Origin of the sequence: Geoglobus acetivorans, assembly GCF_000789255.1 — an archaeon.
GTDB lineage: Archaea > Halobacteriota > Archaeoglobi > Archaeoglobales > Archaeoglobaceae > Geoglobus > Geoglobus acetivorans_B.
On sequence record NZ_CP009552.1, the window covers coordinates 932,700 to 988,548 of the forward strand.

Annotated in this window: 64 protein-coding genes, 2 tRNA genes and 1 pseudogene (2 of these 67 only partly in view); 21 read left to right on the forward strand and 46 right to left on the reverse strand. The window is 46.3% G+C overall.

Features of this window, described 5'->3' with window-relative positions; translation table 11 throughout:
• The 4 genes in view from GACE_RS05550 to GACE_RS05565 are tightly spaced (at most 11 nt apart) and all read right to left on the reverse strand, a layout consistent with a single transcriptional unit that may run on beyond the window.
• Positions 1–414, reverse strand: partial view of a GNAT family N-acetyltransferase gene (locus tag GACE_RS05550; RefSeq protein ID WP_052400233.1) — the start only. 540 nt of this gene lie to the left of the window's left edge; only the first 414 of its 954 coding nucleotides appear in the window; the start codon lies at positions 412–414; its stop codon lies off the left edge, out of view.
• 11 nt (positions 415–425) lie between these two features.
• Positions 426–1,358 (reverse strand): glycoside hydrolase family protein, encoded by a 933-nt coding sequence (locus tag GACE_RS05555; RefSeq protein ID WP_048091862.1) that lies wholly within the window; start codon positions 1,356–1,358, stop codon positions 426–428.
• On the reverse strand, positions 1,355–2,077 hold the full coding sequence (locus tag GACE_RS05560) for an acetyltransferase (RefSeq protein WP_048091863.1): 723 nt from the start codon (positions 2,075–2,077) through the stop codon (positions 1,355–1,357). The genes GACE_RS05555 and GACE_RS05560 overlap by 4 nt, the downstream gene beginning before the upstream one ends.
• Positions 2,064–2,519 carry a sugar 3,4-ketoisomerase gene (locus tag GACE_RS05565; RefSeq protein ID WP_318249119.1) on the reverse strand — a complete coding sequence of 152 codons (456 nt, stop codon included), beginning with the start codon at positions 2,517–2,519 and terminating at the stop codon, positions 2,064–2,066. The genes GACE_RS05560 and GACE_RS05565 overlap by 14 nt, the downstream gene beginning before the upstream one ends.
• 41 nt (positions 2,520–2,560) lie before the next feature.
• On the opposite strand from GACE_RS05565, the gene GACE_RS05570 reads away from it, so the two are divergent.
• Positions 2,561–3,619: a glycosyltransferase family 2 protein gene (locus GACE_RS05570; RefSeq protein ID WP_048091865.1), complete on the forward strand. Its 1,059-nt coding sequence runs from the start codon at positions 2,561–2,563 to the stop codon at positions 3,617–3,619.
• 185 nt (positions 3,620–3,804) lie between these two features.
• On the opposite strand, the pseudogene GACE_RS05575 reads toward GACE_RS05570, so the two are convergent.
• Positions 3,805–4,448: pseudogene (locus tag GACE_RS05575) on the reverse strand (DDE-type integrase/transposase/recombinase).
• 700 nt (positions 4,449–5,148) lie between these two features.
• On the opposite strand from GACE_RS05575, the gene GACE_RS05580 reads away from it, so the two are divergent.
• Together GACE_RS05580 and GACE_RS05585 are read left to right on the forward strand one after the other, a co-directional pair.
• The gene (locus GACE_RS05580; protein WP_048091867.1) at positions 5,149–6,234 is read left to right on the forward strand and encodes a glycosyltransferase family 4 protein; all 1,086 of its coding nucleotides are present in this window, start codon (positions 5,149–5,151) and stop codon (positions 6,232–6,234) included.
• Positions 6,191–7,171, forward strand: coding sequence for a glycosyltransferase family 2 protein (locus GACE_RS05585; RefSeq protein WP_052400234.1), 981 nt, complete (start codon positions 6,191–6,193; stop codon positions 7,169–7,171). Before GACE_RS05580 ends, GACE_RS05585 begins: the two co-directional genes overlap by 44 nt.
• Here the strand turns inward: GACE_RS05585 and GACE_RS05590 are convergent.
• From GACE_RS05590 to GACE_RS05650, 13 genes are all read right to left on the reverse strand, one after another.
• Complete coding sequence (locus GACE_RS05590; RefSeq protein ID WP_048091869.1) at positions 7,137–8,183, reverse strand: DUF354 domain-containing protein; 1,047 nt, start codon at positions 8,181–8,183, stop codon at positions 7,137–7,139. The genes GACE_RS05585 and GACE_RS05590 overlap by 35 nt on opposite strands.
• A gap of 47 nt (positions 8,184–8,230) precedes the next feature.
• Entirely contained in the window at positions 8,231–9,298 is a 1,068-nt protein-coding gene (gene wecB / locus GACE_RS05595; protein WP_048091871.1) for a non-hydrolyzing UDP-N-acetylglucosamine 2-epimerase, read from the reverse strand.
• A 460-nt stretch (positions 9,299–9,758) separates the two neighbouring features.
• Positions 9,759–10,508 carry a sulfite exporter TauE/SafE family protein gene (locus GACE_RS05600; RefSeq protein ID WP_048091872.1) on the reverse strand — a complete coding sequence of 250 codons (750 nt, stop codon included), beginning with the start codon at positions 10,506–10,508 and terminating at the stop codon, positions 9,759–9,761.
• 2 nt (positions 10,509–10,510) lie between these two features.
• On the reverse strand, positions 10,511–11,035 hold the full coding sequence (gene cysC, locus GACE_RS05605) for an adenylyl-sulfate kinase (RefSeq protein WP_048091873.1): 525 nt from the start codon (positions 11,033–11,035) through the stop codon (positions 10,511–10,513).
• The gene (locus GACE_RS05610; protein ID WP_084063759.1) at positions 11,032–12,405 is read right to left on the reverse strand and encodes an alkaline phosphatase family protein; all 1,374 of its coding nucleotides are present in this window, start codon (positions 12,403–12,405) and stop codon (positions 11,032–11,034) included. Before GACE_RS05610 ends, cysC begins: the two co-directional genes overlap by 4 nt.
• Positions 12,405–13,349 carry a single-stranded-DNA-specific exonuclease RecJ family protein gene (locus tag GACE_RS05615; protein ID WP_048091876.1) on the reverse strand — a complete coding sequence of 315 codons (945 nt, stop codon included), beginning with the start codon at positions 13,347–13,349 and terminating at the stop codon, positions 12,405–12,407. Before GACE_RS05615 ends, GACE_RS05610 begins: the two co-directional genes overlap by 1 nt.
• Before the next feature lies 1 nt (position 13,350).
• A complete protein-coding gene (gene sat / locus GACE_RS05620; RefSeq protein ID WP_048091878.1) occupies positions 13,351–14,490 on the reverse strand; it encodes a sulfate adenylyltransferase in 1,140 nt (379 codons plus the stop codon).
• Positions 14,491–14,505: 15 nt separating this feature from the next.
• The gene (locus GACE_RS05625; RefSeq protein WP_048093705.1) at positions 14,506–14,736 is read right to left on the reverse strand and encodes a ribbon-helix-helix domain-containing protein; all 231 of its coding nucleotides are present in this window, start codon (positions 14,734–14,736) and stop codon (positions 14,506–14,508) included.
• 107 nt (positions 14,737–14,843) lie between these two features.
• Entirely contained in the window at positions 14,844–16,919 is a 2,076-nt protein-coding gene (locus GACE_RS05630) for a DHH family phosphoesterase (RefSeq protein ID WP_048091882.1), read from the reverse strand.
• Positions 16,920–16,976: 57 nt separating this feature from the next.
• Positions 16,977–17,783 (reverse strand): ABC transporter permease, encoded by an 807-nt coding sequence (locus tag GACE_RS05635; RefSeq protein WP_148305940.1) that lies wholly within the window; start codon positions 17,781–17,783, stop codon positions 16,977–16,979.
• Complete coding sequence (locus GACE_RS05640; RefSeq protein WP_052400235.1) at positions 17,752–18,660, reverse strand: ATP-binding cassette domain-containing protein; 909 nt, start codon at positions 18,658–18,660, stop codon at positions 17,752–17,754. Before GACE_RS05640 ends, GACE_RS05635 begins: the two co-directional genes overlap by 32 nt.
• 157 nt (positions 18,661–18,817) lie before the next feature.
• Entirely contained in the window at positions 18,818–19,243 is a 426-nt protein-coding gene (locus GACE_RS05645) for a PIN domain-containing protein (protein ID WP_048091886.1), read from the reverse strand.
• Positions 19,240–19,467: a hypothetical protein gene (locus GACE_RS05650; RefSeq protein WP_048091887.1), complete on the reverse strand. Its 228-nt coding sequence runs from the start codon at positions 19,465–19,467 to the stop codon at positions 19,240–19,242. Before GACE_RS05650 ends, GACE_RS05645 begins: the two co-directional genes overlap by 4 nt.
• A 136-nt stretch (positions 19,468–19,603) precedes the next feature.
• On the opposite strand from GACE_RS05650, the gene GACE_RS05655 reads away from it, so the two are divergent.
• Positions 19,604–20,461, forward strand: coding sequence for an integrase (locus GACE_RS05655; RefSeq protein ID WP_048091889.1), 858 nt, complete (start codon positions 19,604–19,606; stop codon positions 20,459–20,461).
• A gap of 214 nt (positions 20,462–20,675) precedes the next feature.
• On the opposite strand, the gene GACE_RS05660 is transcribed toward GACE_RS05655, so the two are convergent.
• From GACE_RS05660 to GACE_RS05695, 9 genes are all read right to left on the reverse strand, one after another.
• Positions 20,676–20,960 carry a hypothetical protein gene (locus GACE_RS05660; protein WP_048091892.1) on the reverse strand — a complete coding sequence of 95 codons (285 nt, stop codon included), beginning with the start codon at positions 20,958–20,960 and terminating at the stop codon, positions 20,676–20,678.
• 432 nt (positions 20,961–21,392) lie between these two features.
• On the reverse strand, positions 21,393–21,602 hold the full coding sequence (locus GACE_RS05665; RefSeq protein ID WP_048091894.1) for a hypothetical protein: 210 nt from the start codon (positions 21,600–21,602) through the stop codon (positions 21,393–21,395).
• Between the two features lie 80 nt (positions 21,603–21,682).
• A complete protein-coding gene (locus GACE_RS11700; protein WP_158413816.1) occupies positions 21,683–21,844 on the reverse strand; it encodes a hypothetical protein in 162 nt (53 codons plus the stop codon).
• 5 nt (positions 21,845–21,849) lie between these two features.
• Positions 21,850–21,999, reverse strand: coding sequence for a hypothetical protein (locus GACE_RS11705; protein ID WP_158413817.1), 150 nt, complete (start codon positions 21,997–21,999; stop codon positions 21,850–21,852).
• A 14-nt stretch (positions 22,000–22,013) separates the two neighbouring features.
• A complete protein-coding gene (locus GACE_RS05675) occupies positions 22,014–22,427 on the reverse strand; it encodes a hypothetical protein (protein ID WP_048091898.1) in 414 nt (137 codons plus the stop codon).
• Complete coding sequence (locus GACE_RS05680; RefSeq protein ID WP_048091900.1) at positions 22,424–22,642, reverse strand: hypothetical protein; 219 nt, start codon at positions 22,640–22,642, stop codon at positions 22,424–22,426. The genes GACE_RS05675 and GACE_RS05680 overlap by 4 nt, the downstream gene beginning before the upstream one ends.
• A 4-nt stretch (positions 22,643–22,646) precedes the next feature.
• Entirely contained in the window at positions 22,647–23,087 is a 441-nt protein-coding gene (locus GACE_RS05685) for a hypothetical protein (RefSeq protein WP_048091901.1), read from the reverse strand.
• Positions 23,084–25,801 (reverse strand): DUF3987 domain-containing protein, encoded by a 2,718-nt coding sequence (locus GACE_RS05690; RefSeq protein ID WP_048091903.1) that lies wholly within the window; start codon positions 25,799–25,801, stop codon positions 23,084–23,086. Before GACE_RS05690 ends, GACE_RS05685 begins: the two co-directional genes overlap by 4 nt.
• A gap of 7 nt (positions 25,802–25,808) precedes the next feature.
• A complete protein-coding gene (locus GACE_RS05695) occupies positions 25,809–25,982 on the reverse strand; it encodes a ribbon-helix-helix protein, CopG family (RefSeq protein ID WP_158413818.1) in 174 nt (57 codons plus the stop codon).
• 131 nt (positions 25,983–26,113) lie between these two features.
• On the opposite strand from GACE_RS05695, the gene GACE_RS05700 reads away from it, so the two are divergent.
• Complete coding sequence (locus tag GACE_RS05700; protein WP_048091906.1) at positions 26,114–26,791, forward strand: MarR family transcriptional regulator; 678 nt, start codon at positions 26,114–26,116, stop codon at positions 26,789–26,791.
• A gap of 49 nt (positions 26,792–26,840) precedes the next feature.
• On the opposite strand, the gene GACE_RS05705 is transcribed toward GACE_RS05700, so the two are convergent.
• Both GACE_RS05705 and GACE_RS05715 read right to left on the reverse strand, forming a co-directional pair.
• On the reverse strand, positions 26,841–27,107 hold the full coding sequence (locus tag GACE_RS05705) for a hypothetical protein (protein ID WP_048091907.1): 267 nt from the start codon (positions 27,105–27,107) through the stop codon (positions 26,841–26,843).
• A gap of 717 nt (positions 27,108–27,824) precedes the next feature.
• A tRNA-Asp gene (locus GACE_RS05715) sits at positions 27,825–27,899 on the reverse strand.
• Between the two features lie 160 nt (positions 27,900–28,059).
• On the opposite strand from GACE_RS05715, the gene GACE_RS05720 reads away from it, so the two are divergent.
• Positions 28,060–28,665: a helix-turn-helix domain-containing protein gene (locus GACE_RS05720; RefSeq protein WP_048091911.1), complete on the forward strand. Its 606-nt coding sequence runs from the start codon at positions 28,060–28,062 to the stop codon at positions 28,663–28,665.
• Here the strand turns inward: GACE_RS05720 and cofD are convergent.
• Entirely contained in the window at positions 28,646–29,539 is an 894-nt protein-coding gene (gene cofD / locus GACE_RS05725; protein ID WP_048091913.1) for a 2-phospho-L-lactate transferase, read from the reverse strand. The genes GACE_RS05720 and cofD overlap by 20 nt on opposite strands.
• Positions 29,540–29,619: 80 nt before the next feature.
• On the opposite strand from cofD, the gene GACE_RS05730 reads away from it, so the two are divergent.
• The 3 genes from GACE_RS05730 to GACE_RS05740 are packed head-to-tail and all read left to right on the forward strand — an operon-like array spanning position 29,620 to position 33,336.
• Positions 29,620–30,348: a fumarylacetoacetate hydrolase family protein gene (locus tag GACE_RS05730; protein WP_052400236.1), complete on the forward strand. Its 729-nt coding sequence runs from the start codon at positions 29,620–29,622 to the stop codon at positions 30,346–30,348.
• A 4-nt stretch (positions 30,349–30,352) separates the two neighbouring features.
• The gene (locus tag GACE_RS05735) at positions 30,353–32,953 is read left to right on the forward strand and encodes a valine--tRNA ligase (RefSeq protein ID WP_048091915.1); all 2,601 of its coding nucleotides are present in this window, start codon (positions 30,353–30,355) and stop codon (positions 32,951–32,953) included.
• A 5-nt stretch (positions 32,954–32,958) separates the two neighbouring features.
• Complete coding sequence (locus GACE_RS05740; protein WP_048091917.1) at positions 32,959–33,336, forward strand: helix-turn-helix domain-containing protein; 378 nt, start codon at positions 32,959–32,961, stop codon at positions 33,334–33,336.
• Here the strand turns inward: GACE_RS05740 and GACE_RS05745 are convergent.
• Genes GACE_RS05745 through GACE_RS05770 form a run of 6 tightly spaced genes read right to left on the reverse strand, consistent with a single transcriptional unit; the run spans position 33,327 to position 37,738 of the window.
• Positions 33,327–34,139, reverse strand: coding sequence for a TIM barrel protein (locus GACE_RS05745; RefSeq protein WP_052400237.1), 813 nt, complete (start codon positions 34,137–34,139; stop codon positions 33,327–33,329). The two genes, GACE_RS05740 and GACE_RS05745, sit on opposite strands and share 10 nt — an antisense overlap.
• A 41-nt stretch (positions 34,140–34,180) precedes the next feature.
• Positions 34,181–34,570, reverse strand: coding sequence for a Zn-ribbon domain-containing OB-fold protein (locus GACE_RS05750; RefSeq protein ID WP_048093710.1), 390 nt, complete (start codon positions 34,568–34,570; stop codon positions 34,181–34,183).
• 5 nt (positions 34,571–34,575) lie between these two features.
• Positions 34,576–35,730 carry a thiolase domain-containing protein gene (locus GACE_RS05755; protein ID WP_048093712.1) on the reverse strand — a complete coding sequence of 385 codons (1,155 nt, stop codon included), beginning with the start codon at positions 35,728–35,730 and terminating at the stop codon, positions 34,576–34,578.
• Between the two features lie 5 nt (positions 35,731–35,735).
• Entirely contained in the window at positions 35,736–36,773 is a 1,038-nt protein-coding gene (locus GACE_RS05760; RefSeq protein ID WP_048091921.1) for a hydroxymethylglutaryl-CoA synthase, read from the reverse strand.
• A gap of 2 nt (positions 36,774–36,775) precedes the next feature.
• The gene (locus tag GACE_RS05765; protein ID WP_048091924.1) at positions 36,776–37,474 is read right to left on the reverse strand and encodes a helix-turn-helix domain-containing protein; all 699 of its coding nucleotides are present in this window, start codon (positions 37,472–37,474) and stop codon (positions 36,776–36,778) included.
• Between the two features lie 45 nt (positions 37,475–37,519).
• Entirely contained in the window at positions 37,520–37,738 is a 219-nt protein-coding gene (locus tag GACE_RS05770; protein WP_048091926.1) for a hypothetical protein, read from the reverse strand.
• A gap of 62 nt (positions 37,739–37,800) precedes the next feature.
• Between GACE_RS05770 and GACE_RS05775 the strand changes: the two genes are divergently transcribed.
• Positions 37,801–38,979: an inositol-3-phosphate synthase gene (locus GACE_RS05775; RefSeq protein WP_048093713.1), complete on the forward strand. Its 1,179-nt coding sequence runs from the start codon at positions 37,801–37,803 to the stop codon at positions 38,977–38,979.
• Positions 38,980–39,035: 56 nt separating this feature from the next.
• Here GACE_RS05775 and tsaA read toward each other — a convergent pair whose 3' ends face one another.
• The 4 genes from tsaA to GACE_RS05790 form a co-directional block, all read right to left on the reverse strand.
• The gene (gene tsaA / locus GACE_RS05780) at positions 39,036–39,431 is read right to left on the reverse strand and encodes a tRNA (N6-threonylcarbamoyladenosine(37)-N6)-methyltransferase TrmO (RefSeq protein WP_048091927.1); all 396 of its coding nucleotides are present in this window, start codon (positions 39,429–39,431) and stop codon (positions 39,036–39,038) included.
• A gap of 268 nt (positions 39,432–39,699) precedes the next feature.
• Positions 39,700–39,774, reverse strand: a tRNA-Arg gene (locus GACE_RS05785).
• Between the two features lie 113 nt (positions 39,775–39,887).
• Positions 39,888–40,022 (reverse strand): hypothetical protein, encoded by a 135-nt coding sequence (locus GACE_RS11900; protein ID WP_318249122.1) that lies wholly within the window; start codon positions 40,020–40,022, stop codon positions 39,888–39,890.
• A 143-nt stretch (positions 40,023–40,165) separates the two neighbouring features.
• On the reverse strand, positions 40,166–41,224 hold the full coding sequence (locus GACE_RS05790; RefSeq protein WP_048091929.1) for an AAA family ATPase: 1,059 nt from the start codon (positions 41,222–41,224) through the stop codon (positions 40,166–40,168).
• A 44-nt stretch (positions 41,225–41,268) separates the two neighbouring features.
• Between GACE_RS05790 and thpR the strand changes: the two genes are divergently transcribed.
• From thpR to GACE_RS05805, 3 genes are read left to right on the forward strand one after another with little or no spacing between them, the layout of a single operon-like run.
• Positions 41,269–41,811: an RNA 2',3'-cyclic phosphodiesterase gene (thpR, locus tag GACE_RS05795; protein WP_048091931.1), complete on the forward strand. Its 543-nt coding sequence runs from the start codon at positions 41,269–41,271 to the stop codon at positions 41,809–41,811.
• 3 nt (positions 41,812–41,814) lie between these two features.
• Positions 41,815–43,143, forward strand: a complete 1,329-nt coding sequence (gene cca / locus GACE_RS05800) for a CCA tRNA nucleotidyltransferase (RefSeq protein ID WP_048091933.1) — start codon at positions 41,815–41,817, stop codon at positions 43,141–43,143.
• Entirely contained in the window at positions 43,140–43,850 is a 711-nt protein-coding gene (locus GACE_RS05805; RefSeq protein WP_048091934.1) for an MBL fold metallo-hydrolase, read from the forward strand. Before cca ends, GACE_RS05805 begins: the two co-directional genes overlap by 4 nt.
• A 211-nt stretch (positions 43,851–44,061) precedes the next feature.
• On the opposite strand, the gene GACE_RS05810 is transcribed toward GACE_RS05805, so the two are convergent.
• Genes GACE_RS05810 through GACE_RS12045 form a run of 3 tightly spaced genes read right to left on the reverse strand, consistent with a single transcriptional unit; the run spans position 44,062 to position 44,716 of the window.
• Positions 44,062–44,268: a DUF2283 domain-containing protein gene (locus tag GACE_RS05810; protein ID WP_048091936.1), complete on the reverse strand. Its 207-nt coding sequence runs from the start codon at positions 44,266–44,268 to the stop codon at positions 44,062–44,064.
• Complete coding sequence (locus tag GACE_RS05815; RefSeq protein ID WP_048091938.1) at positions 44,249–44,500, reverse strand: DUF4258 domain-containing protein; 252 nt, start codon at positions 44,498–44,500, stop codon at positions 44,249–44,251. Before GACE_RS05815 ends, GACE_RS05810 begins: the two co-directional genes overlap by 20 nt.
• 15 nt (positions 44,501–44,515) lie before the next feature.
• Positions 44,516–44,716 carry a hypothetical protein gene (locus GACE_RS12045; protein ID WP_449267229.1) on the reverse strand — a complete coding sequence of 67 codons (201 nt, stop codon included), beginning with the start codon at positions 44,714–44,716 and terminating at the stop codon, positions 44,516–44,518.
• A 699-nt stretch (positions 44,717–45,415) separates the two neighbouring features.
• On the opposite strand from GACE_RS12045, the gene GACE_RS05820 reads away from it, so the two are divergent.
• The 3 genes from GACE_RS05820 to GACE_RS05830 all read left to right on the forward strand — a co-directional run bounded on the left by GACE_RS05820 (position 45,416) and on the right by GACE_RS05830 (position 49,395).
• On the forward strand, positions 45,416–47,272 hold the full coding sequence (locus GACE_RS05820) for a threonine--tRNA ligase (protein ID WP_048091939.1): 1,857 nt from the start codon (positions 45,416–45,418) through the stop codon (positions 47,270–47,272).
• Positions 47,273–47,276: 4 nt separating this feature from the next.
• The gene (locus GACE_RS05825; protein WP_048091941.1) at positions 47,277–47,531 is read left to right on the forward strand and encodes an EMC6-like membrane protein; all 255 of its coding nucleotides are present in this window, start codon (positions 47,277–47,279) and stop codon (positions 47,529–47,531) included.
• A gap of 94 nt (positions 47,532–47,625) precedes the next feature.
• Positions 47,626–49,395 carry a ribosome biogenesis/translation initiation ATPase RLI gene (locus GACE_RS05830; RefSeq protein WP_048091942.1) on the forward strand — a complete coding sequence of 590 codons (1,770 nt, stop codon included), beginning with the start codon at positions 47,626–47,628 and terminating at the stop codon, positions 49,393–49,395.
• Between the two features lie 67 nt (positions 49,396–49,462).
• On the opposite strand, the gene GACE_RS05835 is transcribed toward GACE_RS05830, so the two are convergent.
• On the reverse strand, positions 49,463–50,110 hold the full coding sequence (locus GACE_RS05835) for a 30S ribosomal protein S3ae (RefSeq protein WP_048091944.1): 648 nt from the start codon (positions 50,108–50,110) through the stop codon (positions 49,463–49,465).
• A 374-nt stretch (positions 50,111–50,484) separates the two neighbouring features.
• Between GACE_RS05835 and GACE_RS05840 the strand changes: the two genes are divergently transcribed.
• The 3 genes from GACE_RS05840 (at position 50,485) to GACE_RS05850 (ending at position 52,056) form a co-directional block, all read left to right on the forward strand.
• Positions 50,485–51,006 carry a hypothetical protein gene (locus GACE_RS05840; RefSeq protein WP_048091946.1) on the forward strand — a complete coding sequence of 174 codons (522 nt, stop codon included), beginning with the start codon at positions 50,485–50,487 and terminating at the stop codon, positions 51,004–51,006.
• Positions 51,007–51,193: 187 nt separating this feature from the next.
• Positions 51,194–51,592, forward strand: coding sequence for a rhodanese-like domain-containing protein (locus GACE_RS05845; RefSeq protein ID WP_052400238.1), 399 nt, complete (start codon positions 51,194–51,196; stop codon positions 51,590–51,592).
• The gene (locus GACE_RS05850; RefSeq protein ID WP_048091949.1) at positions 51,562–52,056 is read left to right on the forward strand and encodes a thioredoxin family protein; all 495 of its coding nucleotides are present in this window, start codon (positions 51,562–51,564) and stop codon (positions 52,054–52,056) included. Before GACE_RS05845 ends, GACE_RS05850 begins: the two co-directional genes overlap by 31 nt.
• Before the next feature lie 30 nt (positions 52,057–52,086).
• On the opposite strand, the gene GACE_RS05855 is transcribed toward GACE_RS05850, so the two are convergent.
• Positions 52,087–52,620: a hypothetical protein gene (locus tag GACE_RS05855; RefSeq protein WP_048091951.1), complete on the reverse strand. Its 534-nt coding sequence runs from the start codon at positions 52,618–52,620 to the stop codon at positions 52,087–52,089.
• On the reverse strand, positions 52,617–53,063 hold the full coding sequence (locus GACE_RS05860) for a hypothetical protein (RefSeq protein ID WP_048091953.1): 447 nt from the start codon (positions 53,061–53,063) through the stop codon (positions 52,617–52,619). The genes GACE_RS05855 and GACE_RS05860 overlap by 4 nt, the downstream gene beginning before the upstream one ends.
• A gap of 256 nt (positions 53,064–53,319) precedes the next feature.
• Between GACE_RS05860 and proS the strand changes: the two genes are divergently transcribed.
• The gene (proS, locus tag GACE_RS05865; RefSeq protein WP_048091955.1) at positions 53,320–54,747 is read left to right on the forward strand and encodes a proline--tRNA ligase; all 1,428 of its coding nucleotides are present in this window, start codon (positions 53,320–53,322) and stop codon (positions 54,745–54,747) included.
• A gap of 447 nt (positions 54,748–55,194) precedes the next feature.
• On the forward strand, positions 55,195–55,849 hold the 5' portion of the coding sequence (locus GACE_RS05870; protein WP_048091957.1) for an MBL fold metallo-hydrolase. The gene runs 149 nt beyond the window's last position; 655 of the gene's 804 nt are visible here — the first part of the coding sequence; its start codon is at positions 55,195–55,197; its stop codon lies off the right edge, out of view.

Here is a 55,849-nt window from a genome sequence, read left to right on the forward strand (position 1 = left end):
TAGCTGAGCTCCATACCTGAAGAGTGCATATAAATCCTCTTCCGCGGGATATAAATGATAAATTTTCGGAATTGCTTTATATATCAGTTTACTTACTCCCTCTCTCCTTAAAAAATCGATTAGAGCACTAAATATCTCCATCATCACATGTGTTTTCATATCATATCCCGAAACTATACCACCAAATGTTAAGCCTGCATGACTATATACGATATCACCTGTAATATTAGCTGGCATTACTGCCAAAAGCTTGTCAGTTTTGTCATCAAAAAATAACAATGAATAATCACTAAATCTGTCTGAATGATATTCCATATAATCCCTATAAAATAGGAACACCCCATTTTTAGATTCCGAGATAAATGTGTCCCACATACGCTTGGATTTGGATGAATATTTTTCAACATAGATCATATGATATCTCCTTACTCTTTAATTAACACTGCATATCCAATGCCTGTTTCACCGTAGTTATTCCCATTATAAAACATATAAGTTTTATTTCTGACTTTAACTATACTCGCAAAGCATATCATTTCAGAGTCCCATCCTGCCTTTGAAACATCTATCCCCACTTCTTCGTCCTTCCGGATCCAGTTGATTCCATCCACAGATTCAGCGTATCCTATTCGGTATCCCTTAGATTTAGTGCGTATCGAATAAAACATCTTATATCCATCCCCATCCCTCAAAATGAAGGGTCTACCGAAACCATGCTCATCAGACGTTTTAAAATTAAAACCGCTAAGTATATTACCCTCATTGGGCCATGTAATGCCATCAGTAGATTTTAGGTACTTGATCGTATAGACTGGCACTTCTTTTCCTGATGAGAGGGTAGTCCAAGTATTACCCTCTACATACCACATGTGCCAAGTATCGGTGGATGATTCAAGATAAACATAAGGTGCAGTTCTAAAATATAGTCCTGCATCTGATCTATCTAATATAGGAACTCTTGAATACCTACTAAAACTTTTTCCGGAGTCAACACTTATCGCAAGCCCAGAAAAGAGGAAGTACCTAACCTTAACTCCCAATTGGAACCCGATATAATAAAGGAATAATTTATCATCAAATTTAACAATTGAAGATGGTAAAACCCCATTATCATCAAAAGCGCCCCTGACACCAATATCAAGAACTGGCTCTTTGGATATATCTAAGACTATAGAGGGATCTCTGGAATCAACATCAATGTATCCAATCCTAGATACATTATTTCTATCTCTACTCGCAAAGTAAATTCTAATTGTACTCTTGTCGAGAAGAACAGGCGTTGGAATGGCAGCATGTGTTTTTGCCCACCACAGAGTTCCATCCGGTTTATATATTAACCCCTTTTTTTCCCATTTCATATTTCATCCGCCCTAACGTTAAATACCTCATAACTACTCTTTTCCAGAGGTCTCGCGGGATTTCCTACATACACTTTACCTGCCTCTGTGTCTCTAATAATAACTGCTCCTGCACCAAGTACGTTGTCTTTTGCAATTTTAATATTATTGACAATGGTGGAGTTTACTCCTAAAAAACTGTACTCACCAATTTCAACAAAACCAGAGACAACGACGTGAGACGATATAAACACATGATCCCTGATTTTTGAATGATGTCCAATATGATTGCCACTCCAGATTACAACGTTGTTACCAATCTTAACAAAGGGTTGTATGGTATTGTCCTCAAAGATAAAACAGTTCTCACCAAGTTCAACATTTCTCCACACAAATGCATGAGAACTCACATAGCTAGCAAAGCGGTATCCTTTCCTTTTAGCTTCTTTGTAAAATCTAGCCCTAAGTCTATTTAATCTTGTGTAAGCTATTGCCACAAAAACATAATATTCTGCAGGGTCATAATGCTCCTCTAATTCCTCAAAAGGAACTACCGGCAACCCAAATAATTTTTCTTGTCGTATAAATTCACTATCAACACTAAACGCCACAACATTAAAAGGGGAATCATACGTAAAATACTCATACGCAATCTGGGCAAATGCACTATCTCCAATGATAATTAATTTCTTAGTATCTTCCTTTAAGTAGTTTCCCTTTAATTTTTCAATCCGACTCATCCCAAAAGCCCTCCCTTACCATTTTCCTGAATTTCTCGTAATCTCTTATATAATCTTCCTCATCATACAACTCCGATGCCAGTACTAACGCCACCGAATTTGATGAGAAATTCTCAATTTCCCTCCACATCCCCGGAGGTATGTACAGACCATAGTGAGGCCTATTCAGGAAAAAGCTTTTCCTTTGATACCCATCGTCAATTATGACATCAAAACTACCGCTTAGAGCAATTATTAACTGATGCAGCTCAATGTGAGCATGACCACCTCTCACCGCACCACTGGGGACATCATACAGATAATAGATCCGTTTTATCTCAAAAGGCACATGTTTGTTTTCTTCAATGAATGTCAGATTACCCCTGTGATCATGAACCACGGGAAATTCTATAATTTTGCACAAGTCAATACGTTTTCGCCCCATTTCGATTTTTAGAGACATAGTGGGAATATTTAAATATTGCCCAACGTTATGACAGGCTGATGAACCATCCAAGAGTCTCCATCATCATCCTCAACTGGAACGGCTGGAAAGATACGGTTGAATGCTTAGAGTCACTTTACAGGATTGATTATCCCAATTACGACGTCATAGTAGTGGATAACGGTTCTGAGGATGACTCTGTGCAGAAAATCAGGGAGTATGCAGAAGGCAAAATTGAGGTGAGTTCAAAGTTCTTCGAGTACAGTCCCGGCAACAAGCCCATCAGGGTTTTTGAGATCAGCGAGGAGGAGGCAAGAGAGGGAAAGTTCAACCGTCCGGTTTATGAAAAGTACGACGTTGACAGGAGGATGATTCTGATTAGAAATAATAACAACTACGGCTTTGCTGGAGGGAATAACGTTGGAATAAAGTTCGCTCTGAGCGTTTTTGACTCTGATTATGTTTTGTTGCTGAATAACGATACCGTTGTTGATCCAGGCTTTTTGAGGGAACTTGTTAAGGTTGCGGATAGTGATGGGAAGATTGGGATTGCGGGGCCGAAGGTGTATTATTATGAAAACCCAAGTATGATTGAGTCCATGGGCGGAAAGATTAATCTATACACAATCTCAACATCGCTCATAGGCAATAAAGAGATAGATGCAGGCCAACATAATAAAATAATTGATGTAGACTGGGTTTCTGGCTGTTGCCTACTTTTTAAAAAATCTGTGATATATACTATTGGACTACTTAATCCAGCATACTTTCTGTACTTCGAGGAAACAGACTTCTGTTTTAGAGCAAAAAAGAAAACCAGGTTAGTAGCCGTGCCCGAATCAAGAATTTGGCACAAATCTGCATCAACTACGACCCGATTTACTGGACTCGGTAGATACTACACCACAAGAAACAGAATAAAATTTGCCAGAAAAAATTTAAATTCCATCAAATTGAGCATATTCATGACTTACTTCATTTTAATATTCTTTCCGGCTGTGCTAGCATGGTTAACAATAATTCGTAAGGATCGGGTATTAATTATGGTTTTTTTAAAATCAATAAAAGATGGAATTTTTGACATTGATGATTTTGCATATTTATTAAATACCAAATGAGAGTTTGTTTGTATTTAAATAACTTTCAGGATTCTAGCAGACATCGCCTTTCACGCTCATGCTTTCCAAATGGAGATCATAAATTACTGCGAAAATAAACCGAAAGGATACTACGGGCAGAAGACAATTACAATACAAATGGGATTTAAAGACATTAGGACAAAACATAAGCTTGAAAGGGACTGTCAAAATAACCACCTCTCCACATTATACAACCCAACAAAACTTTTCAGCCAGCTCTGCACAGAATCGAAGGAACTGTAGAACGGAAACCTGTTAAAGAATCTCTTTGTTCTCCCCTTCAGAATGGAAAAGAACCCCTCAACCGCATTTATTGTTCCAAAGGTCTCATGCCTGTAACTCAAACCCAGCCTCTTCAAAGCCCATTTATACCAGAATCCCCTACCACAACCACTTCAGGCTTATTCTCGCAGAACTTCAAAACATCTTTAAGGAAAGCATAGGCGTGAAAGGAGCTTCTGCCATCAGTAGCCCATACAAGCAGACATTCTCTCGTATCCACGTCAACTGCACTCCAGACGAAGATCTGTTTGTTTTCAAGTTTTATTTTCGTTTCATCTATTGCAATCAGTCTTCTCTTCTTCTTTCTTGGGGATTTTAGAATTCTTTTCAGTCTGTGGTAGTAGAGCCTGATTGATTCGTGACTTATTTTCTCAAACAAAGAGATGAATTTGCTTGCTTTCCTTAAAGAGAGTCCGTAGAAGTAGAGTAAGGCTGAGAGGATTTTTAGTTCCACTTTCTTCTTGTTCCTTCGAAAGACTTTTTTAGCCTTGACTTCTTCTATTAGCTGGGTTATTGTGGGGTGCATGTGTTTTATTTTGTGTTTTTATTTTTTAAGTTTATTCTTGACGGTGCCACAAAAGTCATAAAATAATTCTTTTCTCTATAAAAATCAGTACCATGTTGTTCTACACCAGGTCTTCACATCATTAATTCTTTTACCAATTTTCTGAGCGGGTTAGGAGTTATAGTGCAACATATGGTTGAGTGTCAGTTATTTTGACAGTTTCTGTTCATTTTATTTAAATACCACTCCAGCTACTGTCCCAACCAAAAAGATTTGAGTACAATAAACTCGTAAACAGAGCAATTCCAACCGGGTTGGTTACAATTTTTATTTGCGAAGTAAATTCTTGCAATGTTATCCTCTATCCTCACATTTCGAAAATGCTAAGTAACATGCTAAGTAACCTAAGAGTAACTCAATTTGTAGTCAGCTCAATATAAGGCTGGAGCGATAGTCACATTAACTAACGTTCTTCTGCTTATTTAATCTGTACCATAATGTGTAAGAGTTTAGTACATCTCTTTTGACTATATTACCTACTGAGTGCCGGTTGACAGTATGAAAATGACATGCATGGCGAAATCTGGTTACTGACTCTTGGAGGGGCTAAAATTTGTCGCTTTTACACCCCCATATAAAACACCTCAAAGAGAGCTGCGATAGTTTGAACCAAAGTCATATCGACAAAAATAATTACCGAATGCAGTAGAAGTAAAGATATATGATAGTCACAATGCTGACCCCCCGATACCACCCAGACATAGGAGGGGTGGAAAAGCATGTAAAAAAAATATCCGAAAGACTATCTAAAAAAGGCCACAAAGTAATAATACTAACGTCCAAATCAGATCTCACCACATGCAGTAAGGAAATAGTTGGATCCGTAGAGATATATAGAATACGTAAAAACATATTCCTTAAATACATAGACCTGATAAGGTATATGAATATTATAAGAAAATCTGATATAATACACTGTCATGACTTTAGCACTTTTATCTTTTGGTATATTCCATATCTGCTAATTTTTCCAAAAAAACCAGTATACATTACATTTCACGGATACGAGGGTAAGATACCCATTCCCAGAGTAACCAAATTGCTGAGAAAAATTACTGAAAAGCTCACTTATGGCAACATTTGTGTTGGAAAATACATTCAAAAATGGTATGACACAACACCAAACTTTATAACTTATGGCGGAGTTGATTATAAAAAAATAAATACTTCACCAAATCATAAAAAGAAACATCAAGCAGTATTTGTCGGAAGATTGGAAACAGATACAGGCATACTCACATATATAGAGGCGCTTCGGATTTTAAAAGAAAAATATGGCTCTGAAATTGAGCTACATATTTGCGGAGATGGTACCTTAAAAGATCATATTAGTAAAACAATAGCCAAATATGGGATAAACGCCATACTGCATGGTCTTATCAGGAATCCTGAAACACATTATAACAAAGCAAGATATGCGTTTGTATCAGGATATCTTGCCATTTTAGAGGCAATGAGCAGTGGATGCATAGTATGTAGTGTTTACGAGAATAATTTAAAAAAAGACTACCTATATTCTCTAAGCATACCAAAGAGCGCCATGATTATTGCTCGATCTCCAGATGAATTAGCAGATAAATTAATAGAGTGCATAAACAACCCGAAGGATGTAAAAAAAAGATCATCGCTCGGACAACAGTATGCTAAAAAACAAACATGGGAAAAGGTGGTCGACAAATATATATTGCTATGGAGGTCACATCATGGAAAACAAAAAGATATCGCTTATAACAACTTTGAAAAATGAAGCAGAAAGTATCAGAACGTTCTTAGATTCCATCCTCAATCAAACAAAAATACCAGATGAAATTATAATAGTAGACGGTGGGTCGACAGATGGTACTGTCAAAGTACTAAAAGAATACGCACTTTATTTTGAAGAAAAAAATATTAGATACAAAATTATAATTAAAAAAGGTGCCAATATTGCTCAAGGCCGCAATCTAGCAATAAAAAACTCATCAGGGGACATTATTGCATGTACTGATGCCGGCTGTATCTTAGACAAAAGATGGCTAGAAGAAATTACAAAGCCCTTAGAAAGGAACCCAATTGTGGATGTAGTAAGTGGGTGGTATGAGCCATTAATAACTTCAAAATTCGAAAGTATTGTGGCAGAATTGACATATCCCAAATTGAAAAAAGTTTCAAAAAATATAGATAAATTTTTACCTTCAAGCAGATCAATAGCCTTTAAGAGAAAGTGCTGGGAAAAAGTCGGCGGGTATCCCGAATGGCTATATACTGCTGAAGATACACTTTTTGATCTCAGACTCAAAGAGGCAGGGTGCAAATTTATATTCAATCCAAATGCCATAGTATATTGGAAGGTAAGAGAAAACGTAAAAAAATTGTTCAAACAATACTACCAGTATGCTAAAGGGGATGGTTTCGCTGGGATTTTTCATTTAAAATATCTTATATCATCATACATCCCAACAATCGCCGGAATTTTACTTTTATTGAAATCAATGATCTTTCATACCCTATGGCCTATTTTAGTATTAGTCTCAAGTACAATATGCTATACTCTTTTAAGAGGATACTATCTTGGTGCAAATCTTCGAACGATATTGAAAAACCTGCATTTATCTGTCCTTATCATGACAGTAGTTGTCATCTCGAATGCTATGGGGTATACCATCGGAATTATGAAAAGGTTAACTCGGAAATTATTGAAATGACCTCATTCTTTACTTTTTCCGCTCGTTTAAATTCCGGCTCTTTTTTCTTCCCCCACATGGAGATCACATAATCAACGATTTCATGAACATCTCTCGAATGTATCATCCTACCACGTCTAATCAAATCCATATCGACAGAGAGCAATTGGTTGCTTGGGAAAAAGGAAACCGCTGGAGTTCCTAATACGGCCGCCTCTCTCGCCATAGTCCCTGATCCTGTGAGAACTGCTTTTGCAAAATATGCCAAATCCAAACCATTTAGAGGCCTTTTTGGTATGTGTATTAACTCTTTGCTGTAAGCATATTTCATTATTTCATATGTATTATCTTCATCTCTCGGGATAAATAAAACAGGAATGTTCTCTTTCGTCAACGCTCTAACCAGATTGGGCACAAGACTCTCCTTGTGAGGCCTTACATACATTGCAGAAAAAGCTTCGGAACGGATAACAACATAATTGTCCCCGAACGGAATCTTTTCAGGAAAATCTGCATCGGGTGTGTATCCAGATATTGCCAAATGTTCTTTATAGCCATTATAGCAAACAAGTTTCCCGGCATCATACTCTTGCACAAACGTGGAATAAGTAACCTTTGGAATAACGATTCTTGTTGCTAATTTTTTAACTTTTATTTCTAACTCCTGTGAAATTGTTTTCTTACTTAAGAGCTTGAAATCATTGTCCAAGAACAAGATAGAATTTTTTTTCCTGAGATATGATACTGCCACGGCCACAGGTAATTCAAGGCACAAGGCTACTCTGAAGCTTGGAATTCTGGTATACAATTGTACGGTCCTAAAAAGCACGGCAAGAGATTTTCTTACAGGGTCAGAATAATCTCTTAAAACTGGGAAAGCATTAATTCCGAAAGAATCGATTAACTTAATTGTTTCGTCTCTACGTCTTGAAGTGATATACAGGGAGTGTGAGTCTTCTAATTGTCTGATAAGTGGGTAGAAAAATATCACATCAGCTGGATGCTGCAAGTCTATCCAGATGTCCACACCCATATTACTTCACACCTCCAATCATTTAGATGCAAATGTAAACTCCCGATTTATACTATTGTCCCAACAACCCTTTCCCCAGCCCTTCCATCACCAAACGGATTTTTCCAGCTATTTTCTTTGTTAAGCATTGTTCTTACACCTTCCAGAATCCTTTCAGGCTTTGTCCCCACCAGAACATTCGATCCAACCTCCAAGGTTTCAGGCCTCTCCGTATTATCCCTTAAAGTCACACACGGGACACCCAGTATGCATGTCTCCTCCTGAACACCTCCCGAATCTGTCAGGACCAGCCTTGCATTGGCCTCAAGCTGCAGAAACTCGAGAAAGCCCAGGGGATCGATAACCTCGATGCCACTCATGTCGAGTCCGAACTCCTCTACCCTTTTTCGAGTTCTTGGATGGACTGGAAACACAACTGGCACGGAGAACTCCTCGCGAATTAACTTCAAACCTCTGAGAATTCCTTTCAGCCTCTCCCTGACATCGACGTTCTCCTGTCTGTGGGCAGTCACGAGAAAGTACTCTTTAGGTTTTAATCCCAGCTCCCTCAGCACGTTCACCTTTCTTTCAGCAATCTCCAGGTTCTGGTAAACTGCATCAACGATGGTGTTTCCGGTGACGAATATCTTATCTTCATCTATCCCTTCCCTAAGCAAATTCTGCCTGGCCTTCTCAGTCGGAGCAAACAGATAGTCGGAGACGTGGTCAGCCAGGACTCTATTAACTTCTTCCGGCATTCTTCTATCGTAAGATCTCAATCCAGCTTCGACATGCCCAACCCTGATGTGGAGTTTTGCAGCGGCTAGGGCTCCGGCTAAAACCGTGTTTGTATCACCCTGCACTAAAACGACATCAGGTTTCTCTTTCATCAGGACTTTTTCAACTCCGATCATAATTCTGCCGGTTTGTTCCGCATGCGTCCCGGAACCGACGTCCAGATTATACTTGGGCTGGGGTAATTCCAATTCTTCGAAGAACACCCTGTCCATCTCGTAGGAGTAGTGCTGTCCTGTATGTAAGATGAAGTAATCCAATCCTCTTTTTTCACATTCCCTTATCACGGGGCTCATTTTGATTATCTCAGGACGGGTGCCGAGGATTATGACCATATACATAAGTACTTCACGAGACCAGATTTGGGATTAGGTATATATCCTTTTAGGCATATTTCAGTTGCTTTCAGTAAAAACCCAAAACAACAAACCACCAACCAAATTATGAGGAATTCAGACAAGAAGAATCCATTCTATTTTCACGGACTACCTTTTAAAAAACAGAAAAAGCGCCATTCTACAATTTATTGAGCTAATTATAAATAAATCTGTAAACACCACCTCAAACTCGAAATAATTCTAAAAACTAACCAAATTGGTCTCCAAATTTGAAACAACCATAAATTGAAGAGCAAGCATTATGTCTTTTAAAGAAGTAACACAGTAAGAGAACTCTTTTTTGAGAAAGTCAGGACTGAGAAATTAAGAAGAACAGACGGAGAATTGCTAACACTCAATTTAACATAAACTTCTTTCAATTTATTACAAACCCAAAGAATGAGCAATAAGCCCATCATCAAAATCAGCCCAGCAACAGCACGACACCCATCACCAGTATCAGTGCCGAGAGAGCCACCCTGAGCATCCTATCGTCAATTTTCGAACTGGTAAAAACACCGGCAACAACGCCTGGAATCGAAGAGACTGTTAACATAAGGGCAAGACCATAATCAACATTCCCCATCCCGGCATGGATGATGGATGCAAAAAAAGTCAGCACAAAGCCAAAAAGGAGCTCAGTACCCACAATAACCCTTGAAACCATGCCGGTGAACAGCAGAAGAAACAGAGTTACCAGAACTCCGCTCCCAACTGATGTTAGCTGAACGAGCGCACCGACGACGAAGCCTGTTAAGATTAGAGATAGATTATCAGGGGTCTTATCGGCCGATTTTAAGAAATACATCTTGTAAATCGTCGCAAGAGAGGATATTATAAGCACGAAAGCCAGGATTTGGGTCAAAAATCTGTTTAAAACCTCCACGCCCCAGGAATTCCTTAGAAAAGTCATAAAGTATGCCGAAATTAAAAGTCCGGGTATGGAGCCTGCCAGGAGAGTTGAAGAGACCTTAACGTTCACATTTCCCTTCCTGTAGTGCATCAGTGACGCAAGGAACCTCGTTACAGCGCTGTACAGCAAATCCGTCCCGACTGCAATCCTCGGCTGAACGCCAAGAAAAATTAATGCGGGAGTCAGAACAGCCCCACCACCCATCCCTGTAAGTCCAACAAGAAACCCGACAGCGAAGCCGAGAAAATAAAAGATTTCCAACACTACACCTCCAGATACCCCAGCTCCTCTGCCTTTTTCAGAACTTCTCTGACCTCTTCCTCAACGCTCATTCTGTGAGATTCAAGAACGACTTCGGGGTTCTCAGGCTCCTCGTAAACCCCATCATATCCCGTCAGCCCCTTAATTTCACCTCTGAGCGCCTTTGCATAAAGTCCCTTGGGGTCTCTCTTTATCCTCACTTCAAGAGGGCATTTCAGATAAACCTCCACAAACCTGCCGATCTCCTCTCTCGCCTTCCTCCTGACAGACCTGTAAGGCGAAATCAGAGAAACAACAGCAGCAACCCCGTTTCTCGATAAAAGCTTGGCCATGTGTATCACAACACGATTGTGCATTTCCCTCGCTTCCCTGCTGAAACCTATATCAGGGTAGAGAGTTCTCCTGATCTCGTCGCCGTCAAGCACCTCGACCTTCATTCCCCTTTCCCTAAGCTCCTTTTCGAGTGCTTTTGCGAGCGTAGTTTTGCCCGCACCACTCGGACCTGTAAGCCATATTACAAAGCTCATATTACACGCTCACCTCTCATTTCCACGTCAATGCCATAAATTTTCAGGATCGTGGGTGCGAAATCGTAAATGGAGCAGTTCACACGTCTGCTGTCCAGTTCTGGATGGCTGAGCATGAATACGCCGTACTCCGAATGAACAGCATCATCAGGTCCGGTATCATTCTCGGCAAGATAATTCGTTCCATGTCCGAGAGTTCCCGCAGCCCTCCAGTAGAGGTCGTCAAAGTAAACCATCATGTCTGGCCTATCACCGAGAGCAACCGGATAGATATCTTCAGGATAGAAGACCTTTGTATCCCACTTCTCACCGTTTGGTCCCCTAATTGACCTGAGCTGATCCGCCAGCTCATCCCTGACTCTTTCGTATTCGAATTTGCCCACCGTTCCATTCTTTTCCCTTCCTTCCACGTTCAGAAAGATTCTGGAGTAGTAACCTCCCCATGCCCACGCAGTCGTTCTGCCCCAGTCCACATCAAGCTCCTCGAACTTCACAGCTCTGCCCTTCTCAAGAACCTCCGGATTCCTTATTTTCAGAAAGCCTTCTTCAATCAGCCACTGGTTGATGGCGAATGCACCCTTCATCCTCTTGACGCCGTGGTCTGAGACGACTGCAACTGCGACATCGTCATCCAGAAGCTCGAGGGTTTTTCCAATCTCTCTGTCAAGAAGCCTGTAATAGTCCCTTATCACGTTCCGGTATTTGCTGCCCTCCTCATACAGGTGGTGCTCCCTGTCAAAGTACTTCCAGAACGCATGGTGTATTCTGTCAAGACCGATTTCAACAATCTGGAAATAATCCCAGTCCTTTTCCTGAATGAGATATCTTGCCACCTCAAACCTCTTTTCAGTCATTTCCCAGATTTTTTCCTTAACCTCATCCCTGTCGTCCTTTCTGAAGACCACATCGAAGATGTATTCACCCACGAGCCCCTCCACTTCATTCTTCAGTTCAGCCGGATATGTGTAGTCCACGCTTGCATCAGGAGTTATGAAACAGCTTATCAACCAGCCGTTCACCTTTCTCGGGGGGTAGGTTGGCGGCACCCCAACGAGAACGCTTTTCTTGCCTTCCATTGCAAGGTAATCCCATATAGCAGGTTCGGCGATTTTTCTGCTGTTCGCTATCCACATGTCAGTGTAGCTGCCGGCCTTCCTGTGTCTGAAACCGTAAAGACCGAGCTCTCCGGGCGTCTTCCCGGTTGCCATCACCATCCAGGCAGGGATCGTTATTGCCGGGATGCAGCTCTTCATAGGCCCATAAACCGCATTCTCAATCAGCTTCCTTATCGCGGGAAGCTCATCGATGAACTCGCTGAAAAGCAGCTCCGGAGGAGCAGAATCAAGTCCGAAAACAAGCACTCTTTCCATCATAACAACCACCCGAAATGACCGCCAACAATACTGAGGGCTTCATCAAGCCTCGCTTTTGCACAAATAATCCCCAGAACATCGGATTTTCCACCGGCGTTGAATCCGAAGCTTTTGAGTTTCCGGATAAGATCGGCAATCCCGAATCTGTTCGCAAGAGCCTTATCGACCCTGACATAAACCTGAGCGTGGCCATGAAAGTCCTCGTTAACCACAATCGCGATCGGGAATTTGAGATTCCACACGAGCCTTCTCGCAACAATCGATGTTACGTTATACCCGCTCGAGTATCTCACATACACGAAATCCCCTTTATCTTCCGCCCTCTCAACAATCTCAGCAATTTCACTTTCAAGGAGTGTGAGATTGTTCGCCCACTCGTCATCATTCAGCAGCTCTACCGGCTCGGAATGGATTATCTTTTCAACAGCCCTCTCCACACCATCCAGATCGCAGACCATGGACGGAGAGTTGATGAGTTTAGCGAGATGAAGTGCCTGATTCTCCGAAAGTCCATATCTGTCAAGCATTTTTCCGACCCAGTCAAACCCAAGGGCACCTCTCCCCAGATCCCCGACCGCTCCAATTGCTGACTTCCAGCTCCAGTGGTTGAAGTAATCCGAAACCACATACGAAGCAGAGGGGGCCGGTTTTCCTTCCAGCAGGGGGTTGACATGCATGGCATTTTCGTTCTCAATTCTCCGCTGAATGTGATGATCGAAGAAATAGAGCGGCTTCTCTATCAGCTCAGCTTCATCAACCATGTTCACATCCACGATGTAGATCCGTTCAGCCTCGGCTATGCGACCCTTTATCCGTCCATCAAACTCAAAAATTCCCGGAAAGAGGGAGAGGTTCTCAAATTCCTCATCTTTCAGAGATTCCATCAGCAGCGCAGCAGAGCATATTCCATCTGTATCCCAGTGATGAATCAGCAGGTTCATGCTACTCAACAAACGGTTTTTCAAAGCTCCTTATCACTTCAAAAACCTCCGGCCTCATGAGATACTCTGGAGGCTGAGTGCCCTCAGTTATCATCCTTCTCAACCTTGTCCCGCTGATTTTCTCGTGATGTTCCACACCGTGAGGGCAGATTTTCGCGTTAACCATTCCGGCACACTTACTGCAGTAGAACGCCTCCCGGATAAACATCGGAGTTATGCCCAGGTCGGGAAACTCGTCAAAAATCTTCCAGGCATCATAGGGGCCATAGTACTCTCCAACCCCTGCATGGTCCCTTCCCACAATAAAGTGGGTGCATCCGAAGTTCTTGCGCATTATTGCATGGTGTATTGCCTCCCTCGGCCCGGCATACCTCATCTCGTATCTGACGGTTGCAAGGGTTGCGGCATCCTTTGGATAGTAATGCTCAAAAAGCACTTCGTAGGCCTTAATTATTACCTCATCCCTGTAATCTCCCGGCTTTTTCTTTCCAAGAACAGGATTGATGAAGAGACCATCAACGAATGTCAGCGCGGCTTTCTGGACGTACTCATGGCCAGTGTGAGGGACATTCCGTGTCTGAAACGCAACAACCGTCTCCCATCCCCTCTCCCTGAACAGAACTCTCGTTTCCACTGGCCTGAGAGTGTATCTGCCAAACTCGTTCGGAATTTCGTTGAGAAGCTCGATCTCCCCACCCACAAGGTAATCCTTCATCGAATGAACCCTCAAGACACCCGGGTGTTCGGGATCATCGGTGCCAAAGACCTTCAGAGAGAGGTTTTTCCTATCGTATCGATAAATGTCCTCAACATGCATCCTCGCAACCGGGGTGCCGGCATGGAAAAGAAGTACGGCATCTCCCTCAACAAATCCGGGTTCATCAACATCCAGCAGAATCGGGATTGTCCAGGGTGTGTCATCGCTCAACCTCATGTGATCGAGGACGGATTCGTAGTCATCCCCTGTAAGAAAGCCATTCAATGGTGAGTAAACGCCATGCGCTATGTTTTCGAGGTCTATTGCCGTTCCCCGATCAATTGCCACTGCAAGATACTCGTGCTGCTCGCCGACGATTCTCTCCCTTGTTTTATCTGAAACTATGCGCCTGACAAGTCTGCCTCCGTGAGGTCTGGATACCATAATGGGTCCCTGTATTCAGTCCAGATACCCCAGAGCCCGCAGCCTTTCCTTTACCTTCTCCTCTTCCTCCTTGCTGAAGACTTCCTCCTTCTCCTCCTCTTCAAGGCTGGCGAGGACTTCCCTCAGAACATATGTAACATAATCCGAGACAGATGTGAACCCCGTTCCCTCTATCCTCTGCTTGATTTTCTCGTAAAGCTGCACCGGTATACTAACGGTTGTGTATTTCCTCTTCTCATCGCTCATCTTCATCACCTAATGACATTTAATTAAATGGCATTAAAAAGTTTTTCGGAATTAAAATTAAAAGAAACAGATAGTCCTTGAGAGATGTCTTGCCCTTTTTAAGGGACTCAAATGCTCCCTATCTTCGCAGCAAGCTTTGCGAGAACCTCCTTCCTCTTGGCCTGTATGAACTTCAGACTGCCCACAACCAGGTGTCCCCCTCCATCCACTCCAGCATTTATTTCCTCCTGCAGCTCTTTCACAATCCTGGGTATGTCCAGACTGACGCCCTCACTCCTTATCACAGCAAAGTCAGGACCATAACCGACGGTTACAAGTCTGTCATACTGTCTCTTCAGCCTGTCGTGCACCTCACCGGTGAGCTTGCCGGGTGGAGGGAATGTGAACTTCTTTGCGTAGTTCTCCACATCCAGAGCTGCAAGAGCTATCCCGTTGGGCAGCGTCTGCACCCTGACGCCATCCATCGCCGTTCTGACGTTGCCCTCGATGGCTTCCTTTGCATGGGATGAGAGGGATCTGACAAGCTTCTGCATCCTGTCCTTCCTGCCGAAGCCCAGTATTTCGTGGACTATCTGGCTCGCAGGCCTGAATCTCAGGTAAAATCCCTCAAACTCCAAAGCCAAACCTATGTCGTGCAGATACTCCCTGTCGTAGCCCGAAAGCTCAATGTACCTCTCAACCTCACCCTCAGCCCTGTCCGCAACCACCGAAACCGCCGGCAGGATTTTCAGGTCCCTGTCGGTTATCATCCTCGCTATCTCAGTGCATAAAACGCCGGAGGTGTAGCTGCTATCTCCTCCCACCTTGTGGGGATTCACATGTATGAGCAGATACCTGTCCACCTCATCATCCGGAAAGTGGTGATCAACCGTTATGACGTCGGCCCCAAAAATCAGCATCTGCTCTATCGCAGGGATGTCCTCCCGCCCAGAGCCGTTATCCACCAGAACCACCAGCGGAATCTTGTCACCAAACCTGGCCATGTCCTCCAGACTCTCATCAAGATCCTTCACAACATCCTCAAGCTCGTAAAATGGCGCTCTTGAAACTTTCCTCCTAACGAGATAGTTCTTCGCATCAGGGTCCGGATGCACCCTCTCAATGTAATCCAGCAGGGCGATTTCCAGTGCCACACCGCCGCAGACACCATCAGCATCCCAGTGGTGCCTAATGATGATCGGTCTCGATTCGAGAACGGCTTTTTTTAGCTCTCTTGCAACATCCATCATCTGTTCCTTCAAATTCTCAAGAACCTCGCTCTCAATCAGAAATCCCCTGAATTCCGGCTCAGCCTTCCTTTCGATCTCCCTCTCGATGAGCCTTTCGATTTCACTTGCCTCCTTTCCGAGCAGCCTTTCCATCTCGAGAACTTCGATCTGAAGCTTTGAATCTCTCCTCTTCACAATCCCGATGACCCTCACAACGTCGTCGGCGTTTATTTCAGGGTACGCACGCTCACCGGCCTCAAAAGCGGCACAGTTGACCAGTCCGGTTTCGTCTGCAATCGTGAATATTGTTGGGCCACCTGTGAGCTTGATATGCTCTACCCTGCCCCTCACCTCGACCATCCTGCCTGTAGCGGATTCAAGCTGAGATATTTTCAGTGCTGGAGCTTCTTTTGACACCTCAACGATCAGATAGTCCTTTCCCTCAGCAACAGCAAGATCAATCTCGCCTGTGGGCCTGATGTTCTCAACCCTGACAAAAACATCGTCGTTTTCCTTCAGAGGGCTGTTTTTAAGGTTTCTTCTGTGAATCAACCCCCTGAGCCTTTTGTTGAGATTGACAAAAGCCCCGATGTCCGTAACGCTTGAGACCCTGCCCACATAAATCCTGCCCAGCCGGACATCCTCAAGCCCGCAGCTGTTTTTGAGCAGATAAGCATGGGGTTTTCTCCTGCAGTCAGCGCAGAGATCGTGATCCCCCACAACCTTCTTCCCGCACACCCTGCATTTCCCAGCCTTTCCAGTACCTTTACAGTCCTTGCAGACCTCCATTCTCTTTTCTATACCTGTACCTCCGCATACACCGCATATACCCTGCATGAAAAGCTTTAGCTGCTCCTCTGAAAGTTCGGCAGTGATTTTAGGATCAAAGCTCTTCGACTTTCCTGTGCCGGAACAGATCCTGCACTCCTGCTCGACCTCAATGTAGCCCTTCCCATCACAGGTATCGCACTTCATCTGGTTTCAAACATGGAGATGTGTTCTTAAAAAATTTTATGACGGATCTTGACCTCATTAACCCGAAAGTTTCAGCACAAGCCCGGTTTTCCTTGCCCTCTTCAAACTCATTTCTGCAGTGTAAAACAGAAGCGCAAGATAGACAAGAGATTCTGCAAACCCAACGAACAGCGGATTTTCAAATGCAGGCTGGTAGCCGTAAAAGGACCTGAAGTATTCCAGAAAGTGCGTGATGGGTATCAGGTAACCTGCAGTTTTGAAGGGCTCCGGGAGAATCTCCACGGGGTAGTAAATCCCGCAGAAGATCATGACTATCGCTGCAAGGGTCCAGGCAAAAATCTCCGCCCTCCTGCCAAAGACGAGAATGAAAATACAGTTCACAAGTCCTATGATCAGAGCCCCGAGAAAAATCCCGATAACGAAAAGGGCTGAACCGAGAACGGGCAAGGTGTAATCAAGACCAAAAAGCTCAGTACTCGAAATCACAAGCAAAACGAACGCCACAAATCCTCTCAACACTCCAAAAAGCCACGCTCCAAGAACCATTTTGGAGAATGGTGCTGACGAGACAACAGAATACTCAAGACTCATGCTCCACATGTCGTAAAGCATGACGTAGGTTACATCTATCTGCACTATCTGGATCACACTCAGGGCTATGACACCTATGAGAATGAAGGAAATTTCCTCGCTTTTCAGGGTTAAAAATTCCCCGAGAAGACCTATGGTAAAAAGACTGACAACTGGCCAGAAGAGCATTTCGAACAGGGCATAGAACTCGTTTTTTGTGACGGCGTAGTTTCTGTATGCAAAGGCCATTAGCTCCGCCAGACTACTTCGCAAGCTCGATGAAGACGTCCTCAAGCGTAACCTCCTCCGTTTTAACACTTTTTATCTCAAACCCCGCACGTTTAAGCCCAAAGACGATTTCTGCCAGCTCTTTTTCCGCACTTTCCGAGTAGAAAACAATCCTGTTGCCATCAATTTCGTAGGGCCGGTTCAGTGAAATTTCTCCAATCTCCGGGTCTTCAACCTCAACAATTATCCTGTCTCTCGACCTCACGAACCTCTTCAGCTCATCTGACGTTCCTTCAGCAACAATTTCACCATTCTTGATAAAGGCTATTCTGTCTGCAAGCATTTCAGCTTCACCCATGTTGTGGGTCGTGAGGATGAGCGTAACGTTTCTCTCCTCCTTTATCCCGAGTACCATCTCTCTCACCTTCCTCGCTATGTCCGGATCGAGATTTGCGGTTGGTTCGTCAAGAAAAACCACTTCAGGATCGTTTATGAACGCCCTCGCCAGATTCAGCTTCTGTCTGTTACCAGCCGAGAGCTCGTCGAACCTCAAATCCCTGTATTTCTCAAGCTCAAATTCTGCCAGCGCCCTGTCAACAACGTTCTTGTCAGAGATGCCGTAGGCGAGAGCGTAAAATCTGAGGATCTCATAAACCCTCATCCCCCAGGGCAGCCTTGTTCCGCTCGATATGTTGATCCTCCTCCTCACGTCCTTCGTCTGCCGGAGGGCATCCATACCAAGAATCCGGACCTCCCCTCTTGTGGGGATCAGAATGGTCGAGAGGATGGAGATGAGAGTCGTCTTTCCAGCCCCGTTGGGTCCGAGGATGCAGTAAACCTCCCCCTCGGCAATTTCAAGCGATATTCCCTTCAGAGCAGTAAACGGCTCCTCCATGAAGTTCCTGTAGACCATCCAGATATCTCTGCATTCTACAGCGTTCACCACCACTACTGATTATCATGGATTTTAAACATTATTTGTCCCGAAAAGGATAACGCCATCATAAACATACATCGAAAAACCTATCACATACCTTACTCATAGAGAATCAGCACATTCTGAATGAAATATCTCTAAAGAGTGTTGGCCTGTCTGCATCTCACCCTTGTTCCGCCAAAATATTCTTCAGAGATGCAGTATCAATTGCCCTGAATTTACCACTATTCTGTCCATATTCAATCATTTTTCTGTCACCAGACCATACAGGAATGCCAAGCTTTAAAGCGAGAGCTATGAATGGTGTATCCCTCTCATCAAACTCCCTTGCAATGGTGTAAGCCTCGCTGATTTTGTCCCTGTACACTTCAAAGGGAATCACATGAACCAAAGAAAACGCAATAAAGGATCTGAGTTCGAATTCCTCAGAATGTTCCTCAAGCTTGTTTTTGTGCTTTCTAAATTCCAAGAGACCTTCTTCAGGAAAATAAAGAATAAGGCTGTGATTTCTAATTCCCTCATAGGCCTTTGACCTTTCTCCAGACACTACAATCGAAAAGAGAATGTTGCTGTCCACAACAAGCTTCATTCAATCAGACCTTCTTCACCATATCTCATTTTGAGTTCAGACCACACTTCGCTTCTTGTGGTATCAAATTCTCTGAGAGCTTTCTCCAGATCGAGGGACATCCCTGATTTCAGAGCATCCATGGCCAGTTTTCTGAAAAGCTCCCTGCCCATTCCTTCTGCTATCCAGAACGTGAGTTTTTTTTCATCCACACTTTCCGGAATTTCAATCATAACCTTTGGCATATATGTTTAAAATTTGGGACACGCAGTATTTAAACAATATCCCACAACCTTAATGAGTTCTTCAAACTAACAGAGACATCTCGCTGTAAACTGCACCAGCAGATATTAATCACAAGTTTAGAGAGTCGAACAAGAGGTGAAAGCGCCCGGGCCGGGATTTGAACCCGAGGCGCGGGCTCGACAGGGCATCATCAACTATTCTGAAGTCAGAGAGGAGTTTGTGGAATACATAACCCAGAGAGTAACTCCTGATACAGCGAGGAGGTATCTCCACTACCTTGATACCTATGTGGGTGAAAAGAAGATCAACACACCCGAGGATATAACCGCTATTTTCAAGGGTGTGGAGAAGGGGAGAAACTGGCTGGCAAAGTCAATCAGAAACCTCCTCAATTTCTACGTTGAAGCAAAATCAATGGATGAATCTGTGGCGAACAAGTTCAAAAAAGCATGCAAGATTGAAAGATCAGGAGTGAGAGCTATTTTCATCAGCGACGATGAGGTCAGGGAAGCATACACCCACACGGTTGCCTCCCGGAGAAAAGAGGTTCAAATCTTCTTTGAACTACTGGTTTACTCAGGGATCAGGGCAAGCCACGCCGCTGAAATGCTCAAAAACTACGATGAAAACCAGCTCATCAAAATACCTGAAAAGGGAATTGCCAGGTACCCCATCGTGGAATTCAGCAGGGGCAATAAAAGAGGGTTCTTTGCGTATTTACCACTCGCTTTTGCGGAGGAGCTGGAGAGAATTAAGAAGCTCGATTACAAGTATCTTGTTGAAGCCATAAGATACAACAGGGTGTCAGCCAACTCAATCAGGAAATGGCATTACAACAAGCTGATCGAATCGGGGATAGACACATCCATCGCCGACTTCATCCAGGGAAGGGCACCACAGAGTGTGGGAGCAATGCACTATTTAGCTTCAGCTCGCCAGGCAGATCAAGCATACTCCAAAGCGGTGGAAGCGATCAAGAGGGTTATCGAATAGAACCCCTATTCACACATTTTTTGGAATTTCAAGCCATATTAAGGTATATCTCCCCTTCGAAAATCCGCTCAGAGAAAAAAATAAGAAATGCGAATAATATTCACCACATTATACAATTAATTCTATAACCTCTTTCAGGAGATAACCTCGATAGATCAATTAATAAAAGAGAAAAATTTTAACTCTCTTCCGCCGCCGTCCAGTGTGGAATAGGTCAACCCCTGATCCAGCTGATTATCAGGAAGCCACCCCATGCCATCAGCCCAACGCTGAGCAACCTGAGAACGGTGATCACAATATCTGTGGTCTGGTTCATGCCGTCCATAATCTTCTGGTTGCTTCCGGTGTAAACGCTGGTGAATGTGGTTTCGAATTCGCCCACGAGGATGAAGCTGATATAGAGCGATACAATGCCGGCGAGGAGTATAACCACTGCCATGGTGAGCCCCACTGCCGCCACTTCCTCGTGGAGGAATTCCTTAACCAGGTCGCTTATCATGGCTTCTCACCTCCTTAATTGTTACTTATTTCCGTAACATCTTAAAAAATTTTCTCCGATAAGATTGCTTAATATGAACAGAAAAGCTTTAATTAAAGAGATAAGCTTAAACCAAACCTGCACAACTATTTTTTTCTATGTTTGAGGACTATTTAAATCTTCCCCTGTGTGGTCAACTTAACACTTTATACATTCTGTTAAATTGGCAATAATTACCCCCTGAAAAAACAATTTCACAGGTTTTTCACTTAACAGTTTAACAACTGTTCAGAAATCAGGATAAGTTTAGTCTAAAAAAACAAAAATAAAATAATCTTCAACTTGCATGTTTGTGCAACTGCACAACTGCACAAGTAAGCAACCACAAGCACCGGGTGATTGCAGTTTTTTAGGAGAACCTAATTTGAGCAGTTGAAAAAGTAAGATAAAAAATTAATGAACGTCCACGCCCTGTGTTTTACTGTCCCTCTTCCCGTTCAACCTTTCTATCAGAATTAACACGGTCTCGATCACCTTCTCTGCCGGTTCTCCGTCCAATCTGACAGCAATTCTTAGACCTCCGCCGTCCTCTGAAACTCCTTGATCAATCTCAATCCATCTGATCGGATATTCCTCAGAAACCTCGATTTCATCATCACACATTCGCCACCACCTCTTTTCTTATGCACAATTCCTGGCACAGCTCAGCACCAACAACCAGCACCTGATCACAGCCAAAACACTCAATCATCGTCCATCACCTCAAACTCTTCAATGCGTGGACAGATTGCAGGAAAGCAAACCTTGTGAACCCTTCTGCACAGAATGAAGCCCTGTTCATCCTTCTCGGAGTGTTTGCACCAGAACCCATGTTCATGCCAGAAAAGAAAAGCCGTTGATGTCATGCTCTTCACCACTTCCCTGTCTTCAATCCTCCCACTCCAACACGGGCGAGGTTCCTTCCTCTCACGTATTTGCTCCAGGGTGCTGGTTGATACGGGCATGTAGGAGAGGGCAGTTCACCACATCCAGAATTCCCGCACAGGAAACACCGAATCATCTCACACCACCTCCTCAATACCATAAAACCCGGATTTCTCCTCTCATCTCCTTCAGCTTCGCAAAATACCGGAAAACGTCCAAAACTCTCAGCTTCGAAGCTACAAGGTAAATGGTGGAATGGTCGGGTTCTTTTTTTATGTTGAAGCTTAGAGGGCTAAGGTAACCCCAGTTTTCTCTCGCAAATTCCTGAATCTGCCTGAAACTCCACTCCCTCTTAAGTCCATATAGAATTAAAGCGATGATCAGAAATCGATTGTACGATTTTCTACCACGTGTTCTGATAGGTTTCCTCAGTGGTGCTGGAAGGTCGAGCTGTCTGACAGCTTCGTATATCTCGACGACCTTCAAAACTTCCTTAGGAATGCCCTCAGAATTCGAGGTTATGTGTTTAAAAAATGGTGAATTATTGGATTCTGTACCTTTCATTGTTCATCACCGACCACATGAGCTATTGCGCTTCTCAGTGGGTCAACGACGTTGATCTTGTACACTTTCCCCATCATGCCCTGGCAGTGAGACATCCGGTACAGTGTCTTCTTTCGTCCCTCAGCTCCGTGATAGTGGAATCTGCGGCAGAACGGACAGAAAACAACAACCTTTTTACCGAGCTTCACTCCCTCCACTTCTACAAAATCTTCCATATTCTCACCTCCACCAGCTTATACTCCTCCTCAATGGGCGAGTGAGAGGAGCATGCGAGATATAATTCTGATACAACCACGAACCGAATTCAGAAACTCCACCTGAGAATGTGGGGGTTCTGTTCTCAAATGAGAGTGTTGAGGTTGGAGGTAACCGCCCCTGAGGGAGCTGGTAAACCGTAACTGAATCCTCAAAGTCATCATGAAACGCCACGATAACAGGAATGCCCAGCAAATCTCCAAGTTTCTTAAGAGAAATTGCCTGAAATGTCTTCATGCGGTGTATGGATGAATGCTTCTCCTCATAGAGGAGAACAAAATTCTCGCCAATCTCGATGATTCCGTCAATGTTCATGATGTTTACAGCGTGGAGATTATCCCGGTATCGTCTTACTGCCCTCCAGAGCAGGTTTTCTGTAAATTCGCCGCAATGCGGGCAGATCACTTGGAATCACCCCCTCCTGAAAACTCCTCAGCAATGCCCGCCCTTATCAGGGGTTCAGCGTTCACCCGTGGCAATGTCACCATTGCATTGGCTTTCAAAAGGTAGGTTTTCCCATCAATCCCTAAAAGCTCAGTAACTGGAGGTTCTCTCCTGATTACCACGGTGGTGTAATCTCCAGAATTGCCATTGGTACCGTTGTTACCATTCACTTGCTTCTTTGTGGCTTTGTGCTTCAGCTTAACGACGATTTTTCCGTCTTTTTTGACCAACTCTATTTCACCGGAATGGACGAGAGCTTCGAGGGCTTCACTGACTTCTCTTAAGGGCTTATGCAGGTACCTGAGAAGATCCCTCCGGGTTAACTCACCACCGTGGCGTTTCAATGTTCCCAAAATCTTTTCCTGCAAATTGCGTTCCTCGTCCCACTCCAGCTCCTTAATCAGGTTCACCGCATATGGCAATAGGTACTCATCCACCACTCTGCAAGCTTCCTGGATGTATTCGAGCGTGATGATGGGTTCGAACTCTTTGTCCCCCAGGGTGAAAAGCATCGCCAACTTCACAGCGTAGAGGTAGTACCTCCCCAGCAGTGTGGCGAGAATCTGGTTCTTTGTCCGGATAACTTCCTCCTCCCATCTTCTCTGCCATTCCTGATAAAACTCGAAAGCTTCAGGGTCAAAGTCAATCCTTATGTCTTCTTTGGAATCAACCACTCTCATGTGGATTTCTTTGAGGAATTCGCAAACCTCCTCGAACGCTTCAAGGTCTTCCTTAGTCGCCAGTCCGAATGGGCGCCACTCCTTTTCATACTGAGGGTTCACGTAAATGAACCTCGCGAGAAAGCCCGACTCAAAGTCCAGAGTGGTGGAATGCTTTTTGAAGACCGCAGGGGTCATGGCAAGCCAGATAGTCACGTAGGGATCAGTGATCTCGAACTCCTCTTTTCTCAGCGTCCTGTAATAGTTCTCTCCATCGTAAAGAATGCAGAGAAAATCCCTGAGGTCGATTGCATACTGTTTTTTGAGCGTGGCGAGTAATTTTCCACCCTCGGGGTGCCAGATCGCTCCCGTACTTTTCTGGGAGAGAATCTGAATCAGAGACTCCGGAGAGAAGTCGTGCGGCAGGAAAAACCCCCTGATCCCCACAAATTCAACCACGGTTTTTGCGATTTTCATGGCGGTGGACTTCCTGGAGATTGTGGAATCGCCGAGGGTCATCGCCCATACGTTGGGGTAAACGCGCTCATGGAGGAAGTCAACGTAAACTCTCCTCCCCGCAATCCGTGAGAGAATCGAAATTGCCCCTATGAAGTGATATTCTTTATAAGCGTCAGTTCTCCGTTCAGCCATTCTCATAAACTTCGTTATAAAGTTGTCTTCTGGTAAATTGAGCTCAATGGGTGGTATTTCATACTCCCAAGCTTCGTCAGCGGTCGTGGACGATTCTTGAAGTTTCTCGCTAAGTTTAACGAGGTGATCGAAGGGGTCACTTTCGCCACTTTCGGGATCGTCATCATTCATGAGTGTGTTAAAGTCATCAACGGGTTTTGGAAGCTCTATCCTTGCTCCATATTTTTCCTTCGCGATTCTCAGAACCTTCTTAAACAGTTCACCACGTAGAGTCCCTTTTCTGGCGTCTTTGCAGTCTATCAAGCCCTCGAGAACGGCGATCAATTGTAGAACGCCACCGCCTGATGGCTTTCCATCCACTGCGCAATCCGCTCTAAAACAGTTCCACCTGTTGTTGTCGGGATCAACCCAGAAATTCCGTCCTGTGGTGCTTCCATGGACAGGGTGAGCGCCTACAAGTTCATCGCCAGATGGTTTAAGGTTCTCTTCGGGATCATATCCCCATTTCTTTAGAACGTCTAAGATGTTAAGCCCGAAGTCAGTATGGGAAAGCTCTCTGGCTTCCTTAATACCTTCTACTATTGATTTGAGTTTTTTGAGAAGTTCATCCGCATTTATCGGTGGTTCCTCTGAGCTGTATAGAATTCTACAAGTATTTTTCAAAGCAAATTTATTGTTCAGAGTTCCAGCAAGTCTTATAATTCTCGGTGGATCGATTAAGCGATCGCCACCGAGGAGATCAGCGAGATATCCCTGGATTTCACCCCATACTTCCGGCGTGGTTTCATTTAGCTTGATATATATGTGGTATCCCCAGCCAGAATCTATGATTAAAGAAGGTTTCAAACCGAGTGGTTCAATGCGATCATACAGCCACAGGATGAAATCTGAAAATTTGGGCTTCCGGATTTCATAAACCTTTTTTCCCTGCTTTACAATCGTAACTTTATTCGATTTCCAGAATCCCTTTTCTGCGAGAGCGATCTTAACTTCATCGCTCAGATTGTCCACGGTGATTTCCTTCTTGAAATCTTTGTCCACGACGGCGAAGTGGCAGGTTCTTATATGCTCCTCCTTGCCCCCTCCTCTTTCCGGCTTTACTGCTCTCGGATTCACGCCCACATACACGTCGGATTCCCTGAGCTTTTCGGTGTTCTCTTTCACCCACTGGAGGGTGGGATTAATGGAATCAAAGAATTTAACCACTGCTTTGTTGTCTTTGAACGCCCGGAGTTCAATGAACCCTTCAACCCCTTCGAAAAGGGTTCTGAGGTGTGTTTCAGTATCCGCAATATTTATATTTTTTAAAACCTCACTTTCTTTTGGGCTTTCGTAGCTTTCGGGGTGGTTGGTTGGTGATTCCACCGATCAATCACCTCGCATCGCTATTAATTTTTTCAAAAAACCCCAGGCTGGCAATGTAGCTGTCAATTGCCCTTCTCACAAGTTCACTCTCTGAGATTCCTAACTTCTCCGCACCCCATCTAATCTTCTCCCGATACTTGGGGGACATGCTGAAAGTCAAACACACCGTCACCATTGTCATCACCTTTTTTTCACTCAATAAGATTATTGATTGAATTACTATTAAATCTTTCGGGATTATTCTACAAAATACTTACTAAATTCACAAGTGAGTAAAACTTATAAATGTGAGTAATTCACTCAATATTGGGGGTGATTGTATTGAGTAAATTCAGCATACAGCAGGAAATCCTAAGAAGCCCAGGTGTGAGATTCAACGAACTAATGGAAAGAACTGAATTGTCGCATCAGAGTGTATCAAGAGCGTTAAAACAGCTTGAACAGAGAGGTTTGATTTACCACGTGGAGGATGAGGAAGATCGCAGAAAAAAGAGATATTTCGTGAGAGAAGATAATTTGATCGTTATCTCTATTGATGAAGTTGTCGAGAGAGTCAGAGAGGAATTAAGCAAAGCAGGGGAAGACCTCACACCTGAGGAGGAAGGGCGGTTAAGGGAGTTTCTACTCAAGGTTGTCCGACCTGCGATTGTCGAGAAGCTAAAACATGATGGTTTCGAAGACACCGACCCACGATTTTTTGTCGAAATTCTCCTCCACGGTGTGGTGGCTCTCGCTGAATTAACAAAACCAATGAAAGGTGTTTCGAAAAAGAGAATGAAAAAAGTTGTTACAGCGTTGAAGCCACAGTTTTATGAGTTGGTGGGGGCTGACGTGGGTGTTTTGATAGAGGGACTGTCTATATTGGGTGATGGGTTTATTAGGAAAATGGCGAAGATGGAAAGTTTCCAGAAATCGATAATAAACCAGTTTATGCGAGCGTTTAGGTTCCTGAGTGATGAGAGAGTTATCAGAGAAATGTTAGGGAATTAATGGTTTATTTTCAGTTAGGGGTTCAGAACCCACCACTGTAACATCTTTTTTAACAGCAATTTTCGATGACTTTTCCTTTATCTTCAACACGCTTGAGGGGTTCTTGACCCACCGAGCGACCAAGCTTGATATTAGTATTGATTGCTCCCATTCGCCTACCTTCCTTTTGCCTCTCCCTCGCTTTCTTAGCTTCGATTATCTTCTTCGCCTTCTTTACTGTTTTATCTGATATTCTCAACCCTTTTTCCCGTGCTTTTTTAACTGCAATTTCGATGGCTTTGCCCTTATCTTCAAAGAATGTGGGTACATGACCCACCTTTTTTTCGGAAGGTATTCTTGGATTATTTATTATGGCTTGTGCTTTCTGTCTCTCTCTCGCCTTCTTAGCTTCAATCTCTGCAAGTTATGAAACTCTGGCACACAGTAGCAAGGGCGGGGATTGGATAGATTAGAGATTAACCACGTGTCGGTGACGTCACATTGTCGAAAGTGTCACATTGGAGAATATATAAATGAACTTTGTGGTAATTTTATAAAAATCCTCCAATTTTCATTTATATAGTTTCAGATGTGACAGTGCGACACTTGCGACACCCGCGACACTTGCGACAATCCCGTGGCTAAAACTCCACATTAACCCCGCACCACTTCCACCCATGAGAACCTTCTCAAAAATGAGAAACCAAATTGATTTCATACGGGTTAATTTAATCCGATCTATAATCCAAATTACAAAATCACCATCGCCACCTTTTTTATAATACCCCTCCTGCTCCAATAGCCCATCTGTGGCAGGTTTCACCCACCCTATAACCACACCATGCACACACCACACCCAAAAATTTAACTTTTTTCATGCGCATAAAACTCAATATGGGACGCCCAAACCAGAACAAAACCCGTGTGAACCTGACAATAAACAGGGATATATTGGAAGCTTCCCGCAAATACATCCCCAACCTGTCCGATTTCGTCGAAAAGAAGCTTCTGGAGTTTCTGCAGTTCGTAAACCACCCGATAAAAGGATTTGCCACGCCCGGGCCGGGATTTGAACCCGAGGCGCGGGCTCGACAGGCCCGCATGTTAGGCCTGGCTACACCACCCGGGCATCAGAAGCTGTTTCTCTCTCAGTCAAGCAGGGTTTTTAAGCATTTTGGTCAGCGAACAGGCAGCCATGCATATGGGAGTGGGAGTTTCAGAACAGAACGGACATGCTGCCAAGACAGATTTTCGATTTGTTTAAATACAGCATTGCAGGAGTTTTACCCGTGATTGAGCTCCAGATCAGAACAAAACTTCCCGAAAACTGCGCCCTTGGTGTTATAAAGGCCATGCAAAATGTAATAACAAAGGTGGAGGGTCTGACCGACGTTGGTGAATCAATAAAAGGTCTCTTCCAGATCAAGGGTCGAGACATCAGCAGATCCCTGTCAGAGCTTCCGGAAACCTGCGACAGCATCGTCCTCTCGAAGGATGAGGCAAAAATTCTGATAAAGGAGCATACGTGCATGGTTGCACTGCCAATACTCCAGTCAGGGTGCATCCTCAAAAACGTTGACGTTTCTGACAGCACACTGATCTGGGACCTCATCTGCGATGACGAGGCGTTCAAAACCCTGATGTCAAAACTTGAAGACTACGGTGTGGAGTTCGACATCCTCTACAAGGGGAAGCCATCCAAAACCGGAACCACTTACAGAGAGGAGGAAATCCTGAGGTTCGCTCTGGAAAGGGGCTACTTCGACTTTCCGAAGAAGATCAGACTGGAGGAGATCGCAGACCATTTCGGAATCGCATCTTCAACCCTTTCAGAAATCCTGAGAAGGGGTATGAAAAAAGTCCTCGAAAGACACTTCAAAGAAGGTTCAGAATGAACTTCGCGAGGTTTACCGCATCTTCCGCTGTTTTCATGATGGTGTTGGTCTCTACAACCTCTGTTGAGTCGCTCTCGAACCCGTCTCCCTGCTGCACAACAAACACGTCTATCAACCCCCGGTAAAAATCCAGAACCCCCTCAGGGGAGACGTCATAGCCCAGAGCCTTCATGAATTTTCCCGCCGGACCGCTTACAGGGTTTTTTCCAATTACTGGGGATACTGCTATGACCTTTTTCCCCTCCAGGGCTCTCCTGATTCCGTCAATCATCAGAATTGGACCAATGCTCGTAACAGGGTTGCTGGGTCCTATGATGACGGCTCTGCTTTCCGCTATCGTCTCCAGAACCTCCTCAGCAGGTCTTGCCCTGTCAATCCCCTCCACCTCTATGCCCGCAACCTCAGGTTCGCCCCTCCTTTTAACCCAGAACTCCTGAAAGTGCATCTTGCCTTCTGGAGTTACTACCTGAGTCGCCACCTCTTCCTCGCACATTGGCAGGATCTTCTGCTCCACGCCCATAGCCCTGGCAAGCATCTCGGTTGCCTCTTTGAGGCTGAAACCCTTTCTGAGCAGTTCACTCCTGAAGACGTGCGTGGCCCTGTCCGCATCTCCAATCATCATGCCCTCATCGATTCCAAGCTCCTTCAGCCGGTTGTGGGTGTGGAAGGTGTCATTCTTAACCCCCCACCACTTTGCATCGTCTATAATGCCCGCAAGAGCGTAGATGACAGAATCTATGTCCGGACAGATTTTATTTCCTGAAACCCACACATCTTCGGCCGTGTTCACCACGACGGCGAAGTCCCTTTCTACCTCCTTCATCCCGGCAAGGAGCTTCGGTGTACCCGTCCCGCCCGAGAGAAAAGTCAGCATCAGAACGGGAATGCCGGAAGGAAATAAAAATGTTGAGTCATACAGAAACCAATATATTTTGTGAGCGGGAGGCTAAGTCAATGATTGCATACGGGAGGTTTATTGCTGGAGGAGAGATTATCGAGGATTACTTTGAAATTGCTAACGGGAAAATTTTCCTCGATTCGTCACATTTCAGCATCGATGATGTGAGATTTTTACCCCCTGTAATTCCTGAGAAAATAATCGCCGTCGGGCTTAATTACAGAGACCATGCTGAAGAGCTGAACATGAGCATTCCCGAAGAGCCGGTGCTTTTCATGAAATCACCTTCTTCAATAATTGGAGATGGGGATGCAGTAATCCTGCCTGAAAAAAGCACGAGAGTGGATTACGAGGGTGAGCTTGCTGTGGTTATTGGAGAGAGATGCAGGGACGTGACCGTGAAGGAGGCTGAAGAGGTTATTCTCGGATACACATGCTTCAATGACGTAACCGCAAGAGACCTCCAGCAGAAGGGGTGGCAGTGGGGCATTGCCAAATCCTTCGACACCTTCTCACCGATTGGTCCCTACATCGCCACAGGCATAAAGCCTGACAATTTGAAAATAAAAACCATACTCAACGGGAAGGTCGTTCAGGAGTCGAACACATCACACCTCATTTTCAGCGTTTTTGAGCTTGTATCTTACGTGTCATCCATCATGACCCTGAAGGAGGGAGATGTGATATCAACAGGAACTCCCGCAGGTGTTGGAAAGCTCAGCAGTGGAGATGTGGTTACGGTTGAGATTGAAAATATTGGAAAGCTGACAAACCATGTGAGGTGATCGAATGAATATGGAGAAGGAATACAACGCTCATAAGGTCGAGGAGAAATGGGTTGAGCAGTGGAAGGATGAAATGTATTACTTTGACTGGAATTCCGAAAAGCCTCATTTCATCATAGACACACCTCCCCCATACCCCACGGGGACGTTCCACATTGGTAACACCCTCAACTGGTGCTATATTGACTTTATAGCAAGATACAGAAGAATGAAGGGTTATGAGGTCATGTTTCCCCAGGGATGGGACTGTCACGGACTGCCAACCGAGGTGAAGGTTGAGGAGAAATACGGAATCAAGAAAAACGATGTCCCGAGAGAGAGGTTCAGGGAACTGTGCGTGGAGTTTACAGAGGGCAACATTGAGAAAATGAGAAAAACGATGCGCAGGGTGGGGTTCAGCATTGACTGGAGCAAGGAATACATAACCATGTACCCAGAATACTACAGAAAAACGCAGGTAAGCTTCGTAAGAATGTACAGAAAAGGGCTGATCTACAGAGGAGAACACCCCGTGATTCACTGCCCGAGGTGTGAAACCACCATAGCCCTTGCAGAAATCGAGTACAAGAGCGGTAAGACCAAGCTCAACTACATAAAGTTCGATGATGACGTGATCATCGCAACCACCAGACCGGAGCTTATACCGGCGTGTGTTGCAATAGCAGTCCATCCCGAAGACGAGCGCTACAGGGACGTGGTGGGCAAAACCGTGAGAGTGCCCGGAACAGGGCATGAGGTGAAGGTCATTGCCGACGAGGACGTCGATCCGGAATACGGCACCGGAATGGTGATGATATGTACCTTTGGAGACAGACAGGACGTTAGATGGTGGAAGAAGCACAGGCTTGAGCTGAGAGACGTTCTGACAAGAGACGGCAGGCTGAACGAAAAAGCCGGGAAATATGCAGGACTGAACGTCAGGGAAGCGAGAGAGAAGATCCTCGAAGACCTGGAAAAGGAGGGCAGACTGATAAAGCAGGAGGAAGTTGACCATAACGTTGGAGTCTGCTGGAGGTGCAAGACCCCGGTAGAGATTGTGCCTGAAAAACAGTGGTTCGTCAAAATCGAGAAGGAGAAAATACTGGAGGCTGCAAGGAGGGTGAAGTGGGTCCCCGAACACATGCTCTCCAGACTCGAAAGCTGGGTTGAGAGCATGGACTGGGACTGGGTCATTAGCAGGCAGAGAGTTTTCGCAACACCCATTCCCGTATGGTACTGCAGGAACTGCGGGGAGGTTGTTGTTGCAAAGGAGGAGTGGCTGCCCGTAGACCCAACACGAGACAAGCCCAGGGAACCGTGTCCGAAATGCGGTGGAAACGAGTTTGATGGAGAGGATGACGTCCTGGACACCTGGATGGACTCGAGCATAACCTCGCTTGCAATCACCGGGTGGCCGGATGACCAGAAGGAGTACCCCACCCATCTCAGGCCTCAGGGCCATGACATAATCAGAACATGGGCATTCTACACCATACTGAGAAGCATTGCGCTTGTTGGAGAGATACCCTGGCATGAGATCGTGATTAACGGAATGGTACTCGGAGAGGATGGCAGAAAAATGAGCAAGAGTCTCGGAAACGTCATTTCTCCTGAAGAGGTTATAGAAAAGTACGGTGCCGATGCGCTGAGACAGTGGGCAGCGATAGGCGGAATTATGGGAACCGACGTTATCTTCAGCTGGAAGGAGGTCGTCGCAGCTTCGAGATTCCAGCAGAAGTTCTGGAGCATTCTCAGATTCGGAATGATGCACCTCGATGACTACCAGCCTGACGAGTCTCACAGGGAACTGCTGAGAGATGCGGACAGATGGATTCTCTCCAAGCTGAACAGGCTGATCATCGAAGTTGACAGAAGCATGGAGGAGTACAACTTCAGCAATGCCCTGAAAGCAATAAGGAGCTTCACCTGGTACGAGCTTGCGGATAACTACATTGAAATTGTGAAAAACAGGCTGTATTCCGGCAGCGATGAGGAAAGAGTCCCCGCCAAATACACGCTCCACAGGGTCCTTTCCACCCTGATAAGACTGCTCGCTCCGATAACACCCTTTATGGCAGAGGAATGCTGGCAGGTGTTCTCAGGAGACGGCAGCGTGCACCTGCAGAGGTATCCTGAGGCAGATGAAACTCTGATTGACGAAAACGCAGAGAGAAAAGGAGAAATGATAAAAGAGATCGTCGAGGCAATAAGGAGGTACAAGCACGACAATGGGCTTGCCCTGAACGCTCCCATGGGCAGAATCGGAATATTTGTGAAGGAGAGCATCGACACAAGAGATATCGCCGGAGCGGTAAACGCTGAGGTCGAGATCGTTGAGGAGATGCCCGAAATCCAGATGGGAATTGCAGAGGTCAAGCCAAAATTCAGCATAATCGGTCCAAAGTTCAGAGACAGGGCTGGAGCAGTTATAAATGCAGTAAAACAGATGAGCGAGGCAGAAATCCTAAAGTTTATAAATGAGGGACGAGTTACTTTAAGCATAAATGGCGAGGAATACGAGCTGGAAAGCGAGTGGTTCGAGTTCAAATTTGAGAAATCGATAAGCGGCAAAAACGTCGATGTTGTCGAAACATCCTCCGCAGTAATAATAATCGAGAAAAGGTGATTGGTATGGATGAGGAAAAGCTCAGAGAGTTGTTTTCCAGTGAAACAACCTTTCAAAATATTTTAAAATGCATTCTAAACCTGACTCCTTCCGAGATAGAGGTGTATCTCGCCCTCCACGAGCATCCGAACACAGGTGTTGATGAGCTTGCAGAGATAATCGGAAAGGACAGGAGTGGAGTCTACAGAAGCCTTCACTCACTTATGGAAAAGGGCCTCGTCGAGAGAGAGTACAGAATACTGAAACACGGAGGATACAAGTATCTCTACGTCCCAATCTCCATCGACGTTCTGAAGGACAGGCTGAGGGCAGAGCTTGAAAACTGGTTCAACAAGCTTAACGAGGTTGTGGAGAAGTTCTCGCTCCATCAGGCTCAGAGCTGAGAATACAGTTCCTTAAGCATAGCTGCATCTTCTTCAAGATTCGGGCTTTCGCATATAACCAGCCCACCTGCAGAAAAGTCCCTGAGAGCCTTTAAAAACTCCTCAAACCTGAAATCAGATTCTCTCAGGTTAAGGTGTCTGACCTCACCCTTCGCACCATAATCTATCCCGCTTATGTGAATGTGCAGGTTTTTGAGAACCTCTCTGCCGAGCAGAGATTCCACAACCTCCAGCAGTTCTGAGAATTCTTCGTAGCTGTTGTAAGCCATGGTTCTGGCATGGATGTGGCTCACATCTATACACGGAAGCGTGTTCTCCACCTCGGAGCACAGGTTGAGTATCTCCTCAAGCTCCCCAAACTGCTCTCGCCTCCCAGAAGTCTCCGGCCTCAAAACCACACCCAGCTCTGCAACAACGTCAGAAACTTCATTCAGAGCGTCCCTGATTCTCCTGTAAGCCTCATCTCTCGGTCTTCTCATGTAGTATCCGGGATGAAAAACTATGCTTCTGGCACCCATCAGGTTCCCGATTCTCGCCGAGTCAATGAGCCTCTGAAGGCTCTGCCTCACCTTAACCTCGCTGTCCGCATTCAGGTTAATGTAATAGGGTGCATGAACACTCAGCCTTACGCCAACAGATTCCGCCACCAGACCGACGTTTCTGGCGGTGTCCTCCCTCATCCTCACTCCCCTGACGAACTGAACCTCCATGCAGTCCAGTCCAAGCTCTCTGATGGTCCTGATTCCATCCGCAGTGCTTCTCCCTGCAGAGGTGTTAGGCACACCTGCAGTTCCGAAGAGCATCACTCGCATAATGATCTGGAAAATTAAAAAATTTTACAGGTTCACTCATCAAGCACAAATTTCGTGCCGTAGTAGATTATTCCGTCCTCCCCTTCCTCACCGTACTTTCTGAAGACCGCCCTCACTCTCGACCCTATTCTGACCCTTTCCGGATCCTCCACAATCTGAGCGGTAACTCTGGCACCACTGTCAAGCTCCACGATTCCGACCACATAGGGCTTCATCAGCTTGCTGCTTTCCGGAACATCGTGGATTACGGTGTAGGTTACCACCCTGCCCTTCTCACCAAGCTCAACCTCGACCATCCTGCTCTTTCTCCTGCACTCCGGACAGATGTTTCTGGGAGGGTAGTAAATGCTGCCACAGTTCTCACATTTCGTCCCCACGAGGTTGTACCGGTACTTGATCTTCCTCCAGAATCTGGGAAGCATGATTTTCACCTCCTGAATACAGAAGCCACGGCTGTTGCTCCTGTACCCCCAATATTCACGGCCATGCCAATCTCGGCATCAACCTGTCTCTTTCCCGCATCCCCTCTCAGCTGATAGACGATTTCCACGGCCTGCCTTATTCCGGTGGCACCCACAGCATGCCCGCAGGCTTTCAGTCCGCCAGATGGGTTCACCGGTTTGCCCCCTCCAATTTCAACCACGCCATCTCTGATAGCCTCATGTCCCCTGCCTCTCTCAGCAATGCCCACATTCTCATAAAGGAGCATCTCCGTAACAGTAAACGAGTCATGAAGCTCGAAAACTCCCACATCATCAAGGCTGCACCCGGCAAGCTTCAGTGCCTTTCTTGTAGCTGTTTTAACTGCCCTCATCTCGAGAATGTCTCTCCGGTTCTGCAGTGCAAGGTAGTCGCTGGACTGAACAACCGCATCGAGGAATACGGGCGTATCTGTGTATTTCCTGGCCACATCCTCACTCGCAAGTATCAGAACGGCAGCTCCATCGCTTATCGGTGCTGAATCGAGAACCTTCAGCGGTTCGGCAACGTAAGGTGAATTGAGAACGCTTTCAACAGTAATTTCTCTCCTGAACTGTGCTTTGGGATTGTTCACTGCATTTCTGTGGTTCTTCACGCTTATTCTGGCGAGATCCTCCTCGCTGCTGCCATACTCGTGCATGTGAAGTCTCGCCATCATTGCAAACAGCCCTGCAAGGGTTGCGCCGTTGAATGCCTCCCACTCCTTGTCTATGGATGAGTCCATTATCTCACTCGACGAGCCCACGTCCGTAACCTTCTCCACTCCCGCAGCAATGACGATGTCGTGAATGCCCGATGCAACGGCTATGTATGCCTCCTTCAGAGCAACTCCACCGCTCGCATCGCCTGCCTCAACCCTGATTGCAGGAATGTTGATGGACGCAAGTCCCGAATAATCTGCAATGAGAGCAGAAACGTGTTCCTGGGCTATGAATCTCCCGGCACTCATGTTCCCCACATACATCGCCTCGATCTCCCTGCCCTCAAGATTCGCATCTTCGAGAGCCTCAAGACCTGCGGAGATTACAATGTCTCTGAAACTCATGTTCCAAAGCTCTCCAAATCTCGACATTCCGGCCCCTATGACTGCCACTCTCTTCAATTTCATCACCCCATCCTTATCTTCCTTCTCAGCTTCGCATACGTGCCGTAGTCTATGTAAACTCCCTCTCTTATCTTCTCCCAGACCTCAGGCTTTCTCTCCATGCTTTCGATGTTGTCAGTAATCTCGAACACGAATGCGTCGCTGCCTGCTCCGCTGCCGAACGAAACAAGGAGGATTCTGTCTTCCGGCTTTGCGATATCGAGGACTGCAGAAAAACCGAGCAGAGATGAACCGGAATAGGTGTTGCCTATGTATCTGACCACGAGACCCTGCTCTATCTGTTTGCCTGTAAAGCCCAGCATCCTCGCCACCCTGACAGGAAACTTTCCGTTGGGCATGTGGAAAACCGCATAGCTGAAATCCTCCGGCGATAATCCGTTCCTTTCCATGATGCGCTTTGCTGCGGTGGACACATGCCTGAAATACGCCGGTTCTCCCGTAAACCTGCCCCCGTGACTCGGGTATGGCTGCCCCTCCCTCCTCCAGAAGTCAGGAGTGTCAGTGGTGAAGCTGAGTGTGTCCTTAAGCTCTGCTATAACGCTATCGTTTCCGACGAGAAACGCAGCACCTCCCGCCGCTGCGGAGTACTCGAGAGGATCTCCGGGAGCGCCCTGGCTCGTGTCCGAACCTATGGCCAGACCGTACCGGATCATTCCCGCATTCACCATGGCAACACAGTTCTGAATTCCTGCGGTTCCTGCCTTGCAGGCAAATTCGAGGTCTGCGGCATGGAAAAAGCTGTTCAGGTTCAGGGCTTCACCAACTATTGTCGCAGTGGGCTTTACGGCGTAGGGATGGCTTTCGGAACCAACAAAAACAGCTCCAATGTGATTTCTGTCGATGTCTGCTCTTCTCACTGCTTCCCTTGCACATTCAACAGCTATTGTGGCCGCATCCTCATCGATGTTCGGGACGCTCTTCTCGTAAACTCCAAGACCGTTCTTGATTGTTTCCGGATTCTCGCCCCAGATCTTCGCTATTTCCTCTACCTTTATCCTGAATTTCGGAATATAGGTCCCGTAAGACACGAGCCCGACCATCATCACACCTCCAGCTCCTTCAACCTTTCAACAAGCTCACCCCTCTCAACATCGCTCGCAATCAGATCTATACCCTCAATTTCAGCAATTCTGACGGCCAGCCTGTCCACCTTTCCACCGTTAATTGGATTCAGAACGACGACAGAGGGTTTGAGGTTGGCGACCCTCACGGCGACCATGGGAGACCTTCCCGTGGTAACACCGGTGAAAATCAAAGCCCTTTCGCTCGTAAGCCCGTAAAGCTTGTAAAAGTCATAGCTGCTCAGGGAGAGTATTGCCCTAAGGCTGTCAACAACCGTATGGCCCATGGCCATTCTGCCAAAGTCGGTTATCAGCTCACCATCAATGATATCGGCGAGCCTCTTTGACGGCACCGGCCCGGAGTACTCCGTAATGTCCTGAATAACATCAAACTCCACACCCAGCAAATCCTTATACCTGGAAACGGTCTTCCAGCCCCTCTCCCTGTCTATGTCAAGGAGAGATTCAACAAGCTTTTTGATAAAACTCATACCGGGAGATTTTCTTCTTCCAGCCTCATAATCGCTTATAACGGATGGAGTTATGCCAAGCCTTTCTGCAAGTTCTTTCTGGGAGACTTCGAACAGTGCCCTCCACTTTTTTATCGCTTCACCATAATTTTCAGAAAAAACTATATTTCCAGCAATGATCTCTGCAAATCGTCTGGCTATCAGTTCCATGTGCCAAGTGTAGAAATGAACTTTATAAATTCTTCGATTGGCGAACTATGTTTCGTCCAACAACGATTTGGTGCTGGAGTAGATCACCTCACCGAGCACTGATACGGTCTCCCTGGCATCATCATGAAACCCCATATCGATCTGAGCCGCTATCCTGCCCAGAACCCTGAGCAATTCGTGGAAAAACTCCTTTTTTATGCAGACTCTGCCATCAATCAATTCAAATTCTGCAAGAATCCCGCCAATTTCCTCAATCTCTTTCACAAAACTTTTTAAACCTTTCCGAATTAAAACTTTTCAGATTCACACTTATGGGAGGTGATGATATGAAAATCTGGTTCATCGGTGCTTATGGTATTGTTTCTACTACTGCAATGGCCGGTGGAAAGCTCATAGAGCAGGGCAGGATTGATAACACGGGACTTGTCAGTTCACTTCCTCAGTTTGAAGGAATAGAAAAATACGCACCTCTCAGATTCGAGTTTGGAGGTCATGAGGTAAGAAAAGCGGAGAATGCCTATATAGCAGCACTCCAGCACTGGGAGCAGAACAGGCACTTTGAGAAAGAATACCTTGAAGAGGTGAGAGGTGAGCTTGAACAGATCAGAGCGAGCAAGGGTACTGCCATTAACTGTGGAAGTGGGGTTCAGGCTCTTGGCGAGCTTGAGGTCCTGGAAAACGAGAAAAAAACCCTCGCGGAAATAGTTGAACAGCTGGAAAAAGACCTCAAATCCTTTGCAGACGATGATACCGTCGTCATCAACTCGGCCTCCACTGAGCCGCTGCTCAACTACAGCGAAAAATATCACGGCTCCCTCGACGGTTTTGAAGAGATGATTGAAAACGATGTCAGGGAGCATGCAAGCGCAAGCATACTCTATGCCTACGTTGCGCTGAAAAACCGCATCCCTTACGGAAACTTCACTCCAAGCGCAGGCTCATCAATCCCCGCACTCAAGGAGCTTGCAGTTGAGAAAAAGGTGCCGCATGCTGGCAACGACGGCAAGACCGGAGAGACGCTGGTAAAAACAACCCTCGCACCCATGTTCGCCTACAGGAACCTGAGGGTTCTGGGATGGATGAGCTACAACATTCTGGGGGACCTCGACGGCCTTGTGCTGAGTCACAGGGAGAACAAGGAGAGCAAGGTCATAAGCAAGGACAAGGTTCTCGAAAAGATTTACGGTTATTCACCATTCAGCATCACCCAGATAGAGTACTTCCCGTCACTGGTCGACAACAAGACTGCCTTCGACTTCATACACTTCCAAGGATTCCTGGGAACGCAGATGAAGTTCTACTTCATCTGGGATGCGATCGATGCCATTGTTGCCGCGCCGCTGACCATAGACATCGCCAGATTTCTGCTATTCGCCAAGAAGAAGGGTCTCTACGGAGTCATAAAAGAAATGGGATTCTTCTTCAAGAGCCCGATGGACACGAACAACGTGAACACACACTCTCAGTTCGTTGAGCTTGTGGAGTGGTTCAAAGAAAACATCTAACTCTGCATCATTCAACCCGTTTTTCCATTTTTCCATGGATCGGTGCTTTTCAGGGCTCAGTAGCAATCAATCTCATCAAAAAACGGTTTTATGTCAATAACCGGGGTTCCCGTTACCGCGTCGAGATACCTGACCACCAGCACATTATTTTCGATTTCAAGAAGCTCAACAACCGAAAATCCAATGGGATTCGGTCTTTCGGGGGACCTTATTGAAAACACGCCCCTGACACCATCTGCCCAGGAAGGCTCCACCTTCAAAACGTCTCTCTTAGAAAGGTGGAACCAGTACAGAACGATTATCCTGTCAAACCTTTCGAGTCCCTCCAGACCGTCAGCAAACTCGTCGTAGATTTTTATTCTCGATATTCTGTCGCCAAAAACGCCCTGTCTCGGAGCGCTCTTTCTGTCTGGATAGCCTTCTGTTACTTCCCCTATTGGAATGAGTTCCATACATCCTGACATTGAAAGCCTGTTGATAATGGATTCCATTGCTGTGGTATCCGTGTTGGGAATTCAGGCTCATTCATTTTAGGAGGTTCTCGGCAAATTCTTCCGGTGTGTGAACTTCATCAATCCATTTTAAGTCAGACAGACTGTACGTCAGGGATATTCCCTTCCTGTTTTTTACTGCTGACCTATGAAATGATCCCCAGTCCTGCCTGTCCAGCTTAAAACAGCCACCACCTCAGAAACCACAAAATGCTGACAGGAAAATAAGCGGGCCCGGCGGGATTCGAACCCGCGATCTGCAGCTTAGGAGGCTGCCGCCTTATCCTAGCTAGGCTACGGGCCCCGAAAATATTACTTTAACAAGGGAATACCAAGGGAATATAAAAGTTATGGCAGAGAGCCAGATGATAATGACAATTAATGCAAAAAGTTAAAACCTGAGTGCTGTTTGAACCCTCAGGATATCCTCATTCCCTTCGGAAGGACGCTCGTATTTCCACATGATCTGCAGACGTAATACGAAAACCTCTCATCCTCAGACATGTAGGAGAACCTTCCATCACCGCAGTTGAGACACACCATTTCAATCACCCTTATTAAATGATAAATAGTTAAGATTTAAAAATCTTTCGTTATTAATCATTATGTATCCCCTGCTCCAATACACACATGACATAAAAAGATGTGGCGGGCCAAATACCGGGCAAAAATTAAAGATGCCAAAAGGCCAGAAATTAAACAAACATCTGCTTCGGCGGCTGCTTCGACGGTTTGGACACTCTGCTTATGGATATTATGAAGTCCTCGGTGTTCAGCACGTCCTTCCCCTCGACAATTGCACGATGGAGGGAGGCCTTGATCACCTTTTCAACAAGGTCCCTTCCGGAGAAGCCTTCAGTGACCCTCGCTATCTCACTCAGATCAGCGTTGACCGAAACCGGAAAGTCTGAGAGGTTCTTCTCAAGTATCTTCTGCCTCTCCTCAAGACCCGGCAGCCTGAACTCGATTTCCTCCTCGAATCTGCTTCGAATGGATGCGTCAAGCATATCAATCCTGTTTGTGGCTGCAATCGTGCAGATGCCGTCGTTCATCTCGATCCCATCAAGCTCGGTGAGAAGGGCGTTAACAACCTCGCTCACATCGCCCCTCAGATCCTGATAGCTTCTGTCAAGGGCGATGCTGTCAAATTCATCCAGGAAAACGATGCATGGAGAGAGCTGCCTTGCCCTTTCGTAAAGCTCGTGAATTCTTCTGGCTCCGTCACCAACATGCTCTCCAATAAGCTTGGTGGATTTGACAGAGAGAAACGGAACGTGTGCCTCGTTTGCGAGGGCTTTGGCTGTCATGGTCTTTCCCGTGCCAGGAGGACCGTAAAACAGCACATTCTTTGGAGCCCATTTCCCGAACTTCTTTGGATTTTTGAGATATTCGAGAATTATCCTTGCCTTTTTCTTCGCTTCATCCTGACCAACAACATCCTCGAGCTTAACATCCACAACAAGCTCGGTTGTTATATCGTTTGATTTGCTCTCCACGAGAAATATCGTGCCGTCACCAATCATACCCTCTTCCGGCTCGCAGTTAACAACCTCGAAGGCGAAATCCGGAAACATTCTAACGTCGAATAGCATCTTTCCCTTAAAGATATACTCTCCCTTCCACTGATCCTTAGCATAGCGGTCAAATACCTTCAGGTTGTCCACCTTCGGGTATTCATGATAGCTCGCCTTGAGCGGATAGCCAAGAGGTTTGAGTATGACGTATCTGACCTCTCCTCTACTCTTGCCAGTCATTCAAACCGAAAAACTATTTGAACTTATTAATAATCTTTGCCCTTATGAGACTGTTTGTTGCCATCGATATCAGCGAGGACATCAGAAAAGAGCTTTTGCCACTTCTGTCCCTTCTGTCCAATTACAGAGGAATTAAACCTGTGGAACCGGAGAACCTCCACATCACACTGAAGTTTCTCGGGGAGGTCAATGATGCAAAGGCAGAACTGATAAGGGAAAGGCTGAGGCAGATTCAATTCGAGCCATTTGAGATAAGGTTCGGTGGCATTGGATTCTTTCCGAATTCAAACTACATTAGAGTTATATGGGTTGGTGTGGAAGGGGCCGAGATTTACGGCCTGGCAAAGAACGTCGAGGACAGCATGAAGAGGCTCGGCTTCAGGAAAGACAAGGATTTCAGGGCACACCTCACCGTAGGAAGAGTTAAAAGGATTGGACCCCAGGACAGGGCAAAGCTCCTGAAGGAGCTGGAAGCGTACAGCAGAGAGTACGGGGAGATGGTGGTGGATAAATTCAGTCTGAAGAAATCAACTCTCACACCCAGAGGGCCCATTTATGAAGATGTCGAGGTCTTTGGAGGGTTGTAGACAATGACGGATATTAAAGATGTTATTCAGAAAGTCCTTCCCGAAGTTATTCCCGACGAGAACCTTGTCAGAAAGGCAGAATCGGTTGAGGGAGTCATAAGAGAAAGGCTTGAAACAATCCTCGGAGATTATCCTGAAATCGAGTACAGATTTCTCGGGAGCTACGCAAGAAACACCTGGCTCCCGGAAGGACTTGAAATCGATGTATTTCTTCTTTTCCCCGAAAATTACAGCTTTGAAGAGCTGGAAAAGCTTGGAATAGAGATCGGAAAGCAGGTGGTGGACAGCTACGAATTGAGGTATGCAGCGCATCCCTATGTCCACGGGACTGTGGATGGAGTTGAGATAGACGTCGTGCCGTGTTACAGGCTGAAAAGCCCGGACAGAATCAAGAGTGCAGTGGACAGAACTCCGTTTCACCACGAATGGCTGAAAGACAGAATTAGAGGAAAAGAGGACGATGTTAGGCTCCTGAAGAGATTTCTCAAAGCCGGCGGGATTTACGGTGCGGAATACAAGATCAGGGGTTTTTCCGGTTATCTGTGTGAGCTTCTTATTGTTTTTTACGGTTCTTTTGAAAACCTTGTAAGGAAAGCATCCCGCTGGAGAAGGGATCTTGTTATAGACATCGAGAACGGAGAGACCAGAGTGGAAAAGGGCCTTCAGAACATCTTCGTCATAGACCCGGTTGACAGGAAGAGGAACGTTGCCGCAAACCTGAGCGTTGACAGCCTCGCAAAATTCATAGAGAGATGCAGGCTCTTCCTCAATAACCCTTCCGAGGAGTTTTTCATCGCAAAAGACAGTTCAGTCAGTGTGGAGAGGCTGAATTGCGAGCTTGAAAACAGATTTGTCTGTGCAGTTGTTTTTGAAAGACCGCCAATAGTTGAGGACAACCTGTACACGCAGCTTGAAAGGGCAGAGAAGAGAATAAAAAAGCTGCTCGAGGAGAATGAGTTTCAGGTGATGAGAACGGGACACCACGCAGGGCAGAAATGCTACCTGCTATTTGAGACCCTTTCTGGAGAGGTTTCCGGAGTTAAAAAGCATTACGGGCCAAAAATCGAGAGCTATGAAAACTCAATGAAGTTCATCCGGAAGAACAGGGAATACAGCAGGTTTTTCGAGAACGGCAGGTACGTCACTTACAGAACGAGAAGACTGAAAAAGGTGGAGCAGGTCATAGAACACGCCATACGAACCCAGCACGAGTCGATGGGAAAGGATGTCTCGGACTTCATAAGAAACGGATGCGTGTATTCCGGAAAGGAGATTCTGAAGCTCGATGAGCTTCTCCACACCCTGGCGGACTTTCTGGGGGTGAAAGGGTGAAAATCACGTTCCTCGGCACGGGTGTTGCAGTCAGCTTGGCAGAAAAGGCACAGCAGTCTATTCTGATCGAGGACGACAGGCTCGTGCTGGTGGACTGCGGATTCGGAACAATGCTCAGGCTCCAGCAGGCGGGGTATGATGTTACAGACCTCGATGCGGTGGTTCTGACCCACTTCCACCTCGACCACTGCGGAGAGCTGATGGGAATCCTGAAAGCAAGGTGGCTGAGCGGTGCAGGAAAACTGAAAATCTACGCCCCTAAAGGGGCTGAGAGCTTCCATAACAGCTTCCTGTCAGCTTCGCCATACCTCCTGGGAAAACTCGACTTCGGAGTTTTGGAGCTGGAAGATGGCGAGAGGTTCATGATAGGCAGTATGAGGTTCGAGGCGAGGAAGACGAGGCACTCCTTGGAGAGCTTGGGGTATGTAATAAACGGCGTGCTGATTTCGGGAGACACGTCCGCCTTCCCTGAGCTTTACGAAGACGTGGAGGTGACAGTACACGAGATGTCACTCGATTTTGGGGGACGGGCAGATTACCACACATCTCCGGAGAATCTTGCGGAAAACGCGGAGAGTGTGAGGGAAGCATACCTGATCCACCTGTATCCTCCAGCATACGGAAACCGGGAGAAAATTGCGGAATTTCTCAGGAAGAAGGGAGTTGCGGCAGAGTTTCCTGATGACCTTGAGGTGCTGTCCCTGTAGCGGTTCAGCTTTACCATGTGATGCTCGTATTTGCTTTCGATCTGATTTTGATCTGTCCTCCCGCGTCGCCTGAGGGCAGATGGGTGCAAAATGCCAGCTGGACTTTCAGAAACCCCATGCTGGTCTGGTTCTAACTCTTTTTTAAGCTCTTCTTTCAATCCATTAAAGGTTTGATTTTAACCTGAGAGCGTAATACTCAAGAATCCCTAACTCAAACCTTCGCCTTTACCATCTTCGCCACAAACTCCCTCTGCTCCTCTGCAAGCTTTGGCAGGAGTATCTCTATCCCCATAACGTCTCCGTTCTCGTCAAGATCCACGATAACGTTGTCTGCTAACGGCTCCGACTCTACCGCTTTACCCTTTTTGAACCTTATGAACATGGCATTGACATCTGGATCAAACTCCACCGAAACCATGCCCTATCAGCCTCTTTCTATCTACATTTAAAGTTGTTACCACAACTATTTCATTATTTCGTTCCTCGTAGATTACAACGATGTATTTCCCTCCAAACTGCCTGAAAGCCGCTTTTCTTCCAAACTTCACGTAAATTACTTCCGCTGGTTCTCTGATCACGAGCTCAACCTGCTCAGGTTCAACCCCTCTCTCTTTGGCTCTCTTCAGTGCATGACCTGAGAACCTGATCATCGCATCACTCCGGCCTCAAAATGCTGACATCTCTGCAAACTCCTCGATAGCCCTTTCAACCCTTTCCAAGGGCAGCATGTATATCAGCATCCTCCAGAACTCCATCACCAGATTTTCCCTCATCTCCACCCTGATCTGTTCACTTTCAATCCCTTCAAGGTCTGATTTTAACAGAATGTTTGTATATCCTCCGAGAATTAGGAAATAATCTTTCAATCCCTTCAAGGTCTGATTTTAACATATAGAAAAGGTAAAGGAGCAGGTTGAAGTAATAAACCTTTCAATCCCTTCAAGGTCTGATTTTAACCCAAATGATGAATATCTTGAGTTTAAGGATGACAAACTTTCAATCCCTTCAAGGTCTGATTTTAACCTCCTGTAATATTCCCCCAGATTCCTATAAAAAGCTTTCTTCTCTTTTCTTTCATTTAAATACTGCAGCGAACCTCCGGTGATGCGGGTTATTTATAACGTTGTGCGACTTTTATCCTGGGGTTTGTTTTTCGATTGTGGATTTTTTACGGGTTTTTTACTGAATTTGAGTAAATCTGTCAGGGAAGGGTTGGAGAATAAAAATAAACTGGCTCAGTTTCAGGAAAGGAGGAAGTGAAAATTAAAAGTTTATGCTATAAAAATAGCTGATAATAAGATGTGCGACTGGATTTGCAGGCTCAGATTCTCTAATGAAATGCAATCCACAGCCAGAATCGATAAAAAAGCAAAGTTATCGTGTTCCGGTATGGGGCTGTCATGTCTGCATTGATATGCTGGAGAGGTCGGCAGGTATGAGACTGCACCCGAGCTGAGGGCTTTGATGTCTGCTCTCCCGTACACCTTCCCGATTTCGGGAAGAGTTGCATCGCTGAACAGCAGGGATGTCGAAAACTTTAAAGCCTTCCCGTATTTTTAGCCCCCATGAAAATACTCCTGCTTCACTCGGACTACATCGAGTATGAGGTCAAGAAGAAGACAAAACTTGCCGAACCGTTTGAGGGCAAGGGTGAGAGAGTAGATGAAGCCCTTGTGGTTTTCATTTCTGTCGAAAAAGGAGATACGGAAGACACAGCACTAAAAGCCGTTGAGGAAATAACCGACGTGGCCAGAAAGGTCAATGCCGAGAAGGTTGTTCTCTATCCTTACGCTCACCTCTCATCAAATCTCGCCGACCCGGAAACAGCTGTAAAGCTCCTCAAATTCATGGAGGAAAATCTCTCCTCAGATTTTGAGGTTCACCGCTCACCGTTCGGATGGTACAAGGCCTTCAAAATCTCATGCAAGGGGCACCCTCTCAGCGAGCTTTCCAGAGAGATCAGGGGAGAGGATACTGAGGTAACTCAGGCGCTGAGGGACGAGGAGAAGGCGAAGAGCTACTGGTACATCCTCACTCCTGAGAAGGAGCTTGTTGAGGTTGAGAAGTTCGACTTCAGCAACCACCCCAACCTGAAGAAGTTCGTGGACTACGAAATATCGAAGAGGAGAGCCGTGGATCGCGTACCACCCCACGTCGAGCTGATGAAGAGGCTCGAAATTGCAGACTATGAAGATGCATCGGACAGCGGACACATGCGCTACTACCCAAACGGCAGGCTGATAAAGAGCCTGCTGGAAACCTTCGTTACCGAGAAGTGCATTGAGTACGGGGCGATGGAGGTGGAGACTCCAATAATGTATGACAGGGCACATCCCACGCTGAGAAAGTACCTGGAGAGGTTTCCGGCCAGACAGTACATAATAAAGGGGGATAAGAGGGACTTCTTCCTGAGGTTTGCCGCCTGCTTCGGCCAGTTTTTAATGACGTCTCAGGCCACGATAACCTACAGGCACCTCCCGCTCAAAATGTACGAACTCACCCGGTACTCCTTCAGGAAGGAGCAGAGAGGAGAGCTTGTGGGACTGAGGAGGCTGAGGGCCTTCACCATGCCCGACATGCACACAGTAGTCAGGGACATTGAAGAGGCGAAGGAGGAGTTCTACAACCAGTACAAGCTGTCGGTGGAGGTGCTGAGAGAGATAGGGCTTGAGCCTGAAGATTATGAGGTTGCCATCAGGATAACCAAAGATTTCTATGAAGAAAACAGGGAGTTCATCCACTCGATAGCAGAAGTTCTGAACAAGCCCATACTCATCGAGATGTGGGACAGGAGGTTCTTCTACTTCGTGCTGAAGTTCGAGTTCAACTTCGTCGATGCGCTCGACAAAGCCTCTGCCCTATCAACGGTCCAGATTGACGTGGAGAATGCGGAGAGGTACGGAATTACCTACGTGGACTCAGATGGCAGGGAAAAACACCCGCTCATCCTGCACTGCTCTGCGAGCGGTGCGATTGAGAGGGTGATGTACTCCCTGCTTGAAAAGGAGTACATGAAAGCAGAGGAGGGAAGACTCCCAATGCTGCCCGTGTGGCTCTCCCCAACGCAGGTCAGGATAATTCCGATAGCCGAAAGGCATCTCGAAAAGGCAATGGAGATTGCGGAAATTCTCAGAGCTAACAGGATAAGGGCGGATGTCGATGACAGGGAGGAAACCACAGGTAAGAAAGTGAGGGATGCCGCAACCCAGTGGATACCGTACGTGGTGGTCATAGGGGATAAGGAGCTGGAGAGCGGAAGGCTCAGCGTTACCGTCAGAAAGGAATCGACCAAGGAAAGGCAGAAGAAGGTCGAGATGACTGTGGAGGAGCTGATCGAAGAGGTTAAGAAGGAGTGCGAGGGCAGACCATACAAGCCACTCCCCATGCCCGTGCTGCTATCAAAAAGACCATCTATGAGGTGATGATATGGAAAAAAATCTTCTGAAAACGTTTGTGCCGCTGATTGTTGGTATATTTGCCGGAGTGCTGTCATACTTCGTCACGGGCGATCTCCGAACAAGGGATCCCGTGGGAATCATAGTGCTCGTTTTCTTCATCTATCTCCACAAGCTCATACTTCCGAGGTATGGCGTTGAAATCGAATCAAAGGACTGGGTGGGAATAGGCTTTCTGACACTCGCAACCTGGTACATCTCCTGGACGATTCTGCTGAACCTGTGAACACCCCCAATTTATTTTTCGCCTGAGGTCATAACCCGGAGGTCAGCAGGCAATCCCGGAACTCTTATATTCAGCTCAGGTTTCCAACAACCGGATGAGCCTGAGGATCGCTGTTGTTGACAGGGAGCGATGTCAGCCCAAGAAGTGCGGACAGGAGTGCCTGAAGTACTGCCCCGTTGTAAGAACGGGAGGAGAGGCAATAGTTATCGAGGAAAAAGCAATCATAAGTGAGGAACTCTGCCAGGGATGCGGTATATGTGTCAAAAAATGTCCGTTCGAGGCGATAACAATAGTTGGCCTGCCATCACAGCTTGAGGGTCATGAGGTTCATCGCTACGGTAAAAACGGTTTTGTTCTGTACAATCTGCCCGTACCGAGAAAGGGACATGTTGTCGGCATTCTCGGCCCGAACGGGACAGGTAAGAGTACTGCTCTGAAAATCCTCTCGGGTCAGCTCATACCCAACCTCGGAAAGGAGGAGGCAGACTGGGACGAGGTCCTCGACAGATTCCAGGGAACAGAGCTTTTTGACTACCTCAGGTCTCTTGCAGACGGTGGTGTGAGGGTCAGCGTCAAACCCCAGTACATCGAGGGCATCCCCAAGGTTTACAAAGGAAAGGCAATGGATCTGCTCTCCAAGGTTGACGAAAGAGGCGAACTTGACGAGTACATAGATAAGCTGAACCTGAGAAACGCCGTGAACAGAGATATAAAGGATCTGAGCGGTGGAGAGCTGCAGAGAGTTGCGATAGCGGCATGTCTGCTGAGAGATGCAGACTTCTACTTCCTGGACGAGATAACATCGTATCTCGACATATACCAGAGGATAGAGTCGGCAAAGGTTGTCAGAGAGGTGGCAGAAAAGAGGCCGGTTATGATAGTCGAGCATGATCTTGCCATACTTGACATGCTCGCAGACTACGTCCACATAAGCTACGGTGAGCCTGCTGTGTATGGCGTCATAACAAACGCAAAGGGAGTCAGAGTGGGAATCAACCAGTATCTGAGAGGACATCTGGCCGAGGAGAACATAAGGATCAGGGAAAAGGAGATTGAATTCGAGATATTCCAGCCATCGGAGGGCGTTCAGGAGGAGGTCCTCATCGAATATCCGGCATTCAGAAAGAGCTTTGAGAACTTCACACTCGAAGCTGAGAAAGGAGATTTCAGGGTTGGAGAGGTTGTGGGCGTTCTGGGTCCAAACGCAACCGGTAAAAGTACCTTCGTGAAGGTTCTTGCTGGAGTGCTTGAGGATGACGAGAAGAAGGTAGATCTGGACGTGAAGGTATCCTACAAACCCCAGTACGTGAAGGGAGATATCTCAATGCCCGTCATAAGCTTCCTGAGAAGCATAAACCCGATGGTCGAGTCATCATACTACAGGACCGAATACCTAAAGCCACTCCAGCTTGAGAAAATTCTCGAAAAGAACATTGATGAACTGAGTGGTGGAGAGCTGCAGAGAGTTGCGATAGCGGCATGTCTGCTGAGAGATGCAGACCTCTACCTCCTGGACGAGCCTTCAGCCCACCTCGATGTCGAGCAGAGGACGGAAGTTGCGAGAATTCTGAAAAGGTTTGCCATGAACAACAGCAAAACCGTGCTCGTGGTTGACCACGACATCTACCTAGTGGACATGCTTTCGGATAGAGTCATGGTCTTCGAGGGCGAGCCCGGAAAGAGGGGTGTGGCAAGAAAGCCCGCAAGTCTGAGGGACGGAATGAACAGATTCCTCAGAAACCTCGACATAACGTTCAGGAGAGATGAGGAAACCAAAAGGCCGAGAATAAACAAACCGGAGTCAAGGCTTGACAGAGAGCAGAAAACCGCTGGCGAGTATTACTACTACGTGAGAGAGAACTGAAACAGATGAAACATATCCCAATTCAGGCCCATTTTTTAATTTAAATTCGCAAAAATAAAAAGGTGGATTACTGAGCCTCGGCCTCAACCTTCTCCCCAGACTCTGAAAGGCTTTCGGCTGTTACCTTTGGTTCCTTAAGCAGTTCGATCTTCCTGATCTCAACTCTTCTGAGCGGATAAACCTTCTTTGCCTCCCTGTAAATCTCTGACGGGATCTTTCCGAGGATCGCCTCCTGCAGGAACTGAACGAAGTTGAGCTTTGAGGCCTTTTCCTTGACTATTTCGTTCATGACCTTCCTGATAACCCTCTTCTGAGAGCTCTGGCACCTCTTTACCGTGAATGCAACGGTTTTAACCCTGATGATGTAACCATCGGCTGTCTGAACATCCACAATGTCCTCAATCTTGCTCGTTCTCCTTCTTGTAAGGCTGTTCAGATAGTCCCTGGTAAGCTCAAACCTGTGGAACTTGGTGTATGCGTTCTCTCCTGCAACCCTGTAAACCTTGAATACAAGCTTCTTGTACGGATTCTGGTTCGAGTAGTCGTTGGTGAGCTCGGCAAGTGTAACCTCCACCGTCCTGTTGAGGACCTTGTTCTCGTCATCCGCTGGCGTGTAACCTACCTCTGCCATTCCAAAGTATTCCGGAGCGATGAGCGTAAACCATTTCTTCATCGTCCACTTATCCTTAACTCTTGCCTGTCTCCTCCTCGCCATCTTAACACCCCTTAACCTCTGGAAACCTGACGCTATTAATAAACTTTTTGTGCTTCCAGTGTACAGTTCCGGAAGTCCTTTCAGGCCGTACCCTCAAACCTCCGATGACCGGGTGCAGGCTGATGAAACAGCATTCCCCTACAGCCCCAACCATCAGACCACATAACCAATGAGGTGAACAGCATCACACAAAAAACAGAACCCGCATCCTTTCTGTGCCTGTATCAGAAAACCCAACATCTCGAAAATCCATTTTGAACCATCTTCTGCCAGGATAAACCGTTCTGAAACATCTCCTCTTCATTTCACACCTCGTTTTAACCCCCAAGACCTATTGCCCCTGAGCACATACTGGTGATCAGAGGTGATGTGAGATGAAGAAGAGCGGTTTGATAGCCGGTGTGGTTATAGGCCTGATGGCCCTTGCGGTGTATACAGCCTCGGCCCACATGGGTGGTTTCGGTTACGGCTATGGCTACGGAATGCTTGGCATGATGGGGCCCATGATGGGGTACGGCTTTGGCTACCCCATGATGGGAGGATACGATGCGGATGATGGCTATCCACTGCCCGCCTACGGAAACCAGGGACAGGTTGATCTGGTCGATGTTGAGGGAAAGGTGTCTGCGGTGTACATGATGGGAGTCGTGCTGGACAGTGGAAAGTACGTGACGATGCCCTGGTGGTTCGCCGCAAACCTTGGGATAAAGCAGGGAGATGACGTCAGGGTTAAGGGCCTCGAGTACGGGAACTCGATAATCCCTGTGTACATTGAGGCCAATGGTCAGAGCCTTGGGGACGAGAACTCAAACATTCCGGTGTGGATGCAGGGAGTTCAGCAGTACGGCTACGGCTATGGATACGGCTACGCTCACTGCCCCATGATGGGGTGGTAGTATTTCTCAATTTTTAATACCATTCTTCAAAACTTCTGAGCTATCGGTTGTTCAAAAAATTATTATACACTCAGTGTAAAATAAGATTGATGATTGCGAAAAGTTATGGAAAAACGCCGGATAAAGGTTCCGGGCGGTATTGGCCGTGTGTTGTATATGGTAGAAAGTTTCTACGGGAGGTGATGCTGTGAACTCGAAAATTATCACTGCTGCAGTCATACTCGCAGTTGTTGCGTATCTGCTCTACACCAGCTACGTTCTGTTTCCGAAAAAGAGGGCATACCAGTCCGTTTCGCCGGAGGAGTTTTACCGCATGATACAGAGCGGGGACGTTTTTGTCATAGACGTGCATGTTCCCAAACAGAAACACATTCCGGGCACGAACGCCTGGATTCCTTACGACAGGATTGACGAGTATTCAGACCTGCTGCCAAAAGACAAGTCCACAAAGATACTGGTTTACTGCAGAAGCGGACACATGAGCAAAATGGCCGCTTCAAAGCTTGCTCAGATGGGCTACGAGAACATCTACGAGCTTGATGGTGGTGTCATCGCATGGCAGGAAGCAGGATTACCATACTCATAGCCCTATTTCTCATTTTATCGGGGCTGTTCATCATCCTGAAAAATCCGGCAGAGGACAGTTCTGATCTGCCAGTAAAATTCTATTCCTACAGTGAGGGTCTCAAACTCGCTGAGAGGGAAAACAGACCTGTTCTCGTTTATATACATTCAGACACCTGCCACGTGTGCAAGGCCTTCCTTGAAGACCTGAAGAAGTACGAGGACCTCCAGAATGCCATAAACAAATTCATACCGGTCAAGGTTGACTTCAACAGCGAAAGGCTTCTCGCCCTTAAATTTGGAGCAACGGGCACACCGGAATTCTACGTTCTCTACCCCAACGGAAGCATCATGGAGATAAACGGAAGAAAAATGGCATTCATAGGTTATTCCGGCTCACCGGACAACGAAGCAATGAGAAAGTCCCTGATATCGTTTCTTGAAGCAGCAATTCATCAGTGGAATGCCATCAGACCTGTTTCCTGATCGGTCATCACCCATTTTTTAAAAAATGAACTAAATGTACCTGTAAGGCTCGGAAACATACCACAGCAAAAGAACTGCTGCTGAAAGAACAAGCAGAGCGTTTCTCATTTTCATGTAATCCACTACCATCAGCTTCGAGAGCAAGGCACCTTCAGAGTAAAGGTTCCATCTCTGGACTATCGAGAGCATCCATGCAACCCCGACAACGCTCGATGCTGCACCTATCAGAAAGAAGAGTTCGGTATATCGGGAAAGGAACAGGCCCAGGCCCACTCCGGCGAACGGTATGAAGTCAGTTACATGGTGAAGACAGCATGCAACCATGCTTCCCGCTGTTACCGGAGTGCTTGCAACGGCACTGCAGCTCTTGCCAAATGACCTTATGTGGGTGTAAAGCGCAACCTGGATGCCGAAGCCGGCATCAATCACGGCAATGTACGGCAGGTAATTTCTGAAATTCCAGTAAACTGCCTCAATTCCACCAGCAAGGTAATTTATGGAGGCATAGAAAACAAGCAGTAAAATTGAAGAGACCAGCCCGTAAACTATCCTCCTGTCGGTCATATTCTCCACTCCAGAACCCTTGTGCTGTCCAGCTCGATCACGAGCCTGAATTTTTTCTCCTTTTTAATCAGCTCCAGCGCACCCTCGGGGAAAGTGAAAACACCGTATCTGTGATGTCCCCACGAACTGTCGTCCTCCTTCCACTCAATGGGCCTGTATTTCTCTCCGTCAACCTCGAGAAACGTTTTGTTGAGCATATCATAGGTGTAAAGGTCCCCGGAGTGGGTATCAAGTCTGACATATATCGCCGGCCTGCTCATGTCCGGATACATCGGATTGAGAAAGACAGCAGTAACCTGAATGTTTCCGGGACTTATCTTTGTCAGATCTTCCTCACTCAATCCCTCACCAAAGCCTGACGTTCCTGAAGTGTTTTTGAAGGATAGCAGAACTACTGCGACTCCCAGAACGACAATCAACAGAGCTACTTTCCTCAAGTCCATATTTTACATTAGACGTAAAACAGTATAAAAATATTTCTACACCACCCGGCACATCAGCAGGACCGCAAGCATATTGCTGAGATGCATCAGCAAATAGTTTTACGTTGAGTGTAAAATAATTTCGGTACTGTGCTGCTCAACCAGATCGCCACGCCTGAAGTGGAATCCAGAAAGAGTAAATTTCTCAGAAGTGGCTGATTCGCATTAAACATCCAAATCAAAAAAGTTTTAATAACTCCCTTAGCTGCTGGTAATCATGCTTCCTCCGAAATCAAACTTCTCAGAATGGTATCATGAGATAATACAGCACGCCCAGATCATGGACATAAGGTATCCCGTGAAGGGGCTTTACGTGTGGTTTCCCTTCGGGTTCAAACTCAGAAAGCTCGTGTACGGAAAGCTCAGAGAGATAATGGATAGAGAACATGACGAGGTTTACTTCCCGGCCCTGATTCCGGAAACAGAGCTTGGAAAGGAAGGACAGCATATAAAGGGTTTCGAGGATGAGGTTTACTGGATAACCCATGGTGGTATCGATGAGCTTGATGTGAAGCTCGCATTGAGGCCTACGAGCGAGACTGCCATGTATCCGATGTTCAGGCTCTGGATACGGAGCCATGCTGACCTGCCGCTTAAGGTTTACCAGGTCGTGAACGTTTTCAGGTACGAGACAAAGCACACCAGACCTCTGATCCGGCTTAGAGAGATTACCTCTTTCAAGGAAGCCCACACAGCCCACAGAAATTATGAAGAGGCCGAAGAGAACGTCAAAAAAGCCATCAACTCCTACAAGGAATTTTACGACGCTCTCGCCATCCCGTATTTCGTGATTAAAAGGCCGGAATGGGACAAATTCCCTGGAGCAGATTACACCATTGCTTTCGACACGATCATGCCCGACGGCAGAACTCTGCAGATTGGTACGGTGCACCACCTTGCGGACAACTTTGCAAAAACGTTTGACATAAAGTATGAAACGCCGGAAGGAGACCACGCCTACATACACCAGACCTGCTATGGCATATCCGAGAGGTGCATAGCCTCGCTCATAAGCATCCATGGTGATGATGTTGGCCTCATCCTGCCGTTCGAATACGCACCTCATCAGATCGTGGTCATTCCCATCCTCTACAAGGGCAAGGAAGAGCTTGTAATGAATGTCGCCAATCAGGTTTACGACAGGTTAAGGGGCATGGGATTCAGAGTGGTCATGGACGACAGCGATGACAGACCCGGAGCGAAATACTACAGGTGGGAGCTTTTCGGAGTGCCTCTGAGGATAGAGATAGGACCAAGAGAGGCTGAGAGCAAAGAAGCCGTGGTTTCTTTCAGAGACGAAAAGGTCAAGAAGAAGATACCCATCGAAGAGCTTACAGAGGACAACATAAAAACCTGGGCAGAGGAAATGCATGCGAGACTCAGGGAAAAGGCATACAGGGAGATGATGGAAAAGGTAAGGTACTTTGATGACCTGGACAGCATGGCAGAGTGGATGGGGAAGGGAGTTGCACTCTTCCACCTCTGTGAGAGCATAGAATGCGGTGAGGAGGTCGAGGAAAGAGTCAAGGCAGGAGTACTGGGACAGCTCGTCGAGATTCCCGAAGGGATTGACGTGAGCGAGAAAGGGCAGTGCGTGGTCTGCGGGAGAGAAGGAAAGCTGAACGCAGTGGCGAAGAGCTACTGATAACCTATTCCAGCCAGTTTTTACCTTTTTTGTCGTGGTCCGGCGTTTTTTGACCATTCTCTTTAAAAATGCCGTTGAGCCCGTCCAATGTGTACCCCTCCACAAAGACACATTCCGGATTCTTGACCCACCACACTGCGACAAACTGCAGAATGTCCCCCGAAGCTAACACCATCCCTCACCGCAGGCTCATGCCATCTCAGGATGGCTGACCGTTCGGGGCTGTCCCATGTCGGGGTTGCCCTGAAGTCATCGAAGGAGCATTTGCTCCCGCTCATCCAGGGACCATGCGACATGGTGTAACCCCAACGCTTGCAGGGAGCTTCATCGCAAGCCTTGCTTTCTCCACCCCCTCCCCGGTTGGGGCAATAAAAATATAGCACTTAAAGGATAATAAATGTTGCCTTGGCACAATTTTTTTCAATTTTCAATGAATAATCATACACCATGGACGCAGAAGTTATCGAGCTTTCAGATTCCTTAAAGCTATACAGAATCGGACATTTCAACTACTATGTCTTCAGCGGGGAAAAGAACGTTCTCATAGAGGTCGGATGGAGCTGTGTTGCTGAAAAATTCCTCGAAGTTCTCGAGGAGGATATCGATGCCATCATACTCACCCACGCCCACTCAGACCACATAACCGGCCTGCCCCGAATTCTCGAAGAGTACCCTGACGCTGAGGTTTTTGCGCATGAGAATGTTTCAAGGCTCTTTCAGAGGGAAAAAGTCGTCAACATCTGGCTCCAGGAGGATGCGTTTGTCTGCGGTCATGAAATCAAAACTGAAAACGGTTTCAGGGTTGACAGAGCAGTAGGCGATGGTGATTATGTTTACGGGCTTGAGATATACGAGGCCACTGGCCACTCTCCGGATTCGATCATAGTATATCACAGAAAGAGCAACGCTCTCCTCATATCTGACTGCTTCGGATTCATCACCTCTTCAGGAGTCCACGCTCCTCTGTTTTTCTACAGCTTTGAAGAATATCTGAACTCCATAGAGAAGATTGCCTCATTCAGGCCTGAAATTCTGGGTCTGGGACACATACACGTTTTCAGAGGAAGAGAGTGCGACGCCGTAGCAAGAAAAGCCAGAGAAG

Excerpts from the sequence above, each read along its gene's own strand:
- GACE_RS05590 (WP_048091869.1), bottom strand. The coding sequence starts at position 8,183 with ATGGGTGTGGACATCTGGATAGACTTGCAGCATCCAGCTGATGTGATA.
- GACE_RS05860 (WP_048091953.1), bottom strand. The coding sequence starts at position 53,063 with ATGGACTTGAGGAAAGTAGCTCTGTTGATTGTCGTTCTGGGAGTCGCA.
- GACE_RS05630 (WP_048091882.1), bottom strand. The coding sequence starts at position 16,919 with ATGAAGTGCGATACCTGTGATGGGAAGGGCTACATTGAGGTCGAGCAG.
- GACE_RS05745 (WP_052400237.1), bottom strand. The coding sequence starts at position 34,139 with ATGCTCTTCGGAACTGCAGGTGTGCCTAACACCTCTGCAGGGAGAAGC.
- cysC (WP_048091873.1), bottom strand. The coding sequence starts at position 11,035 with ATGAGCTTTGTAATATGGCTTACAGGTCCGAGTGGTGCGGGCAAAACT.
- cofD (WP_048091913.1), bottom strand. The coding sequence starts at position 29,539 with ATGCTGACTTTTCTCTCGGGCGGGACGGGTACACCGAAGCTCCTTGCC.
- GACE_RS05730 (WP_052400236.1), top strand. The coding sequence starts at position 29,620 with ATGATTGCATACGGGAGGTTTATTGCTGGAGGAGAGATTATCGAGGAT.
- GACE_RS05585 (WP_052400234.1), top strand. The coding sequence starts at position 6,191 with ATGGAAAACAAAAAGATATCGCTTATAACAACTTTGAAAAATGAAGCA.
- GACE_RS05810 (WP_048091936.1), bottom strand. The coding sequence starts at position 44,268 with ATGGTTTCGGTGGAGTTTGATCCAGATGTCAATGCCATGTTCATAAGG.
- GACE_RS05565 (WP_318249119.1), bottom strand. The coding sequence starts at position 2,519 with ATGTCTCTAAAAATCGAAATGGGGCGAAAACGTATTGACTTGTGCAAA.
- GACE_RS05855 (WP_048091951.1), bottom strand. The coding sequence starts at position 52,620 with ATGACCGACAGGAGGATAGTTTACGGGCTGGTCTCTTCAATTTTACTG.
- GACE_RS05825 (WP_048091941.1), top strand. The coding sequence starts at position 47,277 with ATGGAAAAAAATCTTCTGAAAACGTTTGTGCCGCTGATTGTTGGTATA.
- sat (WP_048091878.1), bottom strand. The coding sequence starts at position 14,490 with ATGGTATCCAGACCTCACGGAGGCAGACTTGTCAGGCGCATAGTTTCA.
- GACE_RS05650 (WP_048091887.1), bottom strand. The coding sequence starts at position 19,467 with ATGCCAAAGGTTATGATTGAAATTCCGGAAAGTGTGGATGAAAAAAAA.
- GACE_RS05840 (WP_048091946.1), top strand. The coding sequence starts at position 50,485 with ATGAAGAAGAGCGGTTTGATAGCCGGTGTGGTTATAGGCCTGATGGCC.
- GACE_RS05570 (WP_048091865.1), top strand. The coding sequence starts at position 2,561 with ATGAACCATCCAAGAGTCTCCATCATCATCCTCAACTGGAACGGCTGG.
- GACE_RS05830 (WP_048091942.1), top strand. The coding sequence starts at position 47,626 with ATGAGCCTGAGGATCGCTGTTGTTGACAGGGAGCGATGTCAGCCCAAG.
- wecB (WP_048091871.1), bottom strand. The coding sequence starts at position 9,298 with ATGTATATGGTCATAATCCTCGGCACCCGTCCTGAGATAATCAAAATG.
- GACE_RS05695 (WP_158413818.1), bottom strand. The coding sequence starts at position 25,982 with ATGACAATGGTGACGGTGTGTTTGACTTTCAGCATGTCCCCCAAGTAT.
- GACE_RS05815 (WP_048091938.1), bottom strand. The coding sequence starts at position 44,500 with ATGATCAGGTTCTCAGGTCATGCACTGAAGAGAGCCAAAGAGAGAGGG.
- GACE_RS05680 (WP_048091900.1), bottom strand. The coding sequence starts at position 22,642 with ATGGAAGATTTTGTAGAAGTGGAGGGAGTGAAGCTCGGTAAAAAGGTT.
- GACE_RS05850 (WP_048091949.1), top strand. The coding sequence starts at position 51,562 with ATGGCAGGAAGCAGGATTACCATACTCATAGCCCTATTTCTCATTTTA.
- GACE_RS05665 (WP_048091894.1), bottom strand. The coding sequence starts at position 21,602 with ATGTGTGATGATGAAATCGAGGTTTCTGAGGAATATCCGATCAGATGG.
- GACE_RS05580 (WP_048091867.1), top strand. The coding sequence starts at position 5,149 with ATGATAGTCACAATGCTGACCCCCCGATACCACCCAGACATAGGAGGG.
- GACE_RS05740 (WP_048091917.1), top strand. The coding sequence starts at position 32,959 with ATGGATGAGGAAAAGCTCAGAGAGTTGTTTTCCAGTGAAACAACCTTT.
- GACE_RS05765 (WP_048091924.1), bottom strand. The coding sequence starts at position 37,474 with ATGGAACTGATAGCCAGACGATTTGCAGAGATCATTGCTGGAAATATA.
- GACE_RS05560 (WP_048091863.1), bottom strand. The coding sequence starts at position 2,077 with ATGAGTCGGATTGAAAAATTAAAGGGAAACTACTTAAAGGAAGATACT.
- GACE_RS05645 (WP_048091886.1), bottom strand. The coding sequence starts at position 19,243 with ATGAAGCTTGTTGTGGACAGCAACATTCTCTTTTCGATTGTAGTGTCT.
- proS (WP_048091955.1), top strand. The coding sequence starts at position 53,320 with ATGCTTCCTCCGAAATCAAACTTCTCAGAATGGTATCATGAGATAATA.
- GACE_RS05625 (WP_048093705.1), bottom strand. The coding sequence starts at position 14,736 with ATGAGCGATGAGAAGAGGAAATACACAACCGTTAGTATACCGGTGCAG.
- cca (WP_048091933.1), top strand. The coding sequence starts at position 41,815 with ATGACGGATATTAAAGATGTTATTCAGAAAGTCCTTCCCGAAGTTATT.
- GACE_RS05615 (WP_048091876.1), bottom strand. The coding sequence starts at position 13,349 with ATGAACCTGCTGATTCATCACTGGGATACAGATGGAATATGCTCTGCT.
- GACE_RS05735 (WP_048091915.1), top strand. The coding sequence starts at position 30,353 with ATGAATATGGAGAAGGAATACAACGCTCATAAGGTCGAGGAGAAATGG.
- GACE_RS05790 (WP_048091929.1), bottom strand. The coding sequence starts at position 41,224 with ATGACTGGCAAGAGTAGAGGAGAGGTCAGATACGTCATACTCAAACCT.
- GACE_RS05675 (WP_048091898.1), bottom strand. The coding sequence starts at position 22,427 with ATGAAAGGTACAGAATCCAATAATTCACCATTTTTTAAACACATAACC.
- GACE_RS05820 (WP_048091939.1), top strand. The coding sequence starts at position 45,416 with ATGAAAATACTCCTGCTTCACTCGGACTACATCGAGTATGAGGTCAAG.
- thpR (WP_048091931.1), top strand. The coding sequence starts at position 41,269 with ATGAGACTGTTTGTTGCCATCGATATCAGCGAGGACATCAGAAAAGAG.
- GACE_RS05660 (WP_048091892.1), bottom strand. The coding sequence starts at position 20,960 with ATGATAAGCGACCTGGTTAAGGAATTCCTCCACGAGGAAGTGGCGGCA.
- GACE_RS11700 (WP_158413816.1), bottom strand. The coding sequence starts at position 21,844 with ATGACATCAACGGCTTTTCTTTTCTGGCATGAACATGGGTTCTGGTGC.
- GACE_RS05610 (WP_084063759.1), bottom strand. The coding sequence starts at position 12,405 with ATGGAAAGAGTGCTTGTTTTCGGACTTGATTCTGCTCCTCCGGAGCTG.
- GACE_RS05775 (WP_048093713.1), top strand. The coding sequence starts at position 37,801 with ATGAAAATCTGGTTCATCGGTGCTTATGGTATTGTTTCTACTACTGCA.
- GACE_RS05760 (WP_048091921.1), bottom strand. The coding sequence starts at position 36,773 with ATGGTCGGGCTCGTGTCTTACGGGACCTATATTCCGAAATTCAGGATA.
- GACE_RS05750 (WP_048093710.1), bottom strand. The coding sequence starts at position 34,570 with ATGCTTCCCAGATTCTGGAGGAAGATCAAGTACCGGTACAACCTCGTG.
- GACE_RS11705 (WP_158413817.1), bottom strand. The coding sequence starts at position 21,999 with ATGATTCGGTGTTTCCTGTGCGGGAATTCTGGATGTGGTGAACTGCCC.
- GACE_RS05555 (WP_048091862.1), bottom strand. The coding sequence starts at position 1,358 with ATGAAATGGGAAAAAAAGGGGTTAATATATAAACCGGATGGAACTCTG.
- tsaA (WP_048091927.1), bottom strand. The coding sequence starts at position 39,431 with ATGGAACTCATTCCAATAGGGGAAGTAACAGAAGGCTATCCAGACAGA.
- GACE_RS05835 (WP_048091944.1), bottom strand. The coding sequence starts at position 50,110 with ATGGCGAGGAGGAGACAGGCAAGAGTTAAGGATAAGTGGACGATGAAG.